At 64.3% G+C, this 55,783-nt stretch carries 55 protein-coding genes, 1 tRNA gene and 1 riboswitch (2 of these 57 running past the window's edge); of the genes, 30 read left to right on the top strand and 26 right to left on the bottom strand.

All coding sequences use genetic code 11. From position 1 onward, the window contains the following. From BMW89_RS22785 to BMW89_RS38580, 4 genes are all read right to left on the bottom strand, one after another. A protein-coding gene (locus BMW89_RS22785; protein WP_092029238.1) for a DUF1127 domain-containing protein crosses the window boundary here: on the bottom strand, positions 1–614 show its 5' portion. Its footprint begins 1 nt before the window's first position; 614 of the gene's 615 nt are visible here — the first part of the coding sequence; it begins with the start codon at positions 612–614; the stop codon is cut by the window's left edge — 2 of its three bases fall inside, at positions 1–2. 147 nt (positions 615–761) lie between these two features. Continuing rightward, on the bottom strand, positions 762–1,487 hold the full coding sequence (locus tag BMW89_RS22780; RefSeq protein ID WP_092029237.1) for a response regulator: 726 nt from the start codon (positions 1,485–1,487) through the stop codon (positions 762–764). Between the two features lie 426 nt (positions 1,488–1,913). Then, complete coding sequence (locus BMW89_RS22775) at positions 1,914–2,864, bottom strand: c-type cytochrome (RefSeq protein WP_177196247.1); 951 nt, start codon at positions 2,862–2,864, stop codon at positions 1,914–1,916. Positions 2,865–3,010: 146 nt separating this feature from the next. Continuing rightward, positions 3,011–3,142: a hypothetical protein gene (locus BMW89_RS38580; RefSeq protein ID WP_283805332.1), complete on the bottom strand. Its 132-nt coding sequence runs from the start codon at positions 3,140–3,142 to the stop codon at positions 3,011–3,013. A 111-nt stretch (positions 3,143–3,253) separates the two neighbouring features. On the opposite strand from BMW89_RS38580, the gene BMW89_RS22770 reads away from it, so the two are divergent. The 5 genes from BMW89_RS22770 (at position 3,254) to BMW89_RS22750 (ending at position 9,529) form a co-directional block, all read left to right on the top strand. Continuing rightward, on the top strand, positions 3,254–4,606 hold the full coding sequence (locus BMW89_RS22770; RefSeq protein ID WP_092029235.1) for a glycosyltransferase: 1,353 nt from the start codon (positions 3,254–3,256) through the stop codon (positions 4,604–4,606). A gap of 87 nt (positions 4,607–4,693) precedes the next feature. Then, positions 4,694–5,947, top strand: coding sequence for a multidrug effflux MFS transporter (locus BMW89_RS22765; RefSeq protein ID WP_092029234.1), 1,254 nt, complete (start codon positions 4,694–4,696; stop codon positions 5,945–5,947). 276 nt (positions 5,948–6,223) lie between these two features. Then, on the top strand, positions 6,224–7,654 hold the full coding sequence (locus BMW89_RS22760) for a sodium:solute symporter family protein (RefSeq protein ID WP_092029233.1): 1,431 nt from the start codon (positions 6,224–6,226) through the stop codon (positions 7,652–7,654). Continuing rightward, the gene (locus tag BMW89_RS22755) at positions 7,654–8,844 is read left to right on the top strand and encodes a sialidase family protein (protein ID WP_502686401.1); all 1,191 of its coding nucleotides are present in this window, start codon (positions 7,654–7,656) and stop codon (positions 8,842–8,844) included. Before BMW89_RS22760 ends, BMW89_RS22755 begins: the two co-directional genes overlap by 1 nt. Positions 8,845–8,848: 4 nt before the next feature. Next, positions 8,849–9,529, top strand: coding sequence for an SDR family NAD(P)-dependent oxidoreductase (locus BMW89_RS22750; RefSeq protein ID WP_092029231.1), 681 nt, complete (start codon positions 8,849–8,851; stop codon positions 9,527–9,529). Positions 9,530–9,531: 2 nt separating this feature from the next. Here the strand turns inward: BMW89_RS22750 and BMW89_RS22745 are convergent, their stop codons facing one another. The 4 genes from BMW89_RS22745 to BMW89_RS22730 form a co-directional block, all read right to left on the bottom strand. Continuing rightward, positions 9,532–10,464, bottom strand: coding sequence for a dihydrodipicolinate synthase family protein (locus tag BMW89_RS22745; protein WP_092029230.1), 933 nt, complete (start codon positions 10,462–10,464; stop codon positions 9,532–9,534). 194 nt (positions 10,465–10,658) lie between these two features. Continuing rightward, positions 10,659–12,017, bottom strand: a complete 1,359-nt coding sequence (locus tag BMW89_RS22740) for an ABC transporter substrate-binding protein (RefSeq protein ID WP_092029229.1) — start codon at positions 12,015–12,017, stop codon at positions 10,659–10,661. Positions 12,018–12,215: 198 nt separating this feature from the next. After that, positions 12,216–13,271 (bottom strand): LacI family DNA-binding transcriptional regulator, encoded by a 1,056-nt coding sequence (locus tag BMW89_RS22735; protein WP_092029228.1) that lies wholly within the window; start codon positions 13,269–13,271, stop codon positions 12,216–12,218. A 77-nt stretch (positions 13,272–13,348) separates the two neighbouring features. Next, positions 13,349–13,423 (bottom strand) — tRNA-Gln (locus BMW89_RS22730). Between the two features lie 243 nt (positions 13,424–13,666). Here BMW89_RS22730 and BMW89_RS22725 point away from each other — a divergent pair. Then, positions 13,667–15,445, top strand: coding sequence for an acyl-CoA dehydrogenase family protein (locus BMW89_RS22725; RefSeq protein ID WP_092029227.1), 1,779 nt, complete (start codon positions 13,667–13,669; stop codon positions 15,443–15,445). 95 nt (positions 15,446–15,540) lie between these two features. Here the strand turns inward: BMW89_RS22725 and BMW89_RS22720 are convergent, their stop codons facing one another. Continuing rightward, entirely contained in the window at positions 15,541–16,776 is a 1,236-nt protein-coding gene (locus BMW89_RS22720) for an MFS transporter (protein WP_092029226.1), read from the bottom strand. 321 nt (positions 16,777–17,097) lie between these two features. Between BMW89_RS22720 and BMW89_RS22715 the strand changes: the two genes are divergently transcribed. The 8 genes from BMW89_RS22715 (at position 17,098) to BMW89_RS22680 (ending at position 26,213) form a co-directional block, all read left to right on the top strand. Next, positions 17,098–17,856: an enoyl-CoA hydratase-related protein gene (locus tag BMW89_RS22715; protein ID WP_092029225.1), complete on the top strand. Its 759-nt coding sequence runs from the start codon at positions 17,098–17,100 to the stop codon at positions 17,854–17,856. Between the two features lie 214 nt (positions 17,857–18,070). Beyond that, entirely contained in the window at positions 18,071–19,729 is a 1,659-nt protein-coding gene (locus BMW89_RS22710; protein WP_092029224.1) for a bifunctional metallophosphatase/5'-nucleotidase, read from the top strand. A 133-nt stretch (positions 19,730–19,862) separates the two neighbouring features. Then, on the top strand, positions 19,863–20,792 hold the full coding sequence (locus BMW89_RS22705; RefSeq protein WP_092029223.1) for a histone deacetylase family protein: 930 nt from the start codon (positions 19,863–19,865) through the stop codon (positions 20,790–20,792). Positions 20,793–20,866: 74 nt separating this feature from the next. After that, a complete protein-coding gene (locus BMW89_RS22700; protein ID WP_092029222.1) occupies positions 20,867–21,118 on the top strand; it encodes an exodeoxyribonuclease VII small subunit in 252 nt (83 codons plus the stop codon). 575 nt (positions 21,119–21,693) lie between these two features. Then, a complete protein-coding gene (gene dxs / locus BMW89_RS22695) occupies positions 21,694–23,622 on the top strand; it encodes a 1-deoxy-D-xylulose-5-phosphate synthase (RefSeq protein WP_092029339.1) in 1,929 nt (642 codons plus the stop codon). Between the two features lie 37 nt (positions 23,623–23,659). Further along, positions 23,660–24,214 (top strand): nucleoside 2-deoxyribosyltransferase, encoded by a 555-nt coding sequence (locus BMW89_RS22690; RefSeq protein ID WP_092029221.1) that lies wholly within the window; start codon positions 23,660–23,662, stop codon positions 24,212–24,214. Positions 24,215–24,238: 24 nt separating this feature from the next. After that, positions 24,239–24,973, top strand: a complete 735-nt coding sequence (locus BMW89_RS22685) for a TlyA family RNA methyltransferase (RefSeq protein ID WP_177196246.1) — start codon at positions 24,239–24,241, stop codon at positions 24,971–24,973. Next, positions 24,966–26,213, top strand: coding sequence for a class I SAM-dependent RNA methyltransferase (locus BMW89_RS22680; RefSeq protein WP_092029219.1), 1,248 nt, complete (start codon positions 24,966–24,968; stop codon positions 26,211–26,213). Before BMW89_RS22685 ends, BMW89_RS22680 begins: the two co-directional genes overlap by 8 nt. A gap of 97 nt (positions 26,214–26,310) precedes the next feature. Here BMW89_RS22680 and BMW89_RS22675 read toward each other — a convergent pair whose 3' ends face one another. After that, entirely contained in the window at positions 26,311–26,913 is a 603-nt protein-coding gene (locus BMW89_RS22675) for a hypothetical protein (RefSeq protein WP_092029338.1), read from the bottom strand. A 186-nt stretch (positions 26,914–27,099) separates the two neighbouring features. On the opposite strand from BMW89_RS22675, the gene BMW89_RS22670 reads away from it, so the two are divergent. Both BMW89_RS22670 and BMW89_RS22665 read left to right on the top strand, forming a co-directional pair. Then, entirely contained in the window at positions 27,100–27,741 is a 642-nt protein-coding gene (locus BMW89_RS22670) for a carboxymuconolactone decarboxylase family protein (RefSeq protein WP_244547652.1), read from the top strand. A gap of 12 nt (positions 27,742–27,753) precedes the next feature. Next, entirely contained in the window at positions 27,754–28,599 is an 846-nt protein-coding gene (locus BMW89_RS22665; RefSeq protein ID WP_092029217.1) for a nucleotidyltransferase domain-containing protein, read from the top strand. Between the two features lie 4 nt (positions 28,600–28,603). Here BMW89_RS22665 and BMW89_RS22660 read toward each other — a convergent pair whose 3' ends face one another. Together BMW89_RS22660 and BMW89_RS22655 are read right to left on the bottom strand one after the other, a co-directional pair. Further along, positions 28,604–29,236, bottom strand: coding sequence for a hypothetical protein (locus BMW89_RS22660; RefSeq protein ID WP_092029216.1), 633 nt, complete (start codon positions 29,234–29,236; stop codon positions 28,604–28,606). A 225-nt stretch (positions 29,237–29,461) separates the two neighbouring features. Continuing rightward, positions 29,462–30,337 (bottom strand): DUF1194 domain-containing protein, encoded by an 876-nt coding sequence (locus BMW89_RS22655; RefSeq protein WP_092029215.1) that lies wholly within the window; start codon positions 30,335–30,337, stop codon positions 29,462–29,464. A gap of 188 nt (positions 30,338–30,525) precedes the next feature. Beyond that, a riboswitch (Fluoride riboswitch) is annotated at positions 30,526–30,604 on the top strand. Between the two features lie 52 nt (positions 30,605–30,656). On the opposite strand from BMW89_RS22655, the gene BMW89_RS22650 reads away from it, so the two are divergent. Genes BMW89_RS22650 through clpS form a run of 5 tightly spaced genes read left to right on the top strand, consistent with a single transcriptional unit; the run spans position 30,657 to position 33,453 of the window. Next, a complete protein-coding gene (locus BMW89_RS22650; RefSeq protein ID WP_092029214.1) occupies positions 30,657–31,901 on the top strand; it encodes an MFS transporter in 1,245 nt (414 codons plus the stop codon). 19 nt (positions 31,902–31,920) lie between these two features. Continuing rightward, on the top strand, positions 31,921–32,322 hold the full coding sequence (gene crcB, locus BMW89_RS22645; protein ID WP_092029213.1) for a fluoride efflux transporter CrcB: 402 nt from the start codon (positions 31,921–31,923) through the stop codon (positions 32,320–32,322). A 6-nt stretch (positions 32,323–32,328) separates the two neighbouring features. Continuing rightward, the gene (locus tag BMW89_RS22640) at positions 32,329–32,760 is read left to right on the top strand and encodes a CrcB family protein (protein ID WP_092029212.1); all 432 of its coding nucleotides are present in this window, start codon (positions 32,329–32,331) and stop codon (positions 32,758–32,760) included. Positions 32,761–32,762: 2 nt separating this feature from the next. Next, positions 32,763–33,104 carry a DUF190 domain-containing protein gene (locus BMW89_RS22635; protein ID WP_092029211.1) on the top strand — a complete coding sequence of 114 codons (342 nt, stop codon included), beginning with the start codon at positions 32,763–32,765 and terminating at the stop codon, positions 33,102–33,104. 43 nt (positions 33,105–33,147) lie between these two features. Next, the gene (gene clpS / locus BMW89_RS22630; RefSeq protein WP_092029210.1) at positions 33,148–33,453 is read left to right on the top strand and encodes an ATP-dependent Clp protease adapter ClpS; all 306 of its coding nucleotides are present in this window, start codon (positions 33,148–33,150) and stop codon (positions 33,451–33,453) included. A 54-nt stretch (positions 33,454–33,507) separates the two neighbouring features. Here the strand turns inward: clpS and BMW89_RS22625 are convergent, their stop codons facing one another. From BMW89_RS22625 to fabI, 5 genes are all read right to left on the bottom strand, one after another. Then, positions 33,508–33,906, bottom strand: a complete 399-nt coding sequence (locus tag BMW89_RS22625) for a hypothetical protein (protein WP_092029209.1) — start codon at positions 33,904–33,906, stop codon at positions 33,508–33,510. Positions 33,907–33,946: 40 nt separating this feature from the next. After that, positions 33,947–35,137: an adenylate/guanylate cyclase domain-containing protein gene (locus tag BMW89_RS22620; protein WP_092029208.1), complete on the bottom strand. Its 1,191-nt coding sequence runs from the start codon at positions 35,135–35,137 to the stop codon at positions 33,947–33,949. A 72-nt stretch (positions 35,138–35,209) separates the two neighbouring features. Then, positions 35,210–36,298: a chorismate synthase gene (gene aroC / locus BMW89_RS22615; RefSeq protein WP_092029207.1), complete on the bottom strand. Its 1,089-nt coding sequence runs from the start codon at positions 36,296–36,298 to the stop codon at positions 35,210–35,212. Positions 36,299–36,434: 136 nt separating this feature from the next. Continuing rightward, positions 36,435–37,034, bottom strand: coding sequence for a histidine phosphatase family protein (locus BMW89_RS22610; RefSeq protein WP_092029206.1), 600 nt, complete (start codon positions 37,032–37,034; stop codon positions 36,435–36,437). Between the two features lie 12 nt (positions 37,035–37,046). Beyond that, entirely contained in the window at positions 37,047–37,862 is an 816-nt protein-coding gene (fabI, locus tag BMW89_RS22605; RefSeq protein WP_092029205.1) for an enoyl-ACP reductase FabI, read from the bottom strand. Between the two features lie 173 nt (positions 37,863–38,035). On the opposite strand from fabI, the gene BMW89_RS22600 reads away from it, so the two are divergent. Next, positions 38,036–38,524, top strand: coding sequence for a sigma-70 family RNA polymerase sigma factor (locus BMW89_RS22600; protein ID WP_092029204.1), 489 nt, complete (start codon positions 38,036–38,038; stop codon positions 38,522–38,524). 106 nt (positions 38,525–38,630) lie between these two features. Beyond that, on the top strand, positions 38,631–39,398 hold the full coding sequence (locus BMW89_RS22595) for an anti-sigma factor family protein (RefSeq protein ID WP_092029203.1): 768 nt from the start codon (positions 38,631–38,633) through the stop codon (positions 39,396–39,398). A gap of 318 nt (positions 39,399–39,716) precedes the next feature. Here the strand turns inward: BMW89_RS22595 and BMW89_RS22590 are convergent, their stop codons facing one another. Beyond that, positions 39,717–40,682 (bottom strand): DnaJ C-terminal domain-containing protein, encoded by a 966-nt coding sequence (locus tag BMW89_RS22590; protein WP_092029202.1) that lies wholly within the window; start codon positions 40,680–40,682, stop codon positions 39,717–39,719. Positions 40,683–40,847: 165 nt separating this feature from the next. Beyond that, a complete protein-coding gene (locus BMW89_RS22585) occupies positions 40,848–41,255 on the bottom strand; it encodes an RT0821/Lpp0805 family surface protein (RefSeq protein ID WP_177196245.1) in 408 nt (135 codons plus the stop codon). A gap of 113 nt (positions 41,256–41,368) precedes the next feature. Here BMW89_RS22585 and pdxH point away from each other — a divergent pair, with 113 nt between their 5' ends. The 3 genes from pdxH to BMW89_RS22570 are packed head-to-tail and all read left to right on the top strand — an operon-like array spanning position 41,369 to position 43,577. Further along, a complete protein-coding gene (pdxH, locus tag BMW89_RS22580; protein WP_092029201.1) occupies positions 41,369–42,010 on the top strand; it encodes a pyridoxamine 5'-phosphate oxidase in 642 nt (213 codons plus the stop codon). A 27-nt stretch (positions 42,011–42,037) separates the two neighbouring features. Next, positions 42,038–42,790, top strand: coding sequence for an SDR family NAD(P)-dependent oxidoreductase (locus BMW89_RS22575; protein ID WP_092029336.1), 753 nt, complete (start codon positions 42,038–42,040; stop codon positions 42,788–42,790). A 16-nt stretch (positions 42,791–42,806) separates the two neighbouring features. Then, a complete protein-coding gene (locus BMW89_RS22570; protein ID WP_092029200.1) occupies positions 42,807–43,577 on the top strand; it encodes a class I SAM-dependent methyltransferase in 771 nt (256 codons plus the stop codon). 79 nt (positions 43,578–43,656) lie between these two features. Here the strand turns inward: BMW89_RS22570 and BMW89_RS22565 are convergent, their stop codons facing one another. Next, the gene (locus tag BMW89_RS22565) at positions 43,657–43,890 is read right to left on the bottom strand and encodes a hypothetical protein (protein WP_092029199.1); all 234 of its coding nucleotides are present in this window, start codon (positions 43,888–43,890) and stop codon (positions 43,657–43,659) included. A 289-nt stretch (positions 43,891–44,179) separates the two neighbouring features. Further along, positions 44,180–45,157, bottom strand: a complete 978-nt coding sequence (locus tag BMW89_RS22560; protein WP_092029198.1) for a magnesium transporter CorA family protein — start codon at positions 45,155–45,157, stop codon at positions 44,180–44,182. A gap of 327 nt (positions 45,158–45,484) precedes the next feature. On the opposite strand from BMW89_RS22560, the gene BMW89_RS22555 reads away from it, so the two are divergent. Beyond that, a complete protein-coding gene (locus BMW89_RS22555; RefSeq protein WP_092029197.1) occupies positions 45,485–46,171 on the top strand; it encodes a L,D-transpeptidase in 687 nt (228 codons plus the stop codon). Between the two features lie 37 nt (positions 46,172–46,208). Here BMW89_RS22555 and BMW89_RS22550 read toward each other — a convergent pair whose 3' ends face one another. Beyond that, entirely contained in the window at positions 46,209–47,285 is a 1,077-nt protein-coding gene (locus tag BMW89_RS22550; protein WP_092029196.1) for an extensin family protein, read from the bottom strand. Between the two features lie 65 nt (positions 47,286–47,350). Here BMW89_RS22550 and BMW89_RS22545 point away from each other — a divergent pair, with 65 nt between their 5' ends. Together BMW89_RS22545 and BMW89_RS22540 are read left to right on the top strand one after the other, a co-directional pair. Next, positions 47,351–48,979, top strand: a complete 1,629-nt coding sequence (locus BMW89_RS22545; RefSeq protein ID WP_092029195.1) for a fatty-acid--CoA ligase — start codon at positions 47,351–47,353, stop codon at positions 48,977–48,979. Between the two features lie 167 nt (positions 48,980–49,146). After that, complete coding sequence (locus BMW89_RS22540) at positions 49,147–50,001, top strand: DUF1499 domain-containing protein (RefSeq protein WP_092029194.1); 855 nt, start codon at positions 49,147–49,149, stop codon at positions 49,999–50,001. A 7-nt stretch (positions 50,002–50,008) separates the two neighbouring features. Here BMW89_RS22540 and BMW89_RS22535 read toward each other — a convergent pair whose 3' ends face one another. The 4 genes from BMW89_RS22535 to BMW89_RS22520 form a co-directional block, all read right to left on the bottom strand. After that, the gene (locus BMW89_RS22535; RefSeq protein WP_177196244.1) at positions 50,009–50,932 is read right to left on the bottom strand and encodes an MBL fold metallo-hydrolase; all 924 of its coding nucleotides are present in this window, start codon (positions 50,930–50,932) and stop codon (positions 50,009–50,011) included. Between the two features lie 187 nt (positions 50,933–51,119). Next, a complete protein-coding gene (locus BMW89_RS22530; RefSeq protein ID WP_092029193.1) occupies positions 51,120–52,334 on the bottom strand; it encodes an acyl-CoA dehydrogenase in 1,215 nt (404 codons plus the stop codon). Between the two features lie 147 nt (positions 52,335–52,481). After that, positions 52,482–53,558 carry a 3,4-dihydroxy-2-butanone-4-phosphate synthase gene (ribB, locus tag BMW89_RS22525; protein ID WP_092029192.1) on the bottom strand — a complete coding sequence of 359 codons (1,077 nt, stop codon included), beginning with the start codon at positions 53,556–53,558 and terminating at the stop codon, positions 52,482–52,484. Between the two features lie 174 nt (positions 53,559–53,732). Continuing rightward, on the bottom strand, positions 53,733–55,457 hold the full coding sequence (locus tag BMW89_RS22520; protein ID WP_092029191.1) for a cation:proton antiporter: 1,725 nt from the start codon (positions 55,455–55,457) through the stop codon (positions 53,733–53,735). Positions 55,458–55,524: 67 nt separating this feature from the next. Between BMW89_RS22520 and BMW89_RS22515 the strand changes: the two genes are divergently transcribed. After that, positions 55,525–55,783, top strand: partial view of a DUF3124 domain-containing protein gene (locus tag BMW89_RS22515; RefSeq protein ID WP_177196243.1) — the beginning only. Its footprint extends 266 nt past the window's final position; 259 of the gene's 525 nt are visible here — the first part of the coding sequence; the start codon lies at positions 55,525–55,527; the stop codon falls past the right edge of the window.

Here is a 55,783-nt window from a genome sequence, read left to right as displayed (position 1 = left end):
CAGCAATCATGGCAGTATCTCACCGTCCACTCGATTTCGGAACGGCTGCAGATTCCGAGATCGCGCAACGACCGGTCGTCGAGCTCATTGAGAGCGGCAACCGCCCGTCTGATCTCGCGCTCATGCCGCAGCTGTGCCGGCAGTGCCGCCACTTTCTCACCCGCCGCGCGCAGCCAATTCCGATGCCGCTCCGGTTGCGCCTCGAGCGGCCGGACGCGATCGAGCTTGACCAATTTGCCGGTGCTGGCGGCCTCCGTGCTGGCGCTGCTCTGCACCGGCTCCGGCGGCTCGCCGACGTCAGGGTGAAGCGGGCGATCCCTCGTGGCCGCCAGAATGGCGTGAACCGGCATGGCCGCCGTCGGATGCAACGCCGCGCCATAGAGGGCAAAGCCTTCCATCATGGCAAAGACCAGCTCCCACCAGAATGAGCGGGCGTTCCGCTCCGGCTCCGCATCAGGATGCGCCCCGATGTTTGCAACGCCCTGCATCGTGCTGCGGTCGGACCCGAGACGGACAAGGCCGCGGCCATCGGACCGTGCGAGCCAGCCCGGCCCATCAGGCTCGGTGACACTCAGCCGGACAACACGGGCTACACTGCGAGACTGCGTTTTCATCGTAAATCTCCCACACGCTGTTGGTGGGAGGCAATCTGCATACAGGCCGTTACACCGAGATCACCGCCACCGGCAAAGGGGTTACAGTTGCAATCCGGCGGTGGCATTTTTGTATGAGCATGATCTCCGCGCAAACGCCTTCCGCGTCTAAAACGGTTCTACGGGAACCGCGAAGACATAGCCGACACCGCGCTCGGTCTGAATGACGCGCGGCGCGCTCGGATCTGACTCCAGCTTGCGCCGCAGCCGCAGCACCTGGACGTCGATGCTGCGATCGAAAATGTCCTCGTGGATACGGGTCGCCTGCAGCAGGTGCTCACGGGTCAATGGCCGCTGCGGCGCTTCGAGGAAGGCCAGCAACAAGGCATACTCGCCCTTGCTGAGCGGCACCGGCGCTTCGTTGGGATCGATCAACTTGCGGCCGCGGCGCTCCAGCTTCCATCCGCTGAAGCGATAGCCGCCGCGCTCGGGATCGCGGGCGCGCGCGGCACGGCCCATCTCCTGTCGCCGCAACACCGCCCGGACGCGTGCCAGCAGCTCTCGCAACGAGAACGGCTTGATGATGTAGTCGTCGGCGCCGAGCTCGAGGCCAACGATACGATCGATCTCATCGGGGCGGTGGCCGGTCGTGATGATGACGGGCACGTCGGAATGCGAACGGATTTCGCGCAGCAGGTCCAGACCGTCCTCTTGACCAAGCCGAAGGTCGAGAATGATCAGGCTGGGCTGACTGGCTTCGAGATAGTGGTTCAACTCAGTCCTGTTGGAGGCCGCCTTGGTCGGGACGTTGTGCTCCTCCAGATATCTGATCACCATCTGTCGCAAGGTGGGATCGTCGTCGACAACGACGATGTGGCCAACATCTGCAAGCATACTTCTCTCTCAAAATCTGCCGTCACCAACAGAGTTGCGATCTAATATCTGCAATCGCTCAAAATGATATAGGGCACAGCCAAATCCTCGCCACGCGCGACACCGTCCATAACGCTTCGATGGCGCCGTAACCCGGTATTTCTGCGGCTAATTCCATTGGATGTCGCAGACGTGAAGCATTGTGATCCGAGCTAATGCTACTTTTGAGCGATTCCAGTGTGCCCGCCTGCGTCATTGTTCGTCGGAGACGAAGGGACTGTTCGGCGGTGATGACGCGTTGCGCGCCTCGCAACGAAAGACCGTGAAATTTTCCTGCGTGCACGACGTCGGCGCCCACTGCGCGCGAGCTTCCGCTGACGCCCTTGCGTGCATGACGACGGTGCGGCCGGCGAGACCGGCCGCACCAGATCGTTGGCGAGGTGTGTGTCAGGAGCGCGGGAGAGCCGCCAAGAACTGGTAGATCGCAGCCAGCTCGTCGTCATCCATCCGCCCGATCGGTCGCCAGGGCATTTGCTCTTCGAGCCGATGTCCGTTCGGATCGACACCCGTGCGCATGGTTGTGATGAATTGGGCCTGGCTCCAGTCCTTGACGATGATGAGGTCGGGTCCGAGCGGCGGCAATTGGCCGGGCACGCCGCCGGAGAGATCCTTGCCGTGGCATTCGCGGCAGTCCTGATAGGACAGCAGGTACCTGCCATAGCGGGCCGTCGGCGCCTTCGGCGGCGCGACGATCACACCGGTAAAGACCGGCTTGGCGTCCGGCAGCAGTCCGGCGCCCAGCATCGCCAGCCCCAGCAGGCTGAAATGGTCGGGCGGATCCCGGGTCGGCTCCCCCGTCGCGGGCAAGCTGCGGATATAGGCGATCACCGCCCTGGTGTCATCGTCGCTGAGCCGGCCGGCATTGGTGAAGGACATGATGGCCAGCCATCCCCCCTGCGCGTCGACGCCATTGCGAATGGCGCGAAAGATCTCGCCGTCGGACCAAAGCTTCAACACTCCGGCGGGAGTGAGATTCGCGGGCACGAAAGAGCCGATCGGAAGCGGGAGATCCTCGCCGACGTCGCCGCCGCCCGACAACACTCCGCTCTTCGAGTGGCATCCGGCGCAAAAGCCGTTGGCAATGGCCCGGCCGCGGGCAATTCGTTCCGGCGTCGCCTCGATCTTGAGATCGGGGACCGGGGCGGAACGCGTGTGCTGCTTGACGATGCCCGCTGCGGTCAACCCGCTCACGCCTGATAGCGTGACGGCCAGCATTGCCGCCAGCCCCACCCCGCCCCACTTCACGACAACATGATCTGCCCTCAGGGCGCGAACGCCGAGCCAGACCAAAAGCGCGATGAGAGCGACCATCGCCGCCAGGGCGACAATATCCTGCATGGCGTACTCCTCAAAGAATTCTGCGCGGTCACAACCGCGCGATATCCTGGTCGTCAATAATTGCCTTCGGCCAAATCGCCGTTGAATGTCCGCGGCGCGCCAAATGGCGCTGTGCGGGATTACGAGCGCGGCATTACCGCCTCGTTTCACGGCAGGCTGCTCGCGTTACAATCGTAATCCTCGTGCGGCGACACCATCGCTGCCGGCGCGACGCCGGCCTTGATGCCGGCCTTCATGCCAGCCTTGGCCGCGCCATGATGCGTTGCCGACGTAACCATTTGGTGGCCATCGGAAGCCTTGGCGTAACGGCGATCCGCTCAATTCCCTCTTGCTCACGCGAACGGCTGCCCTGTGGCAACCGTGCTTCGATCATCAAGAGGTCATCTCCCATGAAGATTCTTATCGCTTCGACGCCTGCGACGGGTCATCTCAATCCGATGCTGGCGATCACGCAGATCCTGATCGCCGAAGGTCATGAGATTGCTTTCATGACTGGCACCGCCTTTCGCGCCCGTGTCGAAGCCGCCGGCGTCAAGTTCTTTCCCCTGCCGGAGGGTGCGGACTTCGATCCGAACGACATCTTCTCGCGGGTCCCCGAACTCAAGACCATTCCGCCCGGGCTGGAGTGGTTCCGCGTGGTTTGCGAGCGCATCTTCGTCGACGCCATTCCGGCCCAGCACCAAGGGCTGCTGCAGGTGTTGCGGCAATTTCCCGCCGACATCATCGTCAGCGACGACATGCTGTTCGGCGTGCTGCCGATGCTGCTCGGACCGCGCTCGCAGCGGCCGCCGATCGCGCTCTGCGGGACCTCGTTCCTGCATTGGGCGCGCGAGGACGGCGCCCCCAATTTCCTCGGCTTGCCGCCGGCAAAGAGCGACGACGAGCGCGATCGATATGCGGCGATGGCGCGGGATTACGATGCCGCGGTCGATCAGCCGGTGTCGCTGCGCCTGAACCGGGCGCTGAAGACCCTCGGCGTCGGGCCGATCTCGATGCCGCTGTTCCATTCCGTGGTGGCCCTCGGGGATGCCTATCTGCAATTGTCGGTGCCGAGTTTCGAATTTCCGCGCGAGGTCCCGTCCTCCGTGCACTTCGTCGGCACGCCTCCGATCATTGCCAACCAGGTCCCGCCGCCGTCATGGGCCGAGGACCTCGACGGTTCGCGCAAGGTCGTTCTGGTGACGCAGGGAACGGTGGCCAATCACAATTTCAACCTGCTGGTCGCCCCGACGCTGGCAGCGCTTGCCGACGAGCCCGACATCCTGGTGATCGCGACTGCGGGCGGACGGCCGGTCGATGCCATCCCCGGCAAGATCCCCTCGAACGCACGCATCGCGCCCTATCTGCCGTTCGAATGGCTGCTGCCGAACGTCGACGTGCTCGTCACCAATGGCGGCTATGGCAGCGTCAACCAGGCCATGAGCTACGGCATCCCGCTGGTCACCGCGGGACTGACCGAGGACAAGGCCGACGTCAACGCGCGGGTCGCCTGGTCCGGCGTCGGCGTCAATCTCGAGACCAACGAGCCGACGCCGGAGGCCTTGCGCGACGCGGTGCGGACGGTGCTCGACGAGCCGCGCTATCAATTGCGCGCAGCGCAGATCGCGGACGAGTTCGCCGGGATCAACACGCGGGCGGAGATTGTCCGGGTCATCGGCGAGCTCGTGACCGACGAGACCGAGGTGTCGCGCCAGCGCGCGATCGCTGCGAGCCAGGGACGGCGTGCCGGCCGGCGCGCCTGATCCACTGCGGAGCGGAGCGAAGGAGCGCGGCACGACCGCGCTCCTTCGCCGCGTGAAAACTCATCATACCTCACCGGATATTCGTCCATGCGATTAGAACCAGACACCTTTGCATTCACGCTGCTGCTCGGCGCCCTCGCAGCTTTGCCGTATTCCGGCATCGACATCAATCTGCCGGCACTGGCCGCCACCGGCGCCGCGCTTCGTGTGAGCGCGGCGGATGTCGGGCTGACGATGAGCGCGTTCATGCTGAGCCTTGCCACCGCGCCGCTGATCTACGGACCGGTCTCGGACCGTATTGGCCGCAAGCCGGTGCTGGCGTTTGGCCTTGCGCTGTTCATCGCCGCCAGCGTCAGTTGTGCGCTGGCACCCTCGCTGCCGATTCTGCTCGTGTGCCGCTTCTTCCAGGGAATCGGCGCTGCCGCGACGGCCACGACTTTCGCCATCATCCGCGATCTCTTCGACGGTGACGCCGCGCGCGGCAAGATCGCCAACGTCATGGTCGCAGTCAACGTCGCGACCGTGATCGCGCCGACCGCGGGCGCCGCCCTGCTGGCGGCTGCCGGCTGGCAATCGATCTATGCGACCCAGGCCGCGATCGGCTTCATGCTGTTGGTGGTGGTGATGTTTCGCTTCACTGAGACCGCGGCGGACGCTCCATCCGGCCGCCTGGTGCCATCAGCCGTGATCGACAGCTATCGCCGGGTGCTGACGCATCCGGTGTCGCTCGCTTACATCCTGGTCGGCGCCGCGGGCGGCGCGACGGTGTTTGCCTACGTCACCGGCGCCTCGCTGTTCTTTGTCGGCGCCGTCGGGCTGCCGCCTGCGCAATATGGCCTGATCTTCAGCGCCTGCTCGGCCTCGGTGATGGCCGGTGCCCTGCTCGACGGCCAGCTCGGCCGGCGCGGGATATCGTCGGACCACATGCTCACCATCGGGCTGACGCTGTCATCGGCATCAAGCGTCGCCCTGCTCGCGATGACATTGACCGGCTGGATGCCCATCGCACCCGTCGTCGCACTGCTGATGGCGGTGGCGCTCGGCTTCGGGCTGAGCGTGCCGAGCGTGATGAGCGCGACGATGCAGCACCTCCCCGATATCGCCGGCGCCGTCAGCGCCGCCGCCGGGAGCATTCAATTGATCGCAGGCGCCATCTCGAGCGGATTTGTCGCGGTTCGCTTCGACGGACGGACCGCGCTCTCGATGACGGCGGTGATGGCCGCCTCATCGCTGCTCGCATTGGTCCTGTATGTTCTGGTCGCGCGTCCCGCCGACCGTCGCCTGCATGCGAAGACGATCGATGCCAGCGGCGTGGCGATGCGGAACCCCACGCGCTCCTGAGGTTCGCAAGGATCGCGCGACGGCGAAACCGCGGGCGCCGGCAGTCCGTCCGCCCGAGACGATGCAATCCTGCGCACGGTAACCCTCTGAACTTGCTGCGGCAATGCACCCCCAACGGGGTGCGTTGCCGCGCCGCTTCCACCCATGCGCTTGACGCACCGCGCCTGGAAAGGTCTAATAGAAATCAAGAACAATTGTTCGCATTCCGAACATAACCCCATCGGACCAAGCGGGCTCACAACACCGCATCCGCGTCACCAGAGGAAACGTCCACCGATGCAAGCCATCCTCAATGGCGACAGCACGCTCATCGTCGCGATGATCGTCGCCTACATCGCCTTCACATCCTGGCTCACGTTCAAGCTGCGCAGCAGGACCAGCGACCAGTTCATGACCGCCGCGCGCGCGATGCCGGCCGTCGTCGTCGGCGTGCTGATGATGTCCGAATTCGTCGGCGCCAAATCGACCGTCGGGACCGCGCAGGAAGCGTTCCAGTCGGGCATGGCAGCCGGATGGGCCGTGCTCGGCGCCTCGATCGGCTTCCTGTTGTTCGGGCTCTTGATGGTGAAGAAGCTCTACAATTCCGGCGAATACACCATCTCGGCGGCGATCGCGCAGAAATACGGCAAGTCGACCATGCTCACCGTATCGGTGATCATGATCTACGCGCTGCTGCTGGTGAATGTCGGCAATTACGTCAGCGGCGCGGCCGCCATCACCACTGCGCTGCATGTCAGCATGCCCGTCGCGATGTGCATCATCGCGGTGGTCTCGACCTTCTATTACGTGTTCGGCGGACTGAAGGGGGTCGCCTGGGTGACGATCCTGCACAGCGGCTTCAAGGTGATCGGCATCATCATCATCTTTTCGGTCGCGATGTCGCTGACCGGCGGCATCGCGCCGATCCAGGCCAAGCTGCCCGCCTATTACTTCACCTGGGACGGCAAGATCGGCTTTGCGACCATCTTCGCCTGGACCTTCGGCACCGTCGGCGCGATCTTCTCGACCCAATTCATCGTGCAGGCGATCTCCTCGACGCCGAGCGCCGACGACGCCCGCAAGGCGACCTATTATGCGGCGGCGTTCTGCCTGCCGCTCGGCTTCCTGCTCGCGCTGATCGGCGTCGCCGCGAAGTATCTCTATCCCGATATGAACAGCCTCTACGCACTGCCGGTGTTTCTGGAGAAGATGCCGCCGCTGGCATCCGCCTTCGTGACGACCTCGCTGGTCGCCTCGATCTTCGTCAGCGTCTGCACCGTCGCGCTCGCGATCGCCTCGCTGGTGGTGCGCGACTTCTACGTGCCCTACTGGAAGCCGACGCCGGAGCGCGAGCTGAAGATGACCCGCGTGTTCTCGATCGTGATCGGCCTCGCGCCGCTGGTGTTCGTGTTCTTCATTCCGGAGATCCTCAAGCTGTCGTTCTTCACGCGCGCGCTGCGGCTGTCGATCACGATCGTGGCGATGATGGGCTTCTACCTGCCGCTGTTTGCCAGCAATCGCGGCGCCACGGCCGGCCTGATCGGCGCAGCCGTCTCGACCACGGTCTGGTACATGCTCGGCAACCCCTTCGGCATCGACAACATGTATGTCGCGGCCGCAACGCCGTTGGTCGTGATGGCGATCGAGCGCCTCGTGCTGGGCCGCACACCCGCCGCGACGCCGCAGGCGGCGCAACCCAATGCATTCGTGGAAAGGACTTCGACATGATGACGGACATCGAGATCGCCGCCGACGGCATCGTTCGCCAGGCGGCCGGCGATCCCGACCGGTTCGACGCCTTCATTCCCTCGCCTTGCGTGCAGAACCACGCCGCCAATCTGATGCCGCTCGCCAATGGCGATCTGGCCTGCGTCTGGTTCGGCGGCACGCAGGAGGGCATGTCGGACATCTCGGTTTATTTCTCGCGCCTGCCCCGCGGCGCGACGCAATGGTCGCCCGCCGAAAAGCTGTCCGACGACAAAGGGCGTTCCGAGCAGAACCCGGTGCTGTTCCCGGCTCCAGATGGCATGCTGTGGCTGATGTGGACGGCGCAACTGGCTGGTAACCAGGACACCGCCATCATCCGCCGCCGTCTCTCGCGCGACCATGGCAAGAGCTGGGGTCCGATCGAAACGCTGTTTCCCGAGCATCGCGGCCGCGGCACCTTCATCCGGCAGCCGATCGTCGTGCTCGACAATGGCGACTGGCTGCTGCCGGTGTTCTATTGCCACAGCACACCGGGGCGGAAATGGAACGGCGACGAGGACACCAGCGCGGTGAAGATCTCGTCCGATGCCGGCACGACCTGGCGCGACATCGATGTCCCCGGCAGCCGCGGCTGCGTGCATATGTGCATCGCGCGGCTCGACGACGGATCGCTGATTGCCGTCTATCGCAGCCGCTGGGCCGACAACATCTATCGGAGCAGGTCCGAGGATCACGGCCGCACCTGGTCGGCACCTGTTGCCACCGTGCTGCCCAACAACAATTCCTCGATCCAGCTGACGCGGCTCGGCAACGGACATCTCGCGCTCGTCTTCAACGATTCCAGCGCCAAGGATGCAACCGGGCGCCGTCTCTCGCTCTATGACGAAATCGAGGACGATCTGCCGCCCGTGCTCGCCGGCGACGGCAGCAAGGCCGACGGACGCACCGCATTCTGGGGCGCGCCGCGGGCGCCGATGACGCTGGCCGTCTCCACCGACGGCGGACGGAGCTGGAGCAAGCGCAATGTCGAGACCGGCGACGGTTACTGCATGACCAACAATTCACGCGACCAGACCAATCGCGAGCTGTCCTATCCCTCGGTCAAACAGACCGCTGACGGCGCGCTGCATACAGCGTTCACCTTCCATCGCCGCGCGATCAAATATGTGCGTGTGACAGAGCAATGGGTGACGCGCCCCAGCCGGGACTGAGAGCATGGACAAGAGGCCTCACGCACTCGTCACCGGCGCCAGTTCAGGGATTGGGGCCGCGATCGTCGAGCGCCTGCTGCGCAACGGCTGGCGCGTCACCGGGATCAGCCGTCGGCCTGTAACGTTCGACCATCCGGCGTTCGATCATCTGTCGCTCGATCTGAACGATGTCGACGGCGTTGCGGACGCCGTCGCTGAACTCGCGCCGGCCGCGCTCGTTCATGCCGCCGGCATGCTGAAGGTTGGCCAGCTCGGGTCGCTCGATCATGACGATGGTGCTGCGATGTGGCGGCTGCATGTCGACGTCGCCGAACGTCTCGCCAACGCGCTGGCGCCGCGCCTGCCGAAAGGAGGACGCATCGTCTTCATCGGCAGCCGCACCGCATCAGGTGCCGCCGGCCGCGGGCAATATGCCGCGACGAAAGCGGCGCTGGTCGCGCTGGCGCGGTCCTGGGCGATCGAGCTCGCGCCGAAGGGCGTCACGGTCAACGTGGTCGCGCCCGCCGCGACCGAGACACCGATGCTGAAAGATCCCTCGCGCGCCGACGTCGTACCAAAATTGCCGCCGATCGGCCGCTACATCCGCCCGGAGGAGGTGGCGCACGCGGTGGCGTTCCTGCTGTCGCCGGAGGCTGCGTCCATCACCGGACAGCAGCTCGTCATCTGCGGCGGCAGCTCGCTTTGAGCTCAGCCCGCGGCCGCGATCCTGGCGCGGAAGCTCGCCTGGCCCTGCATGATCTTGTCCAGCAGCGCATCGAGCGCCCAGAAGCGCTCACGGATGTCGAAATCGACGGCACGGCTGCGGATGCACGAGAACGTGCCGAGTCTCTGATGATACAGCTTCGCCAGTTTGGGATATCCCATCGGCTCGGCCATCGCGGCGAGCACGAGATATACGGAGAGATCGTTCGCCAGGGCCGGATGCTTGCCACTCTGCGTGAGCAGCCATTTGTAGAGATCGGGATGGAAATTCGTGAACACGCCGGTGAAGCCGGCTGATCCGGCCCTCATGGCGTCAAAAGCGATCGCCGCATTGGCGTTGACGATCGCAAGCGACGAGCCTTTCGTCAGCGTCACGCGGCGCTTCACGGTCTCGAGGTCGCACGACACGTCCTTGAGGATCGCGAAGCGCCCGCTGCCGGCGCAGAACTTGAGTTCGTCGTCGGACATCAGCCGGCGGAACGGCGCGGGACATTCGTAGAGGCCAAGCGGAAGACCCGCCGGCAGCGCGTCGAGCAGTGCGCGCAGATTGTCCATGAAGACGGTGCCGCCCTGCCTCTTCGGATCGAACCGGTTCGTCACCAGCACCAGTCCGTCCACGCCGGTTGCGGCGATGGAGGTCAGTTCAGTCACCTGATCATCGCGGGATTCACTGACGTGCCCCGATGCGATGACAGGCACCCGGCCCGCCGCCTGCCGCACGACGAAGCGCGCCAGCGCGACGCGCTCATCGAGACTCAGAAACTGCATCTCGCTCGACTGGGCGACCGCGAACAGCGCATCCGCACCATTGGCAATGTACCATTCGATCAGCTTTTCGAGGCCCGCATAGTCGATCGTATCAGCTTCGGTGAACGGCGTCAGCATCACGGGAATGATGCCTTTGATGGTTGCGGTCACAAATCGGCTCCCAGGATTTTGAAATTGGTGACAGGCAGGAGCCTGCCGCTCACGCTCCTTGCGACGCGTGAGCGTAACAGCTCGGGCTAAAGCGCGATGAGATTGGGATGAATCGTCATCGCGCTTTAGGTTGTTGTTCGCGCATGATCTTTTCGGAAAACCGCTTCGCACTTTTCCGGATCATGCTTTAGCGGTCAGTTGCCGGCCACTTCCTTGATGCGCATGATCATGTCGTCGACGGCCTTCTCGACCGGCACCTTGTTGGTGACGATAGCGTTGACGGCCTTCATCCAGACGTTCTCGTTGTTGAGCGTCGTGAACTTATAGTTCTTGCTCATCTCGTAGCCGCCGACGCCGGCGAAGAACTGGTCGCGCACGGCGCGGCGATGCACGTCACCGTCCCAGAACGCGGACTTCTGTGCCGCGGTCTTGACCGGGAACCAGCGGCCGAGCGCGCCTTCGATATAGGGCTGGAGGTTTTCGTCGCGCAGCAGGAACGAGACGAACTCCTTGGCGCGCTCCTTGTTCTTGGCCTGCTCGAAGATCAGGCCGACCACCACCGAGGCGCGGGTGTGGACCGGCGAGCCATCGGGCTTGTTGGGCCAGACCATGGTGCGGATGCGGTCGTAATAGTTCTTCTTGGCTTCGTCGCGCTGCTCGGCGGTGAGCGTCTCGTTGCCGGAATCGTCCAGCCATTTGCCGGGCAGCGAAACCGTCGAATTGTGGGTCATGATCGTCGTCTTGTTGTGGAAGGCGACGTTGTTGTCGGGATCCTTCCAGCTGGTCGCCGATTGCGGCGTGCAGCCTTTCGCGGCGATCTCGACATAGTCCTTCATGGCGGCGACGAGACCCGCCTTCACCTTGGGATCGTCGACCAGGAGCTTGCCGTTGTCGTCGACCAGCACGACGTTGTAGGCGTCCATGAACACCAGGAACGAGATGAAGCTGTCGGTGGCGTCGACGCCCATGGGATGGCCGATGCCGTAGATGCGCTTGCCGGATGCCTTGCGCACCGCAGGCTGCGCCTTGTCGCACCAGAACGACCAGAAACCCTTCCAGTCCTTCGGGATGTCGGTCTCCTTGAGACCTCCCTCTTCCAGCATGTCCTTCCAATAGTGCAGATGCAGCGTCGCCTGCTTGAGCGGGAAGGCGTAATAGGCCTTCGCCTTGGTCTTGTCGTTGTACAGCATGACCGTTTCGAGCGACTGCGGGGAGAACTCGCCCTTGATCGGCGCGAGCACCGGGCCGAGATCGACCAGCTTGCCTTCGGCAGCCCATTTGCCGGCAGCCTGGAAATGATAGGTGTCCGCATAGGTGACGTCGGGCGGACTGCCGGCATCGAGCGCCGCCACCAGCTTCGGCATCATGTCCTGCGTCGCATATTGCGACAGCTCGACCTTGACCCCGGTCTTGGCCTCGAACTTCTTGATGACGTCGAGCAGCGCGTCTTCCTCGGCCTTGTAATAGCCCTTGTTCCACCAGACGACGAGCTTCTCCTCGGCGGCAGCAGAGCTCGCCGTTCCCATCACCGGCACGAGCAGAGAAACCGCCATCGAACAGTGTCTCGCCCATCGCAGAATTCTATCGCGCATTGTTGTTTCCTCTCCGTCTCATCCCGGCGAGGAGCCCGCCGGTTGCTCTCATGGCTTTAAAACGGGCTCATGTAAGCGCTTACATTACGCGAGTCAAGCGGCCCTCTTGCGGGGACGTTGTGCGTGATCGAAAGAGAGGAGCGGTACCGCCGTGAGGAATCAGTGTCCGCGGGCCTCGCCGGCGCTCTCACGGATTTTCAGAACGGGCACGACTTCGCGTGACTGCGCCTGCTCTTGCCGGCCCGCAGTCACGGCGAGGAGCTCGTTAGCCGCCAGGATGCCGATCTCCTGATTGTCGACCTTCATCGTCGTGAGCCCGGGAGAAAAGCGCGACGAAATCGCAAGGTCATCGAAGCCGGTGATGGAAAAATCCCTCGGCGCGTCCAGGCCGCTCTCCCGTGCGGCCATCAACGCACCCAGCGCCAGATTGTCATTGCCGCAGACAATCGCGGTCGGCCTGGTATCAACCGGCTGCGCCATCAATCTTGCAAAGCTTGCCGCGCCGAATTCCAGCGTCGAAGGCCCCATCAGCAGATCCTGCGCTGCAATTTCCAGACCCGCGGCTGCGAGCGCTTCGCTGATGCCGCGAAGCCTGTCCTTGACGCGGTCGTTGTTGGTGTCGGGCTGAAAGATCGCGGCAAACCGGCGATGGCGAAGAGACAGCAGATGCTCCGTCATGCGGCCGAAGGCAGCGCGATTATCAAAGCCGATGCACGGGTGCGGTGACAGCTTGCTGTAGGAATATGTCACGACGTAGGGAATGCCGCGCGCGTTGAGCGCGTCGAACAGCTCGGCAGGATGATTTTCACCGACCACAGCCAGCGCTTCCACGCCGCGCGCAAGCATGGCTTCGGCCTGCCTCAAGCCCTCGTCCGGATCATAGTTGGAGCAGCCCAGGAACAGCGTGAAGCCGCGTTCGCTGAAGACGGTCTGCATGCCGCTGATCTGGTGGGCAAAGATTTCGTCGTCCAGCGTCGGAATGATGGCGCCGGCGATATGCGTCCTGCGCGAGGCAAGCGCCCTCCCGGCCGCATTCGGAATCCAGTTCAGCGCGCGGGCGGCGTCCTTGACCCGCTGCCTGACCTCTTCGGAGACCTTGTCGGGCTCGTTGAATGCGCGCGAGACGGTCGCGGTCGAGACATTGGCCTTGCGGGCGACCTCATCGAGCTTGACACGGCCGCTGCCCCCGCGCGCTCTCTTTGAACCAGCTACCATCCCAGCCACGGTTGAATGCGATTTGATCAGTACCTTGCCATGGTATTCGTGCGCGGGCAGGCCGTGTGGAAAAAATCTGGCTGGGGCGGGAGGGATCGAACCTCCGAATGGCGGAATCAAAATCCGCTGCCTTACCACTTGGCTACGCCCCATCAGGCGACCGGGGCCGGCGGAAGAATTGGCTACCCGCAGATTCCCTCTGGTCGCAGCCGGTCTATAGGGAGCGGCGCAGCATTTCAACCGCCTGGAGGGCAAAATACCTCACCCCCAGGGGCGTCCACACCACACGTTATAATGGGTCCGAGCGAACCCGTTCCGGACCGGACCGTCCCGCCCATTGAGACCTCCCCCGTTTCATGGGAATACGGCGCCAATGATGTCCTCGGGAGTGAGCCATGACCTACCGCGCGCCGATCTCTGACATGCTGCTGTCGCTCAACCATGGCGCTGGCCTGAAGGCGGCCATGGAGGCCGGCCATTACGGCGATTTCGACGCCGACATCGTCGCAGCGGTGCTGGAAGAGGCCGGCAAGTTCGCAACCGACGTTCTGGCGCCGCTCAACAAGGTCGGCGACGAGCACGGCATCAAGCTCGACGCCGGCAAGGTCACGACCGCGCCGGGCTGGCCCGATGCCTACAAGCGCTGGACCGAGGGTGGCTGGAACGCAGTGTCGGGCCCCGAGGATTTCGGCGGCCAGGGCCTGCCGATTGCGATCAACGCCGCCTGCACCGAGATCTGGAGCGCCTCGAACGTCGCCTTCGGCCTCTGCCCGCTGCTGACGGCGTCGGCGATGGAGGCACTTGATGCGCATGGCAGCGACGAGCTGAAAAAAATCTATCTCGAAAAGCTCGTCTCCGGCGAATGGACCGGCACGATGCAGCTCACCGAGCCGCAGGCCGGCTCCGACGTGGGCGCGCTGCGCACACGTGCGGAGAAGCAAGCGGACGGCACCTATCGCATCAAGGGGACGAAGATCTTCATCACCTATGGCGAGCACGACATGACCGACAACATCGTGCATTTCGTGCTGGCGCGCCTGCCCGATGCGCCCGCCGGCACCAAGGGGATCTCGTTGTTCCTCGTGCCGAAGTTCATGGTCAATGAAGACGGCTCGCTCGGCGCGCGCAACGACATTTTTGCCAGCGGCGTCGAACACAAGCTCGGCATGCATGCCTCCCCGACCTGCACCATGACCATGGGCGATCATGGCGGCGCGATCGGCTTCCTGGTCGGTGAAGAGAACCAGGGCATGCGCTGCATGTTCACGATGATGAACCAGGCTCGTCTCGGCGTCGGCCTTGAAGGCGTCGGCGTCGCCGATCGCGCCTTTCAGCAGGCCCTCGCCTACGCGCAGGATCGCAAGCAGGGCCGCGCCGTCGGCAAGAAGGGTGACGGTTCGGATGCGATCTTCGTACATCCCGACGTCAAGCGCATGCTGATGCGGATGCGGGCGCAGACCGCAGCTGCGCGTACCATCTGCTATGCGACGGCGGTCGCGCTCGACGTCTCGACGCGCGCGCGAGATCCCAAGGTCCGCGCGGATGCGGCTGCGCGCGCGGCGCTGCTGACGCCGATGGCCAAAGGCTATTCCACTGATATCGGCAACGAGGTGGCCTATCTCGGCGTCCAGGTGCATGGCGGCATGGGTTTTATCGAGGAGACCGGCGCGGCACAGTATTATCGCGATGCGCGCATCACCGCGATCTACGAGGGCACCAACGGCATCCAGGCGATCGACCTCGTGACGCGAAAACTCGCGGCCAATGGCGGCGCGTCGGTGTGGGCGCTGCTCGACGAGCTCTCCGCAACTGTCAGCCGAGTCGAGGCCTCCAATGATCCGGCCTTCGGCACGACGGGCGTGAAATTGCGCGAGGCGCTGGAGGCGCTGACGCGTACCAGCAAATGGCTCTTGGAGCGCGTTGCCTCCGCGCCAAACGAAGCGCTCGCAGGTGCTACGCCGTATTTGCAGCAGTTCGGCTCGACGCTCGGCGGCTGCATGCTGGCCTCCGAAGCGCTCGCAGCAAAGGCCGACGGCAACACGGATGCCGCGCGCTACGTCTCGCTCGCGCGCTTCTTTGCCGAGAACATCAGTGTGCAGGCCGGCGCGCTGGAGCGCACCGTGACGGAGAGTGCGGAATCGGTTGCGGCGGCGGACGCGGTGTTATTGGGGTAAGTTGAGCCCGCGTAGCCCGGATGGAGCGAAAGCGCAATCCGGGACCGTCATGGCTCGTGGCACGAATCCCGGATTACGCTTTCGCTCCATCCGGGCTACGAGGCAGCGAGCTTGGTACGTGTTCCCGGCCGCCACAGCACGACGCCCGCGGCCACCAGATCCAGCACGACGCAGAACGCGAAGGCCATCGTGTAGTCGCCGGTCACGCTGCGCACGAGGCCGACGATGCCCGGACCGAAGGCGCTGACGATGCCGCTGATCGAGGTGCCCAATCCCATCGCGGCGGCGAAGGCGCTGGCGCCGATCTCGCGCTGGATGATCAAGGGCGGGAACGTGATCATGTTGCCGATCGAGAAGCCGTAGATGGCGCAGCACACCAGCAGCACCGTGGGGCTGGTGCTCTGGAGAAGCACGAAGAGCGCGGCCGCCTGGCTCGTCATCGACGCTGCGCAGGCGAGCCTGGGATCGAGCCGGTCGACGAACAGGCCTAGCGAGAGGCGCCCAACCACCGCCATCGCCGCCATGACGGTGACCGCAAGGCCTGCCGCGTAGCGCCCGATCAGCGGCTCGAGAAACGTCACCTGGTGGATGATGAATCCCATCTGCGCCAGTAGCGCGATCGCGATCGGCAGCACCATGGTCCAGAACGCCGCGTTGGCGAGCAGCGCCCGGCGGGACGTCCGCGAGGTCTGCCCGTCGGCAGACAAACGACCGCCCGATGCCGGCGACATCTGCGCTGGCCAGCCGATGAAGATCACGACCACCGGCAGCACCAGCACCACCATCGCCATCGTCGCCGCCAGCATGGCGGAGCGGAAGCCGATGCTATCGGACAGCGACAGCAGCAGCGGAACAAGGACGATGCCGCCACAGGTCGCGCCGTTGAAGGCGAGGCTGAGCGCGAGGCCGCGGCGCCGCTCGAACCAGGCATTCAGCAGGGTCGCGATCACCACCGTGCCCATGCCGGTCCAGCCGACCGACATCAGCGCGTAGGCGAGATAGAGCTGCCAGGGCGTCTGCATCGTCGCCAGCAGCACCGTCGATGCACCGAGCGCCGCGAGGCCGCACAGGATCAGCGACCGCAGCCCGATGCGGGCGAGCAGATCGTCGGTGAAGATGACGAGCACGGAGGTCAGGAGAAACGAGAAGGTGCTGGCCGCGGAGACGAGCGTGCCGGGCCAGCCATGGGCACGCTGCAGCTCGGCGAGATAGACGCCCTGGCCGTAGAGGCCGAAGCCGAACATGAAGAAGGCCATCAGGAAGCAGGCCAGCACAACGCGCCAGCCGCGGTAATGCAACGAGGATTCGTCAACGCCCGTTGTGGCAATCATCAATCGAGCAATCGGCCAAATGGAACGGCAGCGGCTGAGATCGTGCCCTACAACCACCGGTTTTTCAAATGAAACATTGTAGCCATTTGTTGCAATGCGCAACTGCATGTGCGAAGCGATACAACCGGCATGACCGGATGCGGCTCCCGGACGGAACAGAGCGCATGACAGCGGTGTCATCACAGCGGTGCCATGCGCCGGGTTCACGGAATCGTCGCCGAAAAGGTCGCGCGGGCGGATTGGCACGCCTGCAAGATGATGTAGGCTGACGCTTGCGAGACTCGCCAAAGTCAAGCGTCGCGGTGATCGCAGGGAGCTTTCATGCCGAATGGCAATATCGTCGTCACCGAAGAGCGTGGAACGCGGGTGATTACCTTGCGCCGCCCCGGCAAGAAGAACGCGATCACGCAGGACATGTATCGGGAGATGAGCCATGCGATCGACACCGCGCAGAACAACCCCGACATCCGCTGCATGATCATCACCGGCGGCTCCGGCGTGTTCACCGCGGGCGACGACATCGACGATTTTCTCCAGGCCGACACGGCACGCCCGGAGACGCTGTCGAACGGCGCCAAGTTTCTCTATTCGCTCGCCCTCAACACCAAACCGATCATCGCGGCCGTCGACGGCGCGTCGATCGGCATGGGCACCGTGATGCTGTTCCATTGCGACTACGTGCTCGCGTCGAACGCGGCGACCTTCTCCGCGCCCTATATCCATCTCGGCCTGGTGCCGGTCGGCGCCGCCAGCCTGTTGATGCCGAACACGATGGGCTATCAGCGCGCCTTTGCGATGCTGATCATGGGGCGGACCTTCACCGCCGCGGAGGCGCACGCGGCCGGCTTCGTCAACACCGTGGTCTCGCCGGGACATACCGAGGTCGAGGCTCGCAAGGTGGCGCGCGAGATCTGCCGGCTCCCCGCCGAGGCGGTGGCGACCTCGCGCAAGCTACTGCGTGCCCCGCCGGAGGAGCTCACCCGCCGCATCGACCAGGAGGCCCATCTATTCGGCGAACGTTTGAAGTCGGACGACGCCATGGCCGCGTTCAAAGCATTTGCGAACCGGAAGAAGCGGTGATCTTCCCCTCTCCCCTTGTGGGAGAGGGTGGCTCGCCGCGCTAGCGGCGAGACGGGTGAGGGGTTGTCTCCGCGAACTCACATCTAAGATCGCGGAGACAACCCCTCATCCGGCGCTTCGCGCCACCTTCTCCCACAAGGGAAGAAGGAAGAATCGCGGCGCATTCACGACAATGCTTCGTGAATTCTTCGCGCGGAACGACTAATCTTGTTCCATGCGACATCTTCTCCGCCTGACCGCCCTCACACTCGCGCTCGCCAACCTCCCCGCTGCGGCCCAGACCGCCGCGCCCGTCGAGCTGCGCATTCTCGCGATCAATGATTTCCATGGCAATCTGCGGCCGCCGCCCGGCGGCATCCGCATCAATGATCCCGAGGACAAAGCCAGAAAGGTCATGGTGGCGGCCGGCGGCGCCGAATACATGGCAACGCTGGCCAAGCAGCTGCGCGAAGGTCACAAGAACACGATCTTCGTGGCGGCCGGCGACCTGATCGGCGCGAGCCCGTTCCTGTCGTCGATGTTCCACGACGAGCCGTCGGTCGAGGCGCTCTCGATGATGGGGCTCGCGATCACCTCGGTCGGCAATCACGAATTCGACGAGGGCAAGACCGAGCTCTTGCGGATGCAGAACGGCGGCTGCCATCCGGTCGACGGCTGTCAGGGACCGCATCCCTTCATGGGCGCCAAATTCCATTATCTCGCGGCCTCCACCGTGGAGACCGCGACCGGCAAGAGCGTGCTGCCGCCCTATGAGATCAGGGAGTTCGAGGGCATCCCCGTCGCCTTCATAGGACTGACCTTGAAGGAGACTGCGGGCATCGTTTCTCCGGCCGGCATTACCGGGCTCGAATTCCGCGACGAGGCCGAGACCGTCAACGCGCTGGTGCCGCAACTGAAGGCGCGCGGTGTGGAAGCAATCGTCGTGCTGATCCACCAGGGCGGCGAGCCCGCCGGCGACTACAATGAATGCCCTGCCATTACCGGGCCGATCGTCGACATCGTCAAAAAATTCGATCGTGCCGTCGACGTCGTCGTCAGCGGCCACACTCATCGTGCCTATATTTGTCAAATCGACGGACGGCTCGTCACCAGCGGCGACAAATACGGCACGCTGGTCACCGCAATCGATCTCAAGCTCGATCCTGTTACACGCGACATCGTCGGTGCCAAAGCCGAGAACGTCATCGTCGCCAATGCCTCGCTGGCGAAGGATCCCGAGCAGACGGCGCTGATCGACGCCTATGACAAGCTGTCGGCGCCGATTGCCAACCGGCCGGCCGGATCGGTGACGCAGACACTGTCGCGCGTGCCGAACGAGGCCGGCGAAAGCCCGCTCGGCGACGTCATCGCGGACGCACAGCTCGCCGCGACCAAAGACGCCAAGGATGGCAGCGCGGTCATCGCGCTGACCAATCCCGGCGGCATCCGCACCGACATCGTCCCGAAGGAGAACGGCGCGGTATCCTTTGGCGAGCTGTTCGCAAGCCAGCCGTTCCGCAACCGCCTCGTCACCATGACGCTGACCGGCAGCCAGCTCAAGGACATGCTGGAGCAACAATGGCTCGATCCGAAGCGGCCGCGGATCCTCCAGGTGTCGAACGGATTCAGCTACACATGGGATGCGTCGAAGCCGTTCGGCGAGCGCGTCACCCTCGAGAAGATGATGCTCAACAGCAGGCCGATCGAACCTGGAAGCGGCTACCGCGTCACCGTCAACGATTACCTCGCCGTCGGCGGCGACGGCTTTACAGTCGCCAAGCAGGGCACGACACCTCAATATGGCGGCTACGACGCTGATGCGCTGTTCGCGTTTTTCCGGGCGCACGGGCCGATCGGCCCGTTGCCAACGACCCGCATCCTCCGCGTGAATTGATCCAGATCAAACGGGCTACTCCGGGACTACCCTTTGCCATTCCGTTGGGAACACCTAGATTGCGTTTTGCATTGCGTTTTGACGGCGGATGCGCCAACGACGTCAAGAGCCCGTATCCTGTGAGGCCGACCTGATGAGCACGCTTCTCCTCTCCCACAAGGCCTGCCTCGACCACGTCACGCCGCCGGGACATCCTGAAAGGCCGGATCGCCTGCGCGCGGTGGAAGAAGCGCTGTCGCATGAGCGCTTCCAGTTCCTGGCGCGTGACCTGGCGCCGGAAGGCGATCTCGATCTCGTCACGCTGTGCCACAACGAGCATTACGTCACCGAGCTCCGCCACATCGCACCGACCAGCGGTCAGGTCTATGTCGACGGCGACACCTCGATGTCCCCCGGAACGTGGGAAGCGGTGATGCGCGGCGTCGGCGGCGCGGTCGCGGCGACCGAAGCGGTGATGAATGGCGAGCATCGCAACGCCTTTGTCGCGGTGCGCCCGCCCGGACATCATGCCGAGATCGGCAAGCCGATGGGCTTCTGCTTCTTCGACAATGTCGCGATCGCCGCGCGCCACGCGCAGCGCAAATACGGCATCACGCGCGCGGCCATCGTCGATTTCGACGTGCATCACGGCAACGGCACCCAGGACATCTTCTGGTCGGACCCGACCGTGATGTATTGCTCGACACATCAGATGCCGCTGTTTCCGGGCACCGGCGCGACGGGCGAGCGCGGCGACCACGACACCATCGTCAACGCACCACTCGCTTCCGAGGACGGCGGCCCCGAATTCCGCTCCGCGTTCGAGAATCTGATCCTGCCGCAGCTCGAAAAATTCAGCCCCGAGCTTCTCATCATCTCGGCCGGCTTCGATGCCCATTATCGCGATCCGCTGGCCTCGCTGAATTTGCGCGCCGAGGACTACACCTGGGTCACACGCAAGCTGATGGACCTCGCCGACAAGTCCGCTGGTGGCCGCGTTGTGTCCGTGCTCGAGGGCGGCTATGACCTGCAGGGATTGAAAGAATCTGTTACGGCGCATGTCGGCGCCCTGATGGGTGCCTGACGACGCCCGCCACATTAAGCCCGCAAAACCCGCCTTCTCTCCTGGGAATGCGAATCGGGCAATCGGAAACTTATATGGCCGAAAATACCCAAGTCGACGTTGGCAAGCTCACCTTCGAGCGCGCGATCGAGGAACTCGAGACGATCGTGAAGCGGCTCGAAGACGGCAAGGTGCCGCTCGAGGAATCCGTGACGATCTACGAGCGCGGCGAGGCGCTCAAGCGCCGCTGCGAGGAATTGCTGCGTCAGGCCGAAGCCCGCGTCGACAAGATCACCACCGATGCCAGCGGTCAGGCCACCGGCACTGCGCCGCTCGACGTCCAGTAAGCCGCCCGTTGCGAGCATCGGCCCGCCGCAATTTTTCATGATGGCACGATGCTGATTCCGCTTATGGGACCACGTCGCCAGGGCACAAGGTTCCGGGAACTCACGCGCGAGGGCCTCCCGCCCTCTTAAATCCGTCCAAAAAGGCCTTCCTCCCGCTCAAAATCCTGCCAAGGAACCGGGCAAGACTGGAACCTCCTCGCCGGCGCCACGGTTAACCAATCTGGCCCGCGGGTTGCACGTGCATGGCCGTAATCGGTCCGGCGGGTTGGCTTTGGCCCAAGCTTTGGTGTAAAGCTGCCCGGAGCGTGGCTTTTTGTTAGCCTTGCGTGGGCACCGATTACCAACGACAAGCGCTTCAAATTGCTGATGAAATTGGCTGGGACGGACGAAGCCGATCTAAGTGATAGGGATCACAGAGACTGAACCGGAGCGCACTTAAGCTCACCTAAGCTTGAAGACGGGGCTTTGCCCCATGCAGGTGGCTCCGACGGTTTTAGGACTCGCGCTGCGCCGATATTGTGCAAACCCATCGCGCACCGGAATGACTTTCCGGCGCTGACAAATTGGAAATCGCTGTGAACGAATACAGTAAAACGCCGCTTCTCGACACCATCCGGACGCCGGACGACCTGCGCAAGCTCAAGGTCGAGCAGGTTCGCCAGGTCGCCGACGAGCTGCGACAGGAGACCATCGATGCCGTCTCGGTGACCGGCGGTCACTTCGGCGCGGGTCTCGGCGTGGTCGAGCTCACCACCGCGATCCATTACGTCTTCGACACGCCGCGCGACCGGCTGATCTGGGATGTCGGCCATCAAGCCTATCCGCACAAGATCCTCACCGGCCGGCGCGATCGCATCCGCACGCTGCGCACCGGCGGCGGCCTGTCCGGCTTCACCAAGCGCAGCGAGAGCGATTACGATCCGTTCGGCGCCGCGCATTCCTCGACCTCGATTTCCGCCGGCCTCGGCATGGCGGTCGCGCGCGACCTCGCGGGCGGCAAGAACAACGTTATCGCGGTGATCGGTGACGGCGCGATGTCGGCGGGCATGGCCTATGAGGCCATGAACAACGCAGGTGCGATGAACTCGCGCCTGATCGTCATCCTCAACGACAACGATATGTCGATCGCGCCGCCGGTCGGCGCCATGAGCGCCTATCTGTCGCGCCTCTACTCCGGCAAGACCTATCGCACGCTGCGCGATGCGGCCAAGCAGATCAACAAGCGCCTGCCCAAGATCCTCGCCAACCGCGCCAACCGCGTCGAGGAATATTCACGCGGCTTCATGATGGACGGCGGCACGCTGTTCGAGGAGCTCGGCTTCTATTACGTCGGCCCGATCGACGGCCATAACCTCGACCATCTCCTGCCCGTGCTGAAGAACGTACGCGACATGGAGACCGGCCCGATCCTGGTCCACGTCGTGACGCAGAAGGGCAAGGGCTATGGCCCGGCGGAAGCATCCGCCGACAAGTACCACGCCGTCGTCAAATTCGACGTCGCGACCGGTACCCAGGCCAAGTCCAAGCCGAACGCGCCGGCCTACCAGAACGTGTTCGGCCAGAGCCTCGTCAAGGAAGCCGAGAAGGACGACAAGATCGTCGCCATCACCGCGGCGATGCCGTCGGGCACCGGCGTCGACATCTTCAACAAGGCCTTCCCGGACCGCACCTTCGACGTCGGCATCGCCGAGCAGCATGCGGTGACCTTCGCCGCCGGTCTTGCGACCGAAGGCTACAAGCCGTTCTGCGCGATCTACTCGACCTTCCTCCAGCGCGGCTACGACCAGATCGTGCATGACGTCGCGATCCAGAACCTGCCGGTGCGCTTTGCCATCGACCGCGCTGGCCTCGTCGGCGCCGACGGTGCGACCCATGCCGGCTCGTTCGACAACGCCTATCTCGGCTGTCTGCCGAACATGGTGATCATGGCTGCGGCCGACGAATCCGATCTCGTGCACATGGTCGCAACCCAGGTCGCGATCAACGACCGCCCGAGCGCGCTGCGCTATCCGCGCGGCGAAGGCCGCGGCATCGAGATGCCCGAAATCGGCATCCCCCTCGAGATCGGCAAGGGCCGCATGATCCGCCAGGGCAGCAAGATCGCCCTGCTCTCCTTCGGCACGCGCCTCGCCGAATGCGAGAAGGCGGCCGACGAGCTCGCCGCCCACGGCCTCTCCACCTCGATTGCGGACGCGCGCTTCATGAAGCCGCTCGACACCGAGCTGGTGCTCAAGCTCGCCCGCGACCACGACGTCCTGATCACGGTCGAAGAAGGCTCGGTCGGCGGCTTCGGCTCGCATGTCGCGCAGTTCCTGACCGACCAGGGCGTGCTCGACACCGGCATGGTCAGGTTCCGCACCATGGTGCTGCCCGACGTGTTCCAGGACCACGACACGCCGGCCGCGATGTACGGCCGCGCCGGTCTCGACGCCAAGGGCATCGTCGCCAAGGTGTTCGAAGCGCTGGGCAAGGACGTCAAGACCGAGACGGTCAAGCTCGCCTGAGGGCGAGCTTCGACCTTCGGCGAGATAGCGCGACGTCATGAAAATCTATCTGGCAGGGCCCGACGTGTTCCTGCCGGATGCGGTTGAGATCGGCCGGCAGAAGGTGGCGATCTGCGCCGCGCATGGCCTCACCGGCCTCTATCCCCTCGACAACACCATCGACCTCATCGCGCCCGACGCCTCGCGGCAGATCTTCTGCGCTAACGAGGCGATGATGGATGCGGCCGACGCCATCATTGCGAACCTCACTCCGTTCCGCGGCGCCGGCGCCGATCCCGGCACCGTCTACGAGCTCGGCTACATGGCCGGCCGCCGCAAGTTTTGTCTGGCCTATTCCAACGATCCCGCCACCTATGCCGACCGCGTCACGCGCTTCATGAACGTGACCTCCGAGGACGGCCGGCTGGTCGATGCGCAGGGGCTGACGGTCGAGGATTTCGGCCTCGTCGACAACCTCATGATGATCCATGCACTGGAGCTGCACGGCTGCCCGCTGGTGACGCCGGCCACGATGCCGATCGATGTCTGGCATGATCTCGCCGCGTTCGAGGCTTGCGTCCGGATGGCGGCCGCGCGATTGATCGCACCATAAGCTTCAGTCGTCCCCGGAGAGATGATGTCCCCTGCCCGCAAACGCGCGGATGTTCTGCTGGTCGAGCGCGGCCTGTTCGAGAGCCGGGCGCGGGCGCGCGCGGCCATCGAGGCCGGGCTCGTCACCGCCGACGACAAGCAGGTCGCAAAACCGTCGGAGACGATCGCCGAGGACGCGGTGATCCAGGCCGAGCCCGCGCACCCTTACGTCTCGCGCGGCGGCGTCAAGCTCGCCGCCGCGCTGGAGCGCTACCCCATCGAGATCGAGGACCATGTCTGCCTCGACGTCGGTGCCTCCACCGGTGGCTTCACCGAGGTGCTGCTGGCGAACGGCGCGAGCCTGGTGTTCGCCATCGACGTCGGCACCAGCCAGCTGCATCCCTCGCTGCGCGGTCATCCAAAAATCGTGTCGATGGAAGAGACCGACATCCGCGCCTATGACGGCAAGCGGCTGCCGGCGCGGCCCGATATCGTCGTCATCGATGTCAGCTTCATCTCGCTGAAGATCGTGCTGCCCGTGGCGCTGTCGCTGGCGGCAGCACCCATGAGCCTGCTGGCGCTGATCAAGCCGCAATTCGAGGCCGAACGGAAGCACAACAAGAAGGGCATCATCCGCGACGCCGCCGTGCATCAGGCGATCTGCGATGACATCGCGGCGTTCGCGACCTCGCTCGGCTGCACCGACATCGAAATGTTCCCCTCGCCGATCACGGGCGGTGACGGCAATATCGAATTCTTCCTGGGGGCGCGCCGTGGTTGAACGCCTGACGATCGATCACATCGGCCATCGCGGCGACGGCGTCTCGCTTGCTGCGGGCGATGCGGTCTATGTGCCCTACACGCTTGGCGGCGAGACCGTCGAGGTCGATCATGTCGCCGGCAACCATCCCGACCGCCGCAAGCTGCTCGCGGTGGATATCGCAAGTCCGGAGCGCATCACACCGTTTTGTCCGCATTTCGGCGTCTGCGGCGGCTGCGCGATCCAGCACTGGGCCGCCGAGCCGTATCACGCCTGGAAGCGCAACATCGTGGTCGAGACATTGGCGCAGGCCGGCATCGATTGCGAGGTGGCGCCGCTGGTCGATGCCCATGGTGCGGGCCGCAGGCGCGTCACGCTGCACGGCCGCTTCGGCTCGCATGACGTGCTCAAGGTCGGCTTTTCGGCGGCGGGCTCGCACGATGTCATCCCGATCCACCGCTGCCCGATCCTCGATCCCGCGCTCGACGGTGCGCTCGAGGCCGCCTGGGCGCTTGCCGAACCGCTGACGTCGAAAATGCCGGTAACGAAGCCGCTGGATATCCAGGTCACCGCCACCGCGACCGGCCTCGATATCGACGTGCGCGGCTCCGGCCCGCTGCCGACACGGCTGATCACCGCGCTCTCGCGCGTCGCCGAGCAGCACCGCCTGGCGCGGCTGACCCGGCACGGCGAGCTGGTGCTGCAACGCCTGCCGCCGACGGTGCAGATGGGACGTGCCGAGGTGACGCTGCCGCCCGGCTCGTTCCTGCAGGCAACCATCGCAGGTGAGGAGACGCTCTCCGCGCTTGTCACGGAACGCATCGGCAAGGCCAAGGAGGTTCTCGACCTCTTCTGCGGCGTCGGGCCGTTCGCGCTACGGCTCGCCGAGAAGGCCCGTGTCGCCGCCTATGACAACGACGCCGGCGCAGTCGTGGCGCTGGCGAAAGCTGCGCGCACACCGGGGCTGAAGCCGATCAAGGCCGAGCCGCGCGACCTGTTCCGCCGCCCATTGGTACCGCCGGAGCTGCGCGATTTCGACGCCGTGGTTTTCGATCCCCCGCGTCAGGGCGCGCAGGCGCAGGCGCTCAAACTCGCGGCCAGCAAAGTGCCTGTGGTGGTCGCGGTGTCCTGCAACGTCGCGACGTTCGCCCGCGACGCACGGCTGCTCATTGACGGCGGTTACAAGATCGACGCAGTGGTGCCCGTGGACCAATTTCGACATACGCCACATGTGGAATTGGTGGCGCGCTTTACGCGCTAAAGCGCGATGAGATCGGGATGAATCGTCATCGCGCTTTAGATTTTTGTTTGCGCATGATCTTTTCGGAAAACCGCTTCGCACTTTTCCGGATCATGCTTTAGCGCCGCAGCCCGCTCAACGCCGGCGACTCGCCGGGCAGCATGTTTGATTTGATATCGCTATCCATGCGGCCGGAGTCCTGCTGGGTGAACCCGGCGCCGAACGATAGGCTGAGGTTGGACGTCGGCTTGAACTCGACACCCGCGAACGCGCCATAGCCGGGCGCGGCACCCGAGGTGAGCGGCGCGAGCGAGCTGCCGATGCCGTCACCGTATTTCTGTGAGTTGAAACCGGCAAAGAACGTGACGGGCATGCCGCTCGCGGTCTTGGTGTTGTAACCGAACTGCGTGCTGTCATAAGAGAGCGCGGTGAAATTGCCGGCTGATGCGGTCTGGCTCAGCCCGCCGAAACCGAGGCTGCCGCGTTGGCTTCCGACGAAGAAGCCGGGACGAAAATCGTAGCCTCCATTGGCATCACCGGCCTTGAAGCTCGGAAAATTGCCGTAGCTGTCGACGCTCTGGACGGCGCCGCCGCCAAAGCCGAAAGGCCCGCCCGGGACCCAATATTGCAGGGGCGAGACCTGCGCACGCGCCGGCGCTCCGCCGAGGCAGAGCAGCGCGAAGAGAGTTGCGAGACCGCAGAAACGTGCAAGGCTGGGCATTCGGGTGACCGTCGGCATGGTCCGTGAATTATACGCGACCGACGTCGCGAATGCCAGCGGAGCCGGCACCGGGCATTGCTTCACGCGGTTCCAGCATGCGCGCCCGAGGTCTTGCACACGTTGCGCCGCCACGTAAGCTGGCGATCGAGCAAGGCGGCGTCAGTCCGCCGGAATGGGAGGATGATCATGAAATATCTTGGATTGGCGCTGGCTGCGCTGTTCGCTCTGACGATCTCGGGCGTCGGCCGCGCGGCTGAGCCGACCCGCTTCGTGCCGCTGAAGCCGGACGAGCTCACGCCGCCGCAGAAGGAATGGGCGGATGCGATCGCCGTGCCCCCGCGCAACGCCAAATTCACCAACCCGCCCTATCGCGCCTATATCCGCAATCCCGAGCTGGCGCCAAAGCTCTCGGCGATGTCGGACTATCTGCGCTGGAATTCGTCACTGCCGGCACGCCTCAGCGAATTCGCTATCCTGATCACCGCAAGGCAGTGGACGGCGCAGTATGAATGGTTCGCGCATTATCCGCTGGCGATGAAGGCCGGGCTCGATCCGCAAGTTGCCAAGGACGTCGCGAACGGCGTGCGGCCGCAGGCGATGAAGGATGACGAGGCCGCCCTCTATGATCTCGCGATGGGGCTCTATCGCGACAAGAAGGTGTCCGACGACATCTACCGCGCGGCACAGCAAAAATTCGGCGAGCGCGGCATCATGGATATCATCGGCCTGATCGGCTATTACGACCTGGTCTCGATGACGCTGATCACCATGCAGGCCGAAGCGCCAAACGACAGCGTGCCGCCGTTGCCGCCGCTCGCGGCCAAATAGCGGCTTATCCTCATGCCACACGACCCGCTGCTCGCCCGCCTCACCTCCGTTCTCGCCGAGGTTCCGGGCGTTCAGGCCGTCGTGCTCGGCGGCTCGCGTGCGCGTGGCAGCGCACATCCCACGTCCGACTACGACATCGGGCTGTATTACTCCCGGGCCGGTGACCTCGATACGGATCGACTCCTGACTGTCGTGAAGGAAATCGCCGACGATCCCGGCGCCACGACCGTGACAAAGACTAACGAATGGGGATCGTGGATCAACGGCGGTGCTTGGCTGTCGGTCAAGGGACAAAAGGTCGACCTGCTGTACCGTCACGCCGACGACGTCGCGCGTGTCATGGGGGCCTGCAAGTTGGGGATAGCCGTCACGACCTACCAGCCTGGCCATCCGCACGGCTTCTGCTCGGCAATCTGGATGGGCGAGATCGCGTACTGTCAGCCTCTGCACGATCCGCTGGGCCTGATCGCTCGGCTCAAATCAATCGCGCTACCTTATCCGCAGATCCTCGGCGACACCCTGATCCGGCGCTTTCAGTGGGAGATCCTATTCAGCATCGAGAATGCCGAGCTCGCGGCCGCACGCAACGAGCGGACCCATTTCGCGGGCTGTCTCTACAGATCGCTCGCCTGCATCGCCCAGGTGTTGTTTGCACTGAACGGTCGATATCTCATCAATGAAAAGGGCGCGCTCCAGGAGGCCGCCCGCTTCCCACTCATGATTCCAGATCTGGTAGAGCAGTCCGACGAAATCTGGCGGCTAATCGGTGATGGCGGTTTCGCACAGGCCTGCGTGATCCTGCGGCAAGTCGACCAGCAACTGAAGGTGTTGACGCAATCCGGCGGGACGCGGCCGTGAGCGGCTACGCCGTCACGTCCACCGAGGACGACGAATCCGCGGGCGGGTATTTCGTCACGTCCACCGAGAACGATTTCGTGCCGACCTGGTAGATGACCTTGCCGTTCTTTCCGTCGTTCGTCGCAATCTGCGACTGTCCGAACATGATGACGTTCTTGTAGACGATGCCGGTGCCCTGGCGCGTGATACCGTCGGTGGTGACGCTGACCTGGGCTTCGTTGCCGTTGACGGCGAGAACACGGAAGCTCGCGCTCTTGCCGTTGTCCGCGGAATAGCCTCCCCAGCTTCCCAGCAGGTTGCTGTCGGAAGCCGGCGGCGCCTGCTTGTCCAAGGTCGCGGCCTGCTTGCCGGCGCCCGCGGAGGACAACAGCACCAGGCTCTTGCCGTCCTTGGTGCCGACCGTGATGTTGCCGAAGGTGATAAGCGCGCCACTGACCTGGCCAAAACCGCGCTCTGTATGCCCATTATGGGTGTACTCAACCTGTGCCCGGGCACCGCGGATGTTCACGACCTTGAAGCCGACGGGTTGGTTGTTGCCTGCCCAATTGCCCTTCCATTCACCGACCAGATTGCTCAGGTGATAGACCCGCTCATTGGCGGGCGAAATCTGGCTGGTGCTCGATGAGATGGCGGCCATTGGATTGCTCGGCGGACGGGTCGGATCAACCCGCCTTCGTTCGTTTCCCGGTCAGCAATTTATAGGCACCGACAGGAAACAGACAGAAACAATCGGATTAGGACCACGCCGTGGTTAACGAGCGGTTAAATTCAACCGCCGGGCGAGCCGAGGCAAACGGTCTCACTCGCGGGTAACGCACCTAATTCTTTACGCGAACCGGTATCCACTTCGCTCGAAAACGCTTCAGCGCCCCCAACGGTCCGACCATATCTTCTCGCCGATCATGCAACTGACCCGCGGCTCCTTGTCCTTGTCGGCAACCCGCATCACCGGACGTTCAGGCATGCGGCCTGCAACCTCCATCAGGAGCTTGGTGCGGATCGCCTCCTTGAATTTGTCGCGATCCTTGATCGTGATGACGAAGGAGCCGGGTCCGCCGACGACGCAGTCCTCGTAGTAATAGTCTAGATTGTCGATATCCATGGTCGAATAGGACGGCTCCTTGACCATGATCGGCAGGCCGTTGATGACGATGCCCTTCTCGAGCGCCGCGTCGCGCGCCATGGTGACCGGCCCGCCATTGTTGTTGGGACCGTCGCCGGAAATGTCGATCACGCGGCGCAAGCCCCGATAGGGATCCTCGTCGAACAGCGGCATCGCGAAATTGATCGCGCCGGAGATCGACGTGCGCGAAGCGCGCCGGATCGGAGTCTTCAAGATTTCGGCGGCGACCGCATCCGCCGTCTCCGGTCCGTCGATCAGCCGCCAGGGGATGATGATCTTCTGGTCGGTGGAGGCGGCCCATTCGAAATAGGTCACCGCGATCCGGCCGTTCGGGCCGAGCTTCAGCGCCTGCAGGAACTCCTTCGACTGGATCGCCTGCGCATAGCCTTCGCGCTGGATCGCGAGCTCGTCCATATCCATGGAGTAGGACACGTCGACGGCGAGGACGAGTTCGACATCGACCGTCTGTGCGTCCCTGTCGATCGCCAGCCGCTGCGGCTGCGGCTGATTTTTGGGTGACTCAAATTTGGGCCCTGGTGCCGCGATGCCCGCGACGTCCCCTCCGGCAAACATGCCGGCCACAAGCACAGCCCCGATCGAGAACAGCATGCGCATCGCAGTCTCCCGTCGTATCGCGCGATGGTGACATGCAATCGCCTTGCCGCAAAGTGCCAAGATCGCTTGCGCTTCACATTCGAGTGCATCGCTGCCGCCATATCGCCACGGTCGCGCCGTCCGAACGCGCGCGATGTGGAGACGCTCCCCCGCCCACTTGTCCGCTGCGATTTCCATGCTAGGCTGGACGCACAGACGGGGATGGAGTCCCCCGAGAACCGCCCGGCGGACTTGTAACCGTAGTGGGCTGATGACTCCTGCTTGAGGTGGGGCAATCATTGAGCCTCTGCCTTTGGCGGGAGCATGGACAAACCCGCCGATGGCGGGTTTTTTGTTGCCTGAAGACGAAGGACAGGACGTGACGACGACACCGAATGCTGCACGCAGCGGGCTGCCCCGGGGGATCTGGGTACTCGGCTTCGTCTCGATGCTGATGGACATCTCCTCCGAGATGATCCACGCACTGCTGCCGGTCTATCTCGTCACCGTGCTCGGAGCCTCGACACTCACGGTCGGCTTCATCGAAGGCATTGCGGAGGCGACCGCCTCGATCACAAAAATCTTCTCCGGTGCGTTGTCCGACTGGCTCGGCCGCCGCAAGCTGCTCGCAGCGCTCGGCTACGGGCTGGCCGCGCTGACAAAACCGCTGTTCCCACTCGCGCCCAGTGTCGGATGGCTGGTGGCGGCGCGCTTCATCGACCGTGTCGGCAAGGGCATCCGCGGCGCACCGCGCGATGCGCTGATCGCCGATATCGCCCCGGTCGGCCTGCGCGGCGCCAGCTTCGGCCTGCGGCAATCGCTCGACACCATCGGCGCATTCACCGGGCCGCTCGTGGCGATCGGCCTGATGTGGTGGACGGCGGATAATTTTACCGCGGTATTCTGGGTGGCGGTGCTGCCGGCCTTCCTGTCGTTCGGCTTGATCGCGTTCGCGGTGAGCGAGCCGGAGCCGGACCCAGGCCGGGAGCCCGCGAAGAATCCGCTGAACAGCGCCGCGATGCGGCGGCTCGGACCCGTGTACTGGCGCGTCGTCGCGGTTGGAATCGTCTTCACGCTCGCGCGCTTCAGCGAAGCCTTCTTGATCCTGCGCGCGCAGAACATCGGCCTCTCCGCCATGTGGGTGCCGGCGGTGCTGGTGCTGATGAACATCACTTACGCGCTGTCGGCCTATCCGGCCGGCGTGCTGTCGGACCGGATCAACCGGAGCGGCCTGCTCGCGCTCGGCCTCGTCTTTCTCGCCGGCGCCGATCTCGCGCTCGCGCTGCTGCCGAGCCTTGGCGGCCTTGCGCTCGGCGTCGTGTTGTGGGGGCTGCATATGGGATTGACGCAAGGCCTGCTCTCGGCCTTGGTCGCCGACGCCGCGCCGCCGGGCCTGCGCGGCACCGCCTTCGGCTATTTCAACCTGTTCACGGGCCTTGCCTTGCTGGCCGCGAGCGTGATTGCCGGCGCGCTATGGGATAGCTATGGGCCGGCCGGCACGTTCCTCGCCGGGCTCGGCTTCGCGCTGGTCGCTTTGGTGGGGCTACTCGCCGTCGGCAACGGGCTGGCAGCGGAAGGCAAATGAGGATGGGAGGTCGTTCGCCGTGCTGAACGGAGTGATCGCAATCGTGGTGGGCAGCGTGCTGGGCGGCTGTGCGCGCTACTTCGTCTCGGGCACGATCGCGCGGCGCCTGGGCGAGACCTTTCCGTGGGGCACCATGACCATCAACGTCACCGGCGCCTTCCTGATCGGGGTATTCGGCGCGTTGGCAACCCATCCCGGCTCGGTCTTCGCCTCGCCCAATCCGTGGCTGTTCGCAGTGACCGGCTTCCTCGGCTGCTACACCACGGTGTCCTCGTTCAGCCTGCAAACGCTGACGCTCGCCCGCAACGGCGAGCCGATGCATGCGCTCGGCAATGTCGCCTTCTCGGTCGGGCTGTGCCTCGCCGCCGTCAGTTGCGGCTTCTTCCTCGCCGACAGTCTTGCCCACAGTCTTGGAGGCTAGAGGCCGATGAACTCTCCCTCCTCCGCCGCCGACCGCTGGCACAGCGCGATGCTCTATGCCTGGATTTCCGCAGGCAGCATCGCCGGCGGCCTCACGCGCTATCTGGCCGGGCTCGCGCTCGATACCGGTCCAGGCTTTCCCTTTGCGACACTGTTCATCAACGCCACCGGCTCGCTGATCATCGGCTTCTATGCGACGCTGACCGGCCCGGACGGTCGCGTGCTGGCGCGGCCCGAACACCGGCAATTCGTCATGACCGGATTCTGCGGCGGCTACACGACCTTCTCGGCCTTCAGCCTGGAAACCTTCCGCCTGTTCCATGGCGGCATGAAATACACCGCGCTGGCCTATGTCGCGTCCTCCGTCGTCTGCTGGCTGGTGTCGGTGTGGGCCGGCCATATGATGGCGAGCCGCTACAACCGGTTGACAAGGAGCTGACCATGCAAATTCCCAATCAGGCTGTTTCGCTCCGTATCTTCATCGGCGAAAGCGATCATTTCGACGGCAAGCCGCTTTATGAAGCGATCGTGCTGAAGGCGCGCGAGCTGCACCTCGCCGGCGCCACCGTGCTGCGCGGACCGATGGGCTTCGGCAAGTCGAGCCGGCTGCACACCTCGAAAATCCTGCGGCTTTCGGAAGACCTGCCGCTGTTGATCGAGATCGTCGACAGCGAGCACAACATCAACGCATTCCTGCCCATCCTGGACGGCATGATGTCGAGCGGGCTGATCACCTTGGAGAAGGTGCAAGTCCTGCAGTATGGTGAGAAGACCGCGAGCTGACCGCTCCGGCGGGGAACCAAGCCCGCCGTGTCCAGGAGGCGGAATGAACGACACCGTCATCAAGCCGAAAACCAGGACCAAGACCAAGGTCGAGCGTCCGAAGCTGCACAAGGTCATCCTGATCAACGACGACTTCACGCCGCGTGAGTTCGTCACGATGATCCTCAAGGCCGAGTTCCGCATGACCGAGGATCAGGCCTACAAGGTCATGATCACCGCGCACAAGTTAGGGGCCTGCGTGGTCGCCGTCTTCACCAAGGACGTCGCCGAGACCAAGGCGACGCGTGCCACTGACGCCGCCCGCACCAAAGGTTATCCGCTCCTGTTCACGACCGAGCCGGAGGAATAGCGGCGGGCTGCTCCCGAGCCGCCTTGCGACTTGTCATGATGATCTAACCGCAAGTTACTTTAGGTTGGCAAAGACCTTGCTGAACTCCGGAAGCTGCAGCCTTCGCTTCTCCTCCTGATATTCAGATTCAGTGAAGGGGCCGCTCACGGAAACCCGCACCGCAACGTCCCATTCATTTGGCTTGCGCGAGATATAGTAGAACTCCGTGACCGAGCGGTCCGGCGGCTTTCCCCATTTCCATGGATGGCGAGCGAACACGATGTAATGGGCGTTCGCGCCGGCCTGAAAGACCGTAGGCTCCGGGAGGCCGTCGCCAACACAACTCCCATCCGTGCCGACGGAGCGGCAAAGCGTCATGTCTTCATCCGTGTCGATGGCGACCAGACGATAGGGTCCGTCAATCGCCTCGTCCTGAACAAACCCGCAAGCTGCCGAACACAGGAAGAGTGCCAAGCATGCCGATCGCTTCACATGCGGAATCATGCATCGACTTTCACGCCATCACCACTGGCGTCTCTTCCGCGAGCCCGTACACAAGCTGGGCCCTGGAAAATCCCGCGATTGGAAATTCGCCGAGCTCGCGCCAGTCGTGGCGGCAGGCGTTCGCGAAAACTTCCGAGACCACGACGGTTCGTCCCAGCCGTCCGGCGATCTTCTCAAGCCGCGCCGCGAGATTGACGGCCGGCCCGATGCAGGTGAAGTCGAGCCGGTTGCCGCCGCCGATATTGCCGTAGAGGATGTTGCCGACATGCAGCGCGACGCCGAAACGGAAGCGCTCAATGACGTCGCCGACCGGAAAGGCGAGCGCCTCGACGCTGGCGCGAGATTCGCGCGCGGCTTCCAGCACGCGCGCGCAGACATGGGCGGCATCGCCGACATATTCGTCGATCGGGAACACCGCGAGCAGACCGTCGCCCATGAACTTCAGCACCTCGCCGCCATGGCCCCGGATCGCGGTGACCTGGCAGTCGAAATACTGGTTGAGGATCTCGACCACGGTCTCGGCCGGCAGCCGATCCGACAGCGCGGTGAAGCCGCGCAGATCGGAGAGCCAGATCGCAGCCTGCAAGGTGTCATTGTGGCCGCGGCGAATCTGGCCGCCGAGGATGCGCGCACCGGCGCGGTTGCCGACATAGGTGTCGAGCAGCATCTCGGCAGTGCGGCGCAGACTGATGATCTCGGCAACGCGCGCGAGAGGCGTCACGATGGAGCGGATCGCCGCGACGTCGTCCTCGCTGAAACCGCCGGAACGCCGCGTGACCCAGCTCGTCGCGTGGATCGAGCCGTCGAGATAATGCATCGGCATCGCGAGATAGTCGGTCACGCCTTCGGCACGCATGTCGTCGAGGAACGGAAACCGCTTGCTGTCGGGATCGTCCATCCGTCCACGGACCTCCAGCCCCTCCTCGAACACGATGCGGAGCGGGCTCTTGGCGAATTCGGGCGTCTCCAGGATCGCGAAATCGACGGTGCCGATCTCGACCTTCTGGCCTTCCCGCCAGATGAAGTTGCGGCCGAAGATTTCAGGATGCAGCGTGCGGATGAAGATGCCGAACCGCGACAGCGGCAGGCCGGCCGCGACCAGATGCTCGCAGACGTCGGCAATCATTTCGGACGGGGTCCCCGACGACCTCGCGCCGTCGATCAGCCAGTTGGTGATGCGCTGGATCTCGGAGTTTTGCATGTCCGCATTTGCGGACGAAGTTTTGGGGACGTCAAGCTGCGGTAGCGCTAGTACCGCGACAGAAGCGCCGCGCTAGCGCCCGACCTGCCCGCGATCCCGAATGAAATGATCAGCCAGCACGCAGGCCATCATGGCTTCGCCCACCGGGACTGCGCGGATGCCGACGCAGGGGTCGTGGCGGCCTTTTGTCATGATCTCGGTATCGGCGCCGTTGCGATCGACGGTGAGGCGCGGCTGGAGGATCGACGAGGTCGGCTTCACCGCGAAACGCACCACCACCGGCTGTCCCGTGGAGATGCCGCCCAGCACGCCGCCGGCATGGTTGGAGAGGAAGCGCGTGCCGTCATTGCCGGTGCGCATCTCGTCGGCGTTCTCTTCGCCGGTCAACTCTGCCGCGCCGAAGCCGGCGCCGATCTCGACGCCCTTCACGGCGTTGATGGTCATCATCGCGCCCGCGAGATCAGAATCCAGTTTTGCGTAGATCGGTGCGCCGAGGCCCGCCGGCACGCCTTCGGCGACGATTTCGACCACAGCGCCGATCGAGGAGCCGCTCTTGCGGATGCCATCGAGATAGGTCTCGAAGAACGCGGCCTTGTCCTTGTCCGGACAGAAGAACGGATTTTTCGCAATCTCGTCCCAGTCCCACTTCGCGCGGTCGATCTTGTGCGGGCCGATCTGCACCAGCGCGCCGCGCACCCTCACGTCGGGCAGCACTTTTCGCGCAATGGCGCCGGCGGCAACGCGCGTTGCCGTCTCGCGCGCCGAGGAGCGGCCGCCGCCGCGATAGTCGCGCAGTCCGTACTTCGCCTCGTAGGTGAAGTCGGCATGGCCGGGACGAAACTTGTCCTTGATCTCGGAATAGTCCTTCGAGCGCTGGTCGGTGTTCTCGATCAGGAGCCCGATCGGGGTGCCCGTCGTCACCTGCACGCCGGTCTCGGGGTGCGCCATCACGCCGGAGAGGATTTTCACCTGGTCCAGCTCCTGGCGCTGGGTGGTGAAGCGCGACTGGCCGGGCCGGCGGCGGTCGAGATCGCTCTGGATATCGGCCTCGGTGAGCGGGATCATCGGCGGACAGCCATCGACCACGCAGCCGATCGCCACCCCGTGGCTCTCGCCGAAGGTGGTGACACGGAACATGTGGCCGAAGGTGTTGAAGGACATACCGGACCGTCGCCTAGCGCTGACTTTTTACACAAACGTTGTATGTCAACGTCGTAGCGCCGAGCAACACTGGGTTCAACCCTAGTTCCGTCATTCCGGGGCGCCGCAGGCGAACCCGGAATAACAGGGGATCGGCTTAGCTAAACTTCTCCAGCCGCCCCTCGCGGAACACGTAGACGGCGCCCTGCTCGATATAGAGCTCGGCGGCGCTGGCGGGGGTCTCGATGCCGAGCGAAACCATCAGAGCCCGGCAGGTGCCGCCGTGGGCGACTGCGACGGTGTCGGTCCGGAGCTGGTCGTACCAGGCGCGCACGCGGACCTGCACATCGGCGTAGGTCTCCCCGCCCGCAGGCCCCACCGTCCATTTGTCGGCGAGGCGTCTCGCATAGATTTCGGGATCGGTCGCCTCGCTCTCGGCCAGCGTCAGCCCTTCCCAGGCGCCGTAGCCGATCTCGCGCAGGCGATCGTCCAGCGCATAATCCGCGACCGGTAATTCGAGCTTGCCGCGCGCGAGTTCCATGGTCATGCGCGCACGGCCGAGCGGGCTCGACACATAGGGCAGCGCCGCCTTGTCGCGGCCGTCGCGCTTGAACAGATCAGCCAGCACGCCGCCGGCCTGCACGGCCTGGCTGCGCCCACGCGCGTTCAGCGGAATGTCCTTGGTGCCCTGAAGCCTGCCGAGCGCATTCCACTCGGTCTCGCCGTGACGAAGGTAATAGATCGTGGGCACGGGCATTCCAGTCCAGGGCTAGTCCTTGCTGCCGAACGAGATGTCCGGCGCGTCGGGACGCTTCATACCCAGCACATGGTAGCCGGAATCGACGTGATGCACCTCGCCGGTGACGCCGCGCGAGAGGTCGGAGAGGAAATACAGCGCGCTGCCGCCGACGTCTTCGGTCGAGACGTTGCGCCGCAGCGGCGCGTTGTTCTCGTTCCACTTCAGGATATAGCGGAAGTCACCGATGCCGGACGCGGCAAGCGTCTTGATGGGACCTGCCGAGATCGCATTGACGCGGATGTTCTTCTCGCCGAGATCGGCGGCGAGATAGCGCACGCTGGCCTCTAACGCCGCCTTCGCAACGCCCATCACGTTGTAATGCGGCATCCACTTCTCGGCGCCGTAATAGCTGAGCGTGATCAGCGAGCCACCGTCGGTCATCAGCTTCTCGGCGCGCTGCGCCACGGCCGTGAACGAGTAGCAGGAGATCAGCATCGACTTGGAAAAATTCTCCGGCGTCGTGTCGACGTAGCGGCCGTCGAGCTGCTCGCCATAAGCGATCGCATGCACCAGGAAATCGATCTTGCCCCACTTCTCCTTCAGCACCGCGAAGGCGGCATCGATGGTCGCGGCATCGGTGACGTCGCAATGGCCGAGCACGAGGCCGCCGATCTCGGCCGCGAGCGGCTCGACGCGCTTCTTCAGCGCATCGCCCTGATAGGTGAAGGCAATCTCGGCGCCTGCCGCGTGGCATGCCTTGGCGATGCCCCAGGCGATCGAGCGGTTGTTGGCAAGACCGAGGATGATCCCGCGCTTACCCTGCATCAGACCTGAATTCTGCGCCATTTTGCTAACGTCCCGTCGAGCTCTCGTTGAGGTCTGGAGGTACACCAGCCCTCCCCTGCGGTACAGTCCTAATACACGGCGTTAACGCTGTTTCGAGCGCCGGAATAGCCGTTCCATTCGGGTGTTATGATCATTGTGGCGCTTGCGCCGAACGGCAGGACATCAAAGACGGCATGAGTGCGTTTCGCCAAAGTGTGGAAGCCATGATCCCGGCGTTGCGCCGCTACGCCCGCGCGCTCACGCGCGACGCGGATGCGGCCGACGATCTGGTGCAGGACACGCTGGTGCGTGCGCTACGCTCGGAGCGATTGTTTCTCGGAGGCGACGTCAGGAGCTGGCTCTATACGATCCTGACCAACCTCAACAAGAACCGGCGGCGCTCGCTGGCAAGGCGCCCGCAATTCATGCAGCTGACGGAGAACAACCCGGATGCCAGCGGCACCGAAGCCGAGGGACGCGACATCGAGAGGGCGCTCTCGACGCTCGTCGAGGAGCAACGCTCGGTGCTGCTGCTGGTGATGCTGGAGGGCATGAGCTACCGCGAGGTCGCCGACATCCAGGGCGTGCCGATCGGCACGGTGATGTCGCGCCTGGCACGGGCGAGAGCCCACGTTAAAGCCTCGCTGGAAGGTGAGCGCCCGGCGCTCAAACGGGTGAAATGATGGCAGGGTTGATGCATCGCGCGTGCTGCATCCGCTGCACGGAGAGAGAAGCAGCGCAGTTGAACCGCGTCAGATTTTTTGGGCCGCAGAGCCAGAGACGACCGATATGAACGACCGCAATATTCCGATTACCGAAGACGAGCTGCACGCCTATGTCGACGGCGAGCTGCCGGCCGAGCGCCGCGCCGACGTCGAGGCCTGGCTTGCCGCCCACCCCGAAGATGCCGAGCGGGTGCAGTCCTGGCGCGCCATGGCCGAGATGCTGCATGCGCGCTACGACAGTGTCGCCCAGGAGCCGGTGCCGGCCCGGCTGGAGCTCGAGCGGCTGGAGCGCCGCCCCCGGCAATGGCTCTATGGTGCCGCAGCTGCTGTGCTGGTCGCCTTCGTCGCCGGCGGCACCGCCGGCTGGGTGGGGCATGGCGCCGCCAACGCCCCCTCCACCTTTCAGAGCTTTACGACGGACGCGCTCGACGCCCACCGCCTCTACGTCGTCGAGGTCCGCCACCCCGTCGAGGTCGGCGGCAACGAGCGCGACCACCTTCAGGCCTGGCTGACCCGGCGCTGCGGCTGGACCGTGTTCGCGCCGAATTTGGAGGCGAGCGGGCTGAAGCTGGTCGGTGGCCGGCTGTTGCCGGGACCGAGCGGGCCGGCGTCCTTCCTGATGTATGAGGGCGCCTCGGGCGAGCGGTATACGATCTACACCGCCAAGACCGAGAATGGTGCAACGCAGATGCGGTACGCGAAAACGGACAAGGACGGCGCATTGTTCTGGGCCGAGCGCGGCGTCGGCTACGTCGTCAGCGGCAGCGACCGCGAGCGGCTGACCAAGGTGGCGCAGGCGGTGTACGACCAGGCAGAGAAAAACGGCGGCTAAACAACCGCACAGAACGCGGTGCCTCGATTCCGTCATTGAAAATTTGGAATCAAGACATGGGCGCGTCTCATTATCGCACCGGGTGATCACGCGATTATGAGCGGCGTTCGATCCGCCGATCGACGCGGGCGGCCTCGATTGGGGTTTTTGGTACCGCGCTGGTCCCCCTCTCGAGGCCGCACCTTTTTATCGGCTGCCCCGCCGGACAGCCGATACGTCGAGCGTCGAAGCGCTACCACGCTTCACGTGTATGATGAGCATCATCCTGCCGGGAGAATGCTCAGCCTTTAGGAGAAACCCCTTCAGTTCGATCTCGCCCTAACCAAGCCCGCTACGTGGATTGTAGGGGTGCTGGTCCCGCCACTTCTCCATCAATGCCTCAAGCTCGGCGTCGTTCCCGTCCGGTAGCATAATCCTGATGGCGACGAAGAGATCCCCGGTTCCGCCCGTTTTCGGCAAGCCCTTACCTTTGAGACGGAAGGTCCGGCCGCTGGAGGTGTTTTTCGGGACCGACAGCTCCACGATATTGCCAAGGGTGGGCACGCGAACCTTGCCGCCGAGCACCGCCTCGTAGAGCGTGATCGGCAGATCGATCCGCAGGTCGGCGCCTTCGACCTTGAAGAACGGGTGCGGCGCAATGCTGATGGTGATCAGGAGATCGCCGGGCGGATGGCCCTGGGCGCTCTCGCCCTGCCCCCTCAGCCGGATCTGCTGGGCTTCCGCCACGCCGGCCGGAATCTTGACGTTGAGCTCCTTGCCGTTCGGCAGCCGGACGCGCTTCTCGCCACCCTTGACCGACTCTTCCAGCGAGACGGACATGGCGACGTTGACGTCGAGATCCAGCCCGACCCCGCCAGTATCGAATTCGAACTGGGGATTGCCGCCGGCCCCGGGTCGCGCGCCGCGCACCCCACCGCCGAACATGCTGTTGAGGATGTCCTCGAACCCGCCCGTGCCCTGGCCTGGGCCCGCGCCACCGCCGCGGAACGTATAGTTCTCGAAGCCGCCGGGACCCGCGCGCCCACGCGGCCCGCCGCCGCCCGGATGGCCTTGGAAGCGCGGCTTGCCGTCGGCACCGATCTCGCCGCGGTCGAACTGCTTGCGCTTGTCCTCGTCGCCGATGATCTCGTTCGCCGAATTGATCTCGGAGAAGTGGTCGGCGGCCTTCGGGTCGTCCTTGTTGCTGTCGGGATGGTGCTTCTTGGCGAGCTTGCGATAGGCACTCTTGATCGCGGCAGCGTTGGCGCTCCGCGGCACCCCCAAGACCTCATAGGGGTCGCGCATCCGTCACGTCTCCTTCAAGGAATCGAATTGTTCAAAGGGCTCCCCGCCCCACCTGCAAACCATGTGGGGTTGGAGTGGCATTTTTGCAACTAGTCGAGTGAAGCGATTCTCTACGTTTGGAGCATGATCTTATCGGAAAACCGGTTCCACTTTTCCGGATCATGCTCAGCTCCGCCACGGCTTTAGCGTATGAATCTCCCAACGGCCACGGCTGCTTTGGCATCCGGCGCCCTGGAGCCAGCTTTCGGTGCTGCCGTTGACATAGCTCGCCAGGAAATCGCGGCATTTGCGGCCATCCTCGGCGGCATAGGATTGCGCGATCGGCGTGACCGAGCCCCGCGCTCCGGTTTCCGGATTTTCCCAGTGCTGGCTGGCATCCTTGTCGCCCTTGCTCAGCACGTCGGAGGCGGCGTTGCGGGCGAAGGCGAGATCGGTCTCGGTCGGTGCGGCCTCCTTGGCCGGTCGCGCGATCGAACCGGTGAGGTCGCTGTCGTCGGCCTTGGCATAGGCGTTGGTGTCGTTGCGGGAAAAGCTGCAACCGCCGGAGCCAAGTCCGATCAGAATCATCGTCATGACAAAGCCGGACGGGCGGATCGCCGATAGGCCAACGCACCCCCATGCCCTATATAGGGCGGTAGCGGACAACAACGCGTTTTGGGCCGCGGGACGCAACTCGGACTCCAGACATGACCGACACGACCTCGATGAAACACCAGACACCCTTAACATCCGGTGATTTCACCGCCGCTGACGAGCCATTTGCGCTGTTCGAGGCCTGGCTGAACGAGGCGATCAAGAGCGAGCCGAACGATCCGAACGCCATGGCTCTCGCAACGGTCGACGCGGACGGCCTTCCGGACGTGCGCATGGTGCTGATGAAGGGCTTCGATACCGAGGGTTTCGTCTTCTACAGCCACATCGCCAGCCAAAAGGGCCGCGAACTCGCCGCAAATCCTAAGGCCGCGTTACTTTTTCACTGGAAGTCGCTGCGCCGTCAGGTCCGCATCCGCGGCAACGTGACGCCGGTGACCGAAGCCGAGGCCGATTCCTATTTCGCGACCCGCCCCAAGCAGGCGCAGATCGGCGCCTGGGCGAGCAAGCAGTCCGAGGCGCTGGAGAGCCGCTTCGCCTTCGAGCAAGCCATTGCGAAGGTTGCGGCCAAGCACATCATCGGCGAGGTGCCGCGGCCGCCGGGCTGGAGCGGCTGGCGCATCACGCCGGCGCGTATCGAGTTCTGGCATGACCGCCCATTCCGCCTGCACGACCGCATCGAATTTCGCCGTGACGCGGCTGGCCAACCGTGGTCCAAGACGCGGATGTATCCCTAAAGCTTTGGGCCGACCTGAAAGATGTCCATGCCGCATTCGTCCAATGCGCCGCGTCGCACGCTGCTCCTGACTGGAGCAAGCCGCGGCATCGGCCATGCCACCGTGATCCGCTTCTCGTCGGCGGGGTGGCGTGTCATCACCTGCTCGCGGCATCCCTTCCCCGAGGATTGTCCATGGGACGCCGGCCCTGAGGATCACATCCAGGTCGATCTCGGCAACCCCACCGATACCGCGCGCGCGATCAACGACATTCGCGACCGTCTCGAAGGCGGCATGCTGCATGCCCTGGTCAACAACGCCGCGATCTCGCCGAAGGGACCGGGCGGCTCCCGGCTCGGCTCGATCGACACCGACCTCGACACCTGGACACACGTCTTCCATGTCAACTTCTTCGCGCCGATCATGATCGCGCGTGGGCTGATCGAGGAATTGAAGACAGCCAAAGGCTCGGTGGTGAACGTCACCTCGATCGCGGGCTCACGCGTGCATCCGTTCGCGGGCGCCGCCTACGCGACCTCGAAGGCCGCGCTCGCATCGCTGACGCGCGAAATGGCCTCGGACTTCGGCCGCGTCGGCGTGCGCGTCAACGCGATCGCGCCGGGCGAGATCGACACCTCGATCCTGTCGCCGGGCACCGAGAAGATCGTCGAGCAGCAGATCCCGTTGCACCGCCTCGGCACGCCCGACGAGGTCGCCAAGATCATCTACGTGCTGTGCACGGACACCTCGTCCTACGTCAACGGCGCCGAGATCCACATCAACGGCGGCCAGCACGTGTAGGCCGGGCAGGCGAAACATGGGCCGGTTCGCGAGCACTGCGTCACTCTACGAGCACTTGCGACCGCCCTACCCGAGCGAATTCTTTCGCAGCGTCGCCCAGAAGCTCGGCCTCTCCAAACAGGGCAGCTTGATCGACCTCGGCACCGGCCCCGGACTGCTGGCGCTCGGCTTCGCCTCCTATGTCGGCCGCATCGTCGGCGTCGACCCTGAGACCGCGATGCTCGATGCGGCGCGACGCGCGGCTGCGAGCGCGGGCCACGCGCTGACGCTGATCGAAGGCAAGGCCGAGACGCTTAGCCCCGGCATCGGTACATTCGACGTCGTGACGATCGGCCGCGCGCTGCACTGGATGGATCGTGAGCCGACGCTGGCACGGCTTGAAGAGCTGGTCGCGCGCGACGGCGCAGTTGTGATCTGCGCCTCGTTCTCGGCCACCGACGGCAGCAATCCGTGGCTCGCTGGCTACAACGAAGTCCGCCGCCGCTGGTCGCCGGCCAAGCTCTGGGAGGAGGCAGGCACGGGCACACGCACCCATCGCGACCTGCCGGCGTTCTTTCGCGGGAGTGCCTTTCAGTCCACCGAGCTCGTCACAGTCGAGACCAGCTACACGGTCAGTGTGCAGGACCTGACGCAACGCGTGCTCACCTACTCGTCGTCCTCACCGGAAGCGCTGGGCGAGAACGTCGAGGCGATGCCGCGCGATGTCGAAGAGCACCTCGCGTCGTTCAGCCGCGACGGCATGATCGCCGAGACCGTTGTCTCGACGGCGCAGATCGTGAAGTGTTAGGTGAATCGTCGAGAAAGACGGAAGCAAGGCGATCCAGACAAAGCCGCCGCAAGACCTGGATCGCCCTTATCTTCCGTTCTCAATCGGCGCGAAACCGACGCGGCTGTTCGCGCAGTCTTGGCGCTGCAGCATTTGGAGCTGCAGCATCGATTGCAGTCGAGCAGTCGTCGTCGTTCTCACCGTCGAGCAGCGGAGCACCACAGTGCCGGCACATCCGTGCCGACATCGACGACGCCTTGCCGCTCGCCAGGACCTGGCGATAGTTCGCCAGATCGATGACGTTGCGGGGCGACGTTATGTGTTTCTCAACCATGGCTTTTCCTCGCGGCTACACGCTACTTATCGCAGACAAGTTTCGCGCAAACGTTCAGCCCACCGCTCAAATTTTACCGGAGGAATTGGGGCGGGGGACACGCATCACCGCGCGGCCTCAATCCCGCTCTATTCTGCGACACCAACCGCGGTGTCTCTGCGACCAGCGTAAGGTCTCGGTAGGTATCTTTGTTTGAGCGTGATCTCCGCGCAAACGCGTTCCGCGTTTGTCGCGAGGGAAAACCGCTACACACTTTGCGCTACGCGGCCCTTCGGGTCCGGATCGTGCTCTACAGCCACTTCTTCCACTTGAAGATCCAGTACGGAACGATCGCGGCGCACAGCATCAGCACGAGCGCAAACGGATAACCATGCGCCCATTCGAGCTCCGGCATCGCCTTGAAGTTCATGCCGTAGATCGAAGCGATCAGCGTCGGCGGCATCAGGACAACGGCCATGACCGAAAACAGCTTGATGATGTTGTTCTGTTCGAGATTGACGACGCCGAGCATGGCGTCGAGCACGAAGGTGATCTTGCTGGAGAGATAGGAGGCGTGGTCGGTCAGCGAGGCGACGTCGCGCTGCATGGTCTTGAGCTGCTCGCGCATGTCCTTCGACCATTTCACGCCTTCCACGATCGCCGAAAGGAAGGTGACGACGCGGCCGATCGACACCAGGCTTTCGCGGACCTTGGAGGTCAGATCGCCCTTGCGGCCGATCGAGATCAGGATTTGCGAGTATTGCTTGGCGTGGCCGTGGCGCTCGCTCTCGGGTTCGAAGATGTCGTGGGAGACCTGATCGACATCGGCCCCGGCGCGTTCCAAAATGTCGGCGCAGCGGTCGATCACCGCGTCCAGCAGTTCCATCAGCACCATCTCGCCGGTGACGGCCGGCGCGCAGGACCGGGCAAGCTTGGCTTCCACCAGCGCGAACGGCTTGGGCTGGTCGTAGCGCACCGTCACCAGGCGATGGTCGCCGAGAATGAAGGTCACCGGCGTGGTCCGCGGCATGTCGGTATCGGATTGGCACATCAGCGTCGCCGTCATGTAGCGGGCGCCGTTCTCGATATAGAGCCGGCTGGAGATCTCGATCTCCTGCATGTCCTCCCGGGTCGGGATCGCGATCCCCGAGAGCTTCTCCACGGCCTTGTCCTCGGCCGCGGTCGGGTTGAACAGGTCAATCCACACCGCGTGCTCCGGCACCGCCGCGAGATCCTCGACCACAGCCTTCTTGAGGGAGGACTCGGAGGGAACGAACACAGAAAACATGCACAACTCCAGCAAGGGCCTGCGACAGAATGACAGCCCTTAGCGCGATTCTGACAAGTTCATGATGACAAGCACATTAACGGAGCGTTTGCATTTGTGGCGACACCGTGGCCCGGAATCGACAGTTCGGCATGCCTTGCCCTAAAATCGGCTCCCGGCCGCAAAATTTGCGGCAAAAAAGCCACAGGTGAGGTCTCGCATCGCGGGAAAAGGTCCGAAAGGCTGGAATTGTGGCAGATTTCAACGATAATAGGGTCAACGGAATCGTGGTCTTTGGGCTTGGCTCAAGCTCCACGCAAGTTTGTTGTTGTCGATTGGAACCAAATCATGTCGTCGCTGAAAGTTATGCTGGGTATCTTGGCCGCTGGCGTGATGCTGTCGGGCTGCATGCAGGCCACACATTTTGAAGCGACCGACACCAAGGCCTTCAAGCCGAAAGACAAGGAACTCCTTGCCAAGGTTCGGTACGAGAACACTCCGGTCGCGGAGCCGTTCCGCCGCGCCATCGTCGACTACCACCGCAAGGAGTCGGCGGGCTCGATCGTCGTCGATTCCGACAATCACTACCTCTATTACGTGATGGATGGCGGCAAGGCGATCCGCTACGGCATCACCGTCGGCGAAGAGGCCATGGCATGGTCGGGCATCGCCAAGGTCGGCAGCATGACCGAGTGGCCGGCATGGCACCCCACCCCCGGCGAGATTTCGCGTCTGGGCGTGCCGACGTTCGTTGCGCCCGGTCCGGACAATCCGATGGGCTCGCGCGCGATGTATCTCTACTCCGGCGGCAAGGACACGCTATTCCGCATCCACGGTACCAACCAGCCGGAATATATCGGCGCCTCGATCTCGTCGGGCTGCATCCGCATGACCAATGAGGACGCGATCGATCTCTACGGCCGCGTCAAGCTCGGCACCATCGTGGTCGTGCTCGAGCCCAAGCATGGCGACTCGCCCTACAATTCGCGCCTTGCGCTGCAGGGCGGTGGAACCGGCCAGGCAGGTAGCAACTGATCGCCTTTTGATCTCTAGACATGCAAAAGCGCCGGTTTTACCGGCGCTTTTTTGTTGCCGGCTTAGACGGCTGCCCCTTCTCCGGCACCGACTTGTCCGAAGGCGCAGGGGACTTCTCCGCCGCCGCGTCATCAGCTCCGTCCTTTGCTTCAGGCTTGGCCGCGACCTCGCGCGGCGGCGCCTCCTCGGGCCGTTCCGCCGGCAAGAGCGGTGCGACCTGCGGCAGGGGATCCCAGACATTCCACTGGCAGATCCGGTAGTCGTTACGCCGCTGCGCGAGATCGAGATGGATATGGTCCTCGTGGTACCAGTCCGATCCCGGGCCGAGCACGGTGGAAAACCGCGAGCAGACCGAATGCAGCACGCGCTCGCGCACGTCGCGCGACAGGGTCCGGTCGGTGAGGCCGATCGACTGGCCGTTGGCGAGCTTGATGGCGCGGACGTCGAGGGCGTTGGCCTTGCCGTGCTCGGACAGCATGGCGCCAACGATGCGGTTGCGGCCGCGGCACTCGAAGCTGTCGAAATTGTCGAGATCGCTGATGGTCGAGCCGAGGCTGGTGGCCAGCGGCACCATGTCCTTGCGCACCCAATCGGCGATCGCGGATGCCATGGTGCAGCGGAGGATCGCCGCCGGCTTGACCGGCACCTTGCGCTTGTCAGGCAGCACGATCGCCTCCAGCCGCACCAGATCCTCGCCGCCGCAGGCACCGGGGCCGCGGATATCGGGTATGGAGGGGGCGATCGCGATTTCCTCGGTCAGCCCGAGCCGACAGGCCGAAAGCTGCTTCTCGGGAGGCGACGCAGCCTCGGCGGGCTTGTTGGCGCCGGGCTTGTCAGGAGACGGCTTCCCCTCGGCCTCCGGGGCCTCGTCCGTTGATTTAGGGGCCTCCTCCGGGCGGGGTTTTGGTAGCGGTATCCTGGCGGAATGAACCGCTGCGCGCGGCCGCGGCGTACCAAGGCCAAAGATATCCAGCGGCGCAGCATATTTTCGCGCCTCCGCCCGATCCCCGAGCACAAGCGCTAGCCCCAGCGCGGCGGTAACCATTGCCGCGCGGGCGGACATATAGCCGCGACAAGACCATTTGCGGCGAAAGTCCGGCAGGCTAAGACTCATGACAATTCTTTGGCCCAGCGCTGAGAGCGACAACCCGCCCAGCGAATTCTCGGAGGAACGACGGAATGCTTGGTTTGATGCAAGATTGGCCCCTGCTCTGCCACCGGATCATCGAACACGCTGCCAGGATTCATGGCAAGCAGGAGGTTGTCACGCGATCGGTCGAGGGACCGATCCATCGCACCACCTATGGCGACATCCACAAGCGCGCGCTCAAGGTCTCGCAAGTCCTGGAGCGCGACGGCATCAAGCTCGGCGACCGCGTCGCAACGATCGCCTGGAACACCTGGCGCCATCTCGAAGTCTGGTACGGCATCATGGGGATCGGCGCCATCTGCCATACCGTCAATCCTCGCCTTTTCCCCGAGCAGATCGCCTGGATCATCAACCATGCGCAGGATCGCATCGTGATGACCGACATCACCTTCGTTCCAGTCCTGGAGAAGATCGCCGACAAGCTGCCAAGCGTGGAACGCTACGTCGTGCTCACCGACAAGGCGCATATGCCTGAGACCACGCTGAAGAATGTGGTGGCCTACGAGGACTGGATCGCGGAGGCCGACGGCCAATTCAAATGGAAGGACTTTGACGAGAACACGGCAGCCGCGATGTGCTACACATCAGGCACCACGGGCGACCCGAAGGGCGTGCTGTATTCGCATCGCTCCAACGTGCTGCACGCGCTGATGGCCAACAATGTCGATGCGCTCGGCACCAGCGCGTCCGAGACAATGCTGCCGGTGGTTCCGCTGTTCCACGCCAACAGCTGGGGCATCGCCTTCTCCGCGCCCTCGCAGGGCACCAAGCTGGTGATGCCCGGCGCCAAGCTCGACGGCGCCTCGGTCTACGAGCTGCTCTCGACCGAGAAGGTGACGCACACCGCCGGCGTGCCGACGGTGTGGCTGATGCTGCTCCAGCACATGACCGCTAATAATCTCAAGCTGCCGGAGCTGAAGATGGTGATCTGCGGCGGCTCGGCGATGCCGCGCTCGATGATCAAGGCCTTCCTCGACATGGGCTCGAACGTGCGCCACGCCTGGGGCATGACCGAGATGAGCCCGATCGGCAGCGTCGCGGCGCTGAAGCCGCCGTTCCAGAACGCGACCGGCGATGCCAAGCTCGACGTGCTCCAGATGCAGGGCTATGCGCCCTTCGCGGTCGAGATGAAGATCACCGACGATGCCGGCAAGGAGCTGCCGTGGGACGGCACGACCTTCGGCCGCCTCAAAGTCTCCGGCCCGGCCGTCGCCAAGGCCTACTTCCGCATCGACACTGACATCCTCGACGAGGAAGGCTTCTTCGACACCGGCGACGTCGCGACTATCGACGAGGCCGGCTACATGAGGATCACCGACCGCTCCAAGGACGTGATCAAGTCCGGCGGCGAGTGGATCTCCTCGATCGACCTCGAAAACCTCGCGGTCGGCCATCCCGCCGTGGCGGAAGCCGCCGTGATCGGCGTGTTCCATCCCAAATGGGACGAGCGGCCGCTCCTGATCGTGCAGCTCAAGCAAGGCCAGCAGGCCAGCCGCGAGGACATCCTGAAATACATGGATGGCAAGATCGCCAAATGGTGGATGCCCGACGACGTCGCCTTCGTCGACGGCATCCCTCACACCGCCACCGGCAAGATCCTGAAAACGGCGCTGCGCGACCAGTTCAAGGAGTACCGCTTCCCGAACGCGGCGGCGTAGGCCAGCGCCTGAACGTCATTCCGGGCGGCTCGATGGGCCGCCCCCGGGATGACGGGCCGTAACAACCCGGGAACTCTTGAATTTGCCTCCGGGCCGTGGTCTCAACGGCTCCATCGTCGCGCCAGATCGGCCGGCATCGCCCCCAAGACCCCGGCAGAGCTCACCCGATGGCCCGCAGGTTTTCCGCTCCCTATCAGACGGAGCCCGTATCCAGCCTCGCGAGCTGGGCGCGCAATCTGGCGGTGTTCGCGGTGGTGGCGGTGGTGGTGTCGATCATCGTCGTCCGCTTCGGCTTTCTGGAGCCGAAGCCGGCGGTCGTCACCTTCTTCGGCGGGCTGGCGATTGCCGCGCTCTCGATCCTGTTCGGTCTCGCCGGCTTTGCCGCGATCTGGCAGAACGGCTCACGTGGCATGGCCCGCATCCTGATCGCCTTCCTGATCGACGGTGCGATCCTCGCCTACCCTGCCTATCTCGGCCTGCAATACAGCAGGTTGCCGCCGATCCACGACATCACCACCGACCCGATCGACCCGCCCCGCTTTGATGCGCTGGCGCGCCTGCGCACCGGCGACGGCGCCAATACGGCCGCTTACACCGGCCTCTATTCGGCGGAGCAGCAGCGCCAGTTCTATCCTGATATCGAGCCGATCGAGCTGGAGATTCCGGTCGACCGCGCCTATGCGATCGCGCTCCAGATCGTCAACAAACGCAAATGGCTCGTTATCGACGAGCGCGCGCCGCAACCGCCGCGCCGCATCGGCCGGATCGAGGCGGTAGCGCGCACGCCGATCATGGGTTTCCGTGAGGATATTTCCATCAGGGTCGTGCCTGACGGTGACGATTCCCGCGTCGATATCCGCTCCGCCTCGCGCTATTTCGACAGCGACCTCGGCAGCAACGCCGCGCGCGTCACCAAGTTCATCGACGATCTCAACACGGCCGCGGATGCTGACGCGCTGAAGCCGGTGAAGAAGACGCCGGTGACGCCGCCGAAGGCGCCCGCGAAGACGGTGAAGAAATAACGGGACGCTAGGCGTTCGCCATCCGATACGTCCCGCCGATCACCGGATCGCCATCCGTCGCCACCACGCCGCGCGCGACCAGATCTTCCAGATGCGCCAGCACCGAATAGCCGGCGGCCGTCGTCAGGCGCGGATCGATGCCGATATAGATCGCACGCACCATGGTCGGAATGTCGGTCTCGCCCTTGGCGAGGCGGTGCAGGATCGAGGCCTCGCGCGCCTTGCGGTGACGGATCAGGAAACGCACGAAACGCGGGCCGTCCGGGATCTCGGGGCCGTGGCCGGAGAAATACAAATCCTCTTCGCGCGCGGCGAGACGATCCAGCGAGTCCATGTAGTCGATCATCGAGCCATCGGGCGGCGCCACGATCGACGTCGACCAGCCCATCACGTGATCGCCGACGAAATTGAACTTTCGCTCGGGCCAGGCGAAGGCGAGATGGTTGGCGGTGTGGCCGGGCGTCGCCACGGCCTCGAGCCGCCAGCCGTCGCCCTCGACGACGTCGCCATGGGCGATCCTGATATCGGGCACGAAGTCGCGGTCGGAGCCGGATTCCGGATTGTGCTTCTCGCTCTCGAAGCGCGGGCGCGAGGCGCGGTGCGGGCCCTCGGCATAAACCGGCGCGCCGGTCGCCTGCTTGATCCGCGCGGTGTTCGGCGAATGATCGCGATGGGTGTGGGTGACGAGGATATGGCTCACCGTCTCGCCGCTGACGGCATCGAGCAGCGCTTTCGCGTGCGCCGCATCGTCCGGGCCGGGGTCGATGATCGCGACGTTGCCCTTGCCGACAATGTAGCTGACGGTGCCGGTGAAGGTGAACGGGCTCGGATTGTTACAGAGCACGCGCCGCACGCCGGGACGGACTTCCTCGACGATGCCGGGCTTGAGCGGAAAGTTGCGGTTGAACGGGACGTCGTCGTTGTCGGACATGGGACTTCCTGTGCACTGCAGTCCCACCCTCGCCGTCATACCCCGCGAAAGCGGGGGATCCAGTACGCCGCGGCGTCTGAGGCGAAGGCGAGGTCTCTGGAATACTGGACCGTCCGCCCCAGTGCGCAGTGCGCACCAGGCGGACGATGACAGCTGAGCAAAACAACGACCACGGAATCCGCCGCGACTAGAAAAACGCCTGAATGCCGGTGATGGCGCGACCCAAAATCAGGGCGTGGACGTCGTGGGTGCCCTCGTAGGTGTTGACCGTCTCGAGGTTATGGACATGCCGCATCACGTGGTATTCGGCCGAGATACCGTTGCCGCCGTGCATGTCGCGCGCGACGCGGGCGATGTCGAGGGCCTTGCCGCAATTGTTGCGCTTCATGATCGAGATCATCTCGGGCGCGAACTTACCCTCGTCCATCAGGCGGCCGACGCGAAGCGAACCCTGGAGGCCGAGCGCGATCTCGGTCTCCATGTCGGCGAGCTTCTTCTGCACCAGCTGCGTCGCAGCGAGCGGCCTGCCGAACTGCTTGCGGTCGAGCGTGTACTGGCGGGCGCGGTGCATGCAGTCCTCGGCGGCGCCGAGCACGCCCCAGGAGATGCCGTAACGGGCGCGGTTGAGGCAGCCGAACGGGCCCTTGAGGCCGGAGACGTTGGGCAGCAGCGCGTCTTCCGGAACCACGACGCCGTCCATCACGACTTCACCGGTGATGGAGGCGCGCAAGCTGAGCTTGCCGCCGATCTTCGGGGCGGACAGGCCCTTCATGCCCTTCTCCAGCACGAAGCCGCGGATCTGGTTGTCGTGTGCGGCCGACTTGGCCCAGACCACGAAGACGTCGGCGATCGGCGCATTCGAGATCCACATCTTGCTGCCGGTCAGGCGGTAGCCGTCGGAAACCTTCTCGGCGCGGGTTTTCATCCCGCCCGGGTCGGAGCCGGCGTCCGGCTCGGTCAGGCCGAAGCAGCCGACCCACTCGCCGCTCGCGAGCTTCGGCAGGTATTTCTTGCGCTGGTTCTCATCGCCATAGGCATAGATCGGATACATCACCAGCGAGGATTGTACCGAGTTCATCGAGCGGTAGCCCGAGTCCACCCGCTCGATCTCGCGCGCGACGAGGCCATAGGCGACGTAGCTCGCGTTCGCACAGCCAAATTCCTCCGGCAGCGTGATGCCGATCAGGCCGAGCTCACCCATCTCGTTGAAGATCTCGCGGTCGGTCTTCTCTTCGAGATAGGCCTTGGTGACGCGCGGCATCAGCTTGTCCTGCGCGTAGGCGCGGGCGGTGTCACGCACCATGCGCTCGTCTTCGGTGAGCTGCTCGTCGAGCAGGAACGGATCGTCCCACTGGAAAGAAGCCGCAGCCGGCTTGTCCTTGGCCTGAGGGCGCACGCTCATGAAAACGTCCTTTCGTCTGGTTCCGTCAAAATTTGCCCGACAAACTAAAGCGCCGCGGCAACAAGTGCAATTGCGTTGCAGATGGAGAGGTCTGCGTGAATCCCGGGGGCGCGCTCCCGGGAGCGCGCCGCTCCCGGGATGACAGCGCTAGCTTTCGAGCTGCTCGTTGGCGACGATCTCGATGCCGAAGCCTGACAGGCCCTTGTAGTCATGCACCGAAGACGTGAGATGGCGGATCGATGAGACCCCGAGATCGCGCAGGATCTGCGCGCCGACGCCGACTTCACGCCACTGGCGGTTGCGGTCGGCCTCGGTCGCGCTTTCGTCGGGCAGCGCCGCCACGGGGACACCGGCCGCGCCGTCGCGCAGATAAACCAGCACGCCGCGGCCGGACTTCTTGAAGTGCTCGAGCACGGCCGCCATGCGCTTGTGGCCGGTGAAGATGTCCTTGACGATGTTCGGCTTGTGGAAGCGCGTCAGCACGTTCTTGCCGTCGCCGACGCCGTTATAGACGAAGGCGACGTGGGCGATGGAATCGAACGGCGAGCGGTAGGCATAGCCTTGCAAGGGTCCGATCGGGCTCTCGGTGACGAAGGTCGCGACCCGCTCGATCAGCTTTTCGCGCGCCTGGCGGTAGGCGATCATGTCGGCGATGGTGACGTGCTTGAGCTTGTGCCTGGCAGCGAACTGCGCGACTTGCTCGCCCTTCATCACGCTGCCGTCGTCGTTCATCAGCTCGCTGATGACGCCGACCGGCGGCAGGCCGGAGAGCTTGCAGAGGTCGACCGCGGCCTCGGTATGGCCGGAGCGCAGCAGCACGCCGCCGTCCTTGGCGATCAGCGGGAAGATGTGGCCCGGGCGGGCGAAGTCGTTGGCGCCGGCATTGGGATTGGACAGCGCGCGGCAGCACGAGGCGCGCTCCTCGGCGGAGATGCCGGTGCCGCCGTCGGGCTTGTAGTCGATCGAGACCGTGAACGCGGTGGTGTGCGCGGAATCGTTGTGGGCGACCATCGGATCGAGCCGCAGCCGCCGCGCGTCCTCGCTGGTAACGGGCGCACAGACGATGCCGGAGGTGTGGCGGATGATGAACGCCATCTTCTCGGCGGTGCAGAGCGAGGCGGCGACGATCAGATCGCCCTCGCCCTCACGATCGTCGTCGTCGGTGACGACCACGAGCTCACCCCGGGCAAAGGCCTGCAAGACTTCCTGAACGCTATCGGGCATTTCCCAATCTCTATCGGTTATGAGCCGGAGGCTTAGCCGGACGCCTTAGCCCGACTTGGGCCGGGGCGCTAGTGTCCTGGACGCAACCACATATTCCGGGAGGCGGGCCGGCTTGCACCGAAGATACCAGGGATATAGGCGCAAATAGTTGGGGAGGAAGGCGGCCGCGCCTTCTCAGGGCAGCACTTCACGCCGCTCGCCAAGCCGCTGATCGAGCTCGGCGCGCTTGTCGGCCAGAAGGCCGGCCTGGGCGGCTTCGATCACGGTAAACAGCTCATGAGCGTCGCTGAGCCGGGTCACGGTGACGTAGCTGGCGCCGGCCTCGTAGAGCTCGCCCACATCCGACAAGAGATCGGCCGTGGCGACGATCATGGCGGTCGGGTTGAGGGTGCGGACGTGGCGGACCAGCTTCTCGTTGCTGGCGCCCTTCAGAAGCGCATCCGGCACGCTGAGGATGATCATCTCGGACTTGCCGACACCGGCGTGGAGCAGCGTATCGGCGCTGCTGATGTCGCCATAGATCACGTGCAGGCCGCGCGACAGCAACGTCTGGTACACATTGGGGTTGAAGTCGATCACGGTGATCTGCTCGAGCAGCACCGGGGCCTGCCGTTCGATCTCGGCCAAAAGCGCGCTCGCCGCACGGAAAAAGCCGAGGATGACGATCCGGCGCGCCTCACCATGGCCGTCCTCGTGACCGTCTTCGGCATGGCCATGGTCGAGGTCGCGCAGGCCGATCCGCTTCAACGGGCCGATCGCCCAGCGGGTGATCTCGTCGCTGCGGCTCATCGCGAACGTCGAGAGCACCGCCAGCACCACGAAGGCGAAGGAGGCCGCATTCGCGGTCTCGGCTGCGATGTGGTGGTCGGAGACGCCCGTCTGGATCACCACCAGGGAGAACTCGGAGATCTGCGCGAGGTTGAGGGCCGGCAACAGGCTCGCACGCAGCCCCTGCTTCATCAGATAGAGCGGCGCAAAGGTGGTGACGAGGCGGCTCACGACCGTGAATGCCGCGATCATCAGCGCCAGCCCGATCACGGAGAGGCCGGGCACGGGAATGGTCATGCCGAGCGCGACGAAGAACAGCGTGATGAAGAAATCGCGGAGCGTGGTGACTTTGGCGGTGACGTCGAGCGCGTAGGGAAAGGTCGAGAGCGAGACGCCGGCGATCAGCGCGCCCATCTCGCGTGACAGCGACAGCTGCTCGGCGGTCTCGGCGACGAGGAAGCACCAGGCGAGCGCGCCGAGCAGGATCAGCTCGGGGCGGCGGGCGATCTGGTGGAACAGGCGCGGCAGCACGTAGCGGCTGACCAGCAGTGCGGCGGCGACCAGCACTGCGACGCGGCCGATCGAGATCAGGATGACGCTGACCTCGAGATTGGCGAGGCTCGGCTGCACCGCCAGGAACAGGATCGCGAAGATGTCCTGGAGCACGAGGACGCCGAGCGTGATGCGGCCGGGCAGCGTGTCGAGCTCGCGCTTCTCGTAAAGCACCTTGACGATGATGACGGTGCTCGACAGCGCGCAGGCGACACAGAGATAGACGGCATCGAAGTGGCCGCCGCCGAGCGACAGGCCAATGCCGGCGAAGAACAGCACCCCGAGCAGGCAGCCGCCGAGCAGCTGGCCGCCCGCCGCGAACAGAATTACCTTTCCCGCCCGCACGATCTTCTTCAGGTCGATCTCGAGCCCAATCATGAACAGCATGAAGATCAGGCCGAGCTCGGAGATGACGCTGATCGAATCCTGCGACTTGACCCATCCGGCCCCGAATGGACCTATGCAGAAGCCGGCGATAAGGTAGGCGAGGATCAGTGGTTGCCGGGAGAAATGGGCGAGCAGGCCCAGCATCCAGGCAAACAGAATACAGAGAGTGATGTCGCGAATGAGCTCGTGCATGCCAGATCGGTCCGTTTTGCCGCACCCTAGTGACCGGGTGCGATGCGGCAAGCGAGCAATTCGTCACATGCGGATCGTGCTCTGGCTGATAGCCCTGCTAGGCCCCTTCACGCTCGCCCCGGTGGCCGCGCAGCCCAAGGTCAATATCGAGCAGAACTTTGCCGAATCGCTGACGGCGCTGCCGAAGGAGGAACTCGCCGTTTCCGGCGGGTTCTACGTCCCCGCTTATTCCAGCGTTGCGATGAGCCAGGGCAAGCTGCGTGTCGACTTCTCGGTGACCTTGAGCGTGCACAACGCCTCCGAGACGCAAGCACTGGTGGTCAAAC

This window comes from Bradyrhizobium sp. OK095, assembly GCF_900109945.1.
In the GTDB taxonomy this organism is placed as follows: Bacteria; Pseudomonadota; Alphaproteobacteria; order Rhizobiales; family Xanthobacteraceae; genus Bradyrhizobium.
This window is presented reverse-complemented; position numbering and strand designations above follow the sequence as displayed.

What these genes read in the sequence shown, in the direction of transcription:
- BMW89_RS22780 (WP_092029237.1), bottom strand. Translation starts at nt 1,487, where the DNA reads ATGCTTGCAGATGTTGGCCACATCGTCGTTGTCGACGACGATCCCACC.
- BMW89_RS22775 (WP_177196247.1), bottom strand. Translation starts at nt 2,864, where the DNA reads ATGCAGGATATTGTCGCCCTGGCGGCGATGGTCGCTCTCATCGCGCTT.
- BMW89_RS38580 (WP_283805332.1), bottom strand. Translation starts at nt 3,142, where the DNA reads ATGGTTACGTCGGCAACGCATCATGGCGCGGCCAAGGCTGGCATGAAG.
- BMW89_RS22770 (WP_092029235.1), top strand. Translation starts at nt 3,254, where the DNA reads ATGAAGATTCTTATCGCTTCGACGCCTGCGACGGGTCATCTCAATCCG.
- BMW89_RS22765 (WP_092029234.1), top strand. Translation starts at nt 4,694, where the DNA reads ATGCGATTAGAACCAGACACCTTTGCATTCACGCTGCTGCTCGGCGCC.
- BMW89_RS22760 (WP_092029233.1), top strand. Translation starts at nt 6,224, where the DNA reads ATGCAAGCCATCCTCAATGGCGACAGCACGCTCATCGTCGCGATGATC.
- BMW89_RS22755 (WP_502686401.1), top strand. Translation starts at nt 7,654, where the DNA reads ATGACGGACATCGAGATCGCCGCCGACGGCATCGTTCGCCAGGCGGCC.
- BMW89_RS22750 (WP_092029231.1), top strand. Translation starts at nt 8,849, where the DNA reads ATGGACAAGAGGCCTCACGCACTCGTCACCGGCGCCAGTTCAGGGATT.
- BMW89_RS22740 (WP_092029229.1), bottom strand. Translation starts at nt 12,017, where the DNA reads ATGGCGGTTTCTCTGCTCGTGCCGGTGATGGGAACGGCGAGCTCTGCT.
- BMW89_RS22735 (WP_092029228.1), bottom strand. Translation starts at nt 13,271, where the DNA reads ATGGTAGCTGGTTCAAAGAGAGCGCGCGGGGGCAGCGGCCGTGTCAAG.
- BMW89_RS22725 (WP_092029227.1), top strand. Translation starts at nt 13,667, where the DNA reads ATGACCTACCGCGCGCCGATCTCTGACATGCTGCTGTCGCTCAACCAT.
- BMW89_RS22720 (WP_092029226.1), bottom strand. Translation starts at nt 16,776, where the DNA reads ATGATTGCCACAACGGGCGTTGACGAATCCTCGTTGCATTACCGCGGC.
- BMW89_RS22715 (WP_092029225.1), top strand. Translation starts at nt 17,098, where the DNA reads ATGCCGAATGGCAATATCGTCGTCACCGAAGAGCGTGGAACGCGGGTG.
- BMW89_RS22710 (WP_092029224.1), top strand. Translation starts at nt 18,071, where the DNA reads ATGCGACATCTTCTCCGCCTGACCGCCCTCACACTCGCGCTCGCCAAC.
- BMW89_RS22705 (WP_092029223.1), top strand. Translation starts at nt 19,863, where the DNA reads ATGAGCACGCTTCTCCTCTCCCACAAGGCCTGCCTCGACCACGTCACG.
- BMW89_RS22700 (WP_092029222.1), top strand. Translation starts at nt 20,867, where the DNA reads ATGGCCGAAAATACCCAAGTCGACGTTGGCAAGCTCACCTTCGAGCGC.
- BMW89_RS22690 (WP_092029221.1), top strand. Translation starts at nt 23,660, where the DNA reads ATGAAAATCTATCTGGCAGGGCCCGACGTGTTCCTGCCGGATGCGGTT.
- BMW89_RS22685 (WP_177196246.1), top strand. Translation starts at nt 24,239, where the DNA reads ATGTCCCCTGCCCGCAAACGCGCGGATGTTCTGCTGGTCGAGCGCGGC.
- BMW89_RS22675 (WP_092029338.1), bottom strand. Translation starts at nt 26,913, where the DNA reads ATGCCCAGCCTTGCACGTTTCTGCGGTCTCGCAACTCTCTTCGCGCTG.
- BMW89_RS22670 (WP_244547652.1), top strand. Translation starts at nt 27,100, where the DNA reads ATGAAATATCTTGGATTGGCGCTGGCTGCGCTGTTCGCTCTGACGATC.
- BMW89_RS22665 (WP_092029217.1), top strand. Translation starts at nt 27,754, where the DNA reads ATGCCACACGACCCGCTGCTCGCCCGCCTCACCTCCGTTCTCGCCGAG.
- BMW89_RS22660 (WP_092029216.1), bottom strand. Translation starts at nt 29,236, where the DNA reads ATGGCCGCCATCTCATCGAGCACCAGCCAGATTTCGCCCGCCAATGAG.
- BMW89_RS22655 (WP_092029215.1), bottom strand. Translation starts at nt 30,337, where the DNA reads ATGCGCATGCTGTTCTCGATCGGGGCTGTGCTTGTGGCCGGCATGTTT.
- BMW89_RS22650 (WP_092029214.1), top strand. Translation starts at nt 30,657, where the DNA reads ATGGCGGGTTTTTTGTTGCCTGAAGACGAAGGACAGGACGTGACGACG.
- BMW89_RS22640 (WP_092029212.1), top strand. Translation starts at nt 32,329, where the DNA reads ATGAACTCTCCCTCCTCCGCCGCCGACCGCTGGCACAGCGCGATGCTC.
- BMW89_RS22635 (WP_092029211.1), top strand. Translation starts at nt 32,763, where the DNA reads ATGCAAATTCCCAATCAGGCTGTTTCGCTCCGTATCTTCATCGGCGAA.
- clpS (WP_092029210.1), top strand. Translation starts at nt 33,148, where the DNA reads ATGAACGACACCGTCATCAAGCCGAAAACCAGGACCAAGACCAAGGTC.
- BMW89_RS22620 (WP_092029208.1), bottom strand. Translation starts at nt 35,137, where the DNA reads ATGCAAAACTCCGAGATCCAGCGCATCACCAACTGGCTGATCGACGGC.
- aroC (WP_092029207.1), bottom strand. Translation starts at nt 36,298, where the DNA reads ATGTCCTTCAACACCTTCGGCCACATGTTCCGTGTCACCACCTTCGGC.
- BMW89_RS22610 (WP_092029206.1), bottom strand. Translation starts at nt 37,034, where the DNA reads ATGCCCGTGCCCACGATCTATTACCTTCGTCACGGCGAGACCGAGTGG.
- fabI (WP_092029205.1), bottom strand. Translation starts at nt 37,862, where the DNA reads ATGGCGCAGAATTCAGGTCTGATGCAGGGTAAGCGCGGGATCATCCTC.
- BMW89_RS22600 (WP_092029204.1), top strand. Translation starts at nt 38,036, where the DNA reads ATGAGTGCGTTTCGCCAAAGTGTGGAAGCCATGATCCCGGCGTTGCGC.
- BMW89_RS22595 (WP_092029203.1), top strand. Translation starts at nt 38,631, where the DNA reads ATGAACGACCGCAATATTCCGATTACCGAAGACGAGCTGCACGCCTAT.
- BMW89_RS22590 (WP_092029202.1), bottom strand. Translation starts at nt 40,682, where the DNA reads ATGCGCGACCCCTATGAGGTCTTGGGGGTGCCGCGGAGCGCCAACGCT.
- BMW89_RS22585 (WP_177196245.1), bottom strand. Translation starts at nt 41,255, where the DNA reads ATGACGATGATTCTGATCGGACTTGGCTCCGGCGGTTGCAGCTTTTCC.
- pdxH (WP_092029201.1), top strand. Translation starts at nt 41,369, where the DNA reads ATGACCGACACGACCTCGATGAAACACCAGACACCCTTAACATCCGGT.
- BMW89_RS22575 (WP_092029336.1), top strand. Translation starts at nt 42,038, where the DNA reads ATGCCGCATTCGTCCAATGCGCCGCGTCGCACGCTGCTCCTGACTGGA.
- BMW89_RS22570 (WP_092029200.1), top strand. Translation starts at nt 42,807, where the DNA reads ATGGGCCGGTTCGCGAGCACTGCGTCACTCTACGAGCACTTGCGACCG.
- BMW89_RS22565 (WP_092029199.1), bottom strand. Translation starts at nt 43,890, where the DNA reads ATGGTTGAGAAACACATAACGTCGCCCCGCAACGTCATCGATCTGGCG.
- BMW89_RS22560 (WP_092029198.1), bottom strand. Translation starts at nt 45,157, where the DNA reads ATGTTTTCTGTGTTCGTTCCCTCCGAGTCCTCCCTCAAGAAGGCTGTG.
- BMW89_RS22555 (WP_092029197.1), top strand. Translation starts at nt 45,485, where the DNA reads ATGTCGTCGCTGAAAGTTATGCTGGGTATCTTGGCCGCTGGCGTGATG.
- BMW89_RS22550 (WP_092029196.1), bottom strand. Translation starts at nt 47,285, where the DNA reads ATGAGTCTTAGCCTGCCGGACTTTCGCCGCAAATGGTCTTGTCGCGGC.
- BMW89_RS22545 (WP_092029195.1), top strand. Translation starts at nt 47,351, where the DNA reads ATGCTTGGTTTGATGCAAGATTGGCCCCTGCTCTGCCACCGGATCATC.
- BMW89_RS22540 (WP_092029194.1), top strand. Translation starts at nt 49,147, where the DNA reads ATGGCCCGCAGGTTTTCCGCTCCCTATCAGACGGAGCCCGTATCCAGC.
- BMW89_RS22535 (WP_177196244.1), bottom strand. Translation starts at nt 50,932, where the DNA reads ATGTCCGACAACGACGACGTCCCGTTCAACCGCAACTTTCCGCTCAAG.
- BMW89_RS22530 (WP_092029193.1), bottom strand. Translation starts at nt 52,334, where the DNA reads ATGAGCGTGCGCCCTCAGGCCAAGGACAAGCCGGCTGCGGCTTCTTTC.
- ribB (WP_092029192.1), bottom strand. Translation starts at nt 53,558, where the DNA reads ATGCCCGATAGCGTTCAGGAAGTCTTGCAGGCCTTTGCCCGGGGTGAG.
- BMW89_RS22520 (WP_092029191.1), bottom strand. Translation starts at nt 55,457, where the DNA reads ATGCACGAGCTCATTCGCGACATCACTCTCTGTATTCTGTTTGCCTGG.